This is a genomic window from Streptomyces sp. NPDC056628 (assembly GCF_042792555.1).
Lineage (GTDB): Bacteria > Actinomycetota > Actinomycetes > Streptomycetales > Streptomycetaceae > Streptomyces.
The window spans coordinates 295,428-337,752 of sequence record NZ_JBHTWG010000004.1 but is presented as its reverse complement, the minus strand read 5'-3'; the positions used below and the strand labels follow the sequence as shown (position 1 = coordinate 337,752).

At 71.5% G+C, this 42,325-nt stretch carries 41 protein-coding genes (1 of these 41 running past the window's edge); 11 read left to right on the top strand and 30 right to left on the bottom strand.

Annotated features, from left to right (window positions below):
* Positions 1–96: 96 nt before the first annotated feature.
* The 11 genes from kynU to ACFRAC_RS09135 all read right to left on the bottom strand — a co-directional run bounded on the left by kynU (position 97) and on the right by ACFRAC_RS09135 (position 10,684).
* Positions 97–1,293 (bottom strand): kynureninase, encoded by a 1,197-nt coding sequence (gene kynU / locus ACFRAC_RS09185; protein WP_382922684.1) that lies wholly within the window; start codon positions 1,291–1,293, stop codon positions 97–99.
* Positions 1,286–2,146, bottom strand: a complete 861-nt coding sequence (locus ACFRAC_RS09180; RefSeq protein ID WP_382922682.1) for a tryptophan 2,3-dioxygenase family protein — start codon at positions 2,144–2,146, stop codon at positions 1,286–1,288. Before ACFRAC_RS09180 ends, kynU begins: the two co-directional genes overlap by 8 nt.
* Positions 2,147–2,297: 151 nt before the next feature.
* Positions 2,298–2,711 carry a DUF3151 domain-containing protein gene (locus ACFRAC_RS09175; protein ID WP_382922680.1) on the bottom strand — a complete coding sequence of 138 codons (414 nt, stop codon included), beginning with the start codon at positions 2,709–2,711 and terminating at the stop codon, positions 2,298–2,300.
* Positions 2,712–2,846: 135 nt separating this feature from the next.
* Positions 2,847–4,319 (bottom strand): MFS transporter, encoded by a 1,473-nt coding sequence (locus tag ACFRAC_RS09170; RefSeq protein ID WP_382922678.1) that lies wholly within the window; start codon positions 4,317–4,319, stop codon positions 2,847–2,849.
* Positions 4,320–4,390: 71 nt separating this feature from the next.
* Positions 4,391–5,413, bottom strand: coding sequence for a class II fructose-bisphosphate aldolase (gene fbaA, locus ACFRAC_RS09165; protein ID WP_382922676.1), 1,023 nt, complete (start codon positions 5,411–5,413; stop codon positions 4,391–4,393).
* A 170-nt stretch (positions 5,414–5,583) separates the two neighbouring features.
* Entirely contained in the window at positions 5,584–6,132 is a 549-nt protein-coding gene (gene pyrE, locus ACFRAC_RS09160) for an orotate phosphoribosyltransferase (RefSeq protein WP_361345580.1), read from the bottom strand.
* 10 nt (positions 6,133–6,142) lie between these two features.
* Positions 6,143–6,937 (bottom strand): aldose 1-epimerase, encoded by a 795-nt coding sequence (locus ACFRAC_RS09155; RefSeq protein WP_382922674.1) that lies wholly within the window; start codon positions 6,935–6,937, stop codon positions 6,143–6,145.
* Positions 6,938–6,977: 40 nt separating this feature from the next.
* Positions 6,978–7,838: an SRPBCC domain-containing protein gene (locus ACFRAC_RS09150; RefSeq protein ID WP_382922672.1), complete on the bottom strand. Its 861-nt coding sequence runs from the start codon at positions 7,836–7,838 to the stop codon at positions 6,978–6,980.
* Between the two features lie 81 nt (positions 7,839–7,919).
* Positions 7,920–9,518, bottom strand: coding sequence for a polyamine aminopropyltransferase (locus ACFRAC_RS09145; protein ID WP_382922670.1), 1,599 nt, complete (start codon positions 9,516–9,518; stop codon positions 7,920–7,922).
* Positions 9,519–9,598: 80 nt separating this feature from the next.
* Positions 9,599–10,165, bottom strand: a complete 567-nt coding sequence (locus tag ACFRAC_RS09140; RefSeq protein ID WP_382922668.1) for a DUF2617 family protein — start codon at positions 10,163–10,165, stop codon at positions 9,599–9,601.
* 357 nt (positions 10,166–10,522) lie between these two features.
* Positions 10,523–10,684 carry a hypothetical protein gene (locus ACFRAC_RS09135; protein ID WP_382922666.1) on the bottom strand — a complete coding sequence of 54 codons (162 nt, stop codon included), beginning with the start codon at positions 10,682–10,684 and terminating at the stop codon, positions 10,523–10,525.
* Between the two features lie 291 nt (positions 10,685–10,975).
* Between ACFRAC_RS09135 and ACFRAC_RS09130 the strand changes: the two genes are divergently transcribed.
* The gene (locus ACFRAC_RS09130; protein ID WP_382922664.1) at positions 10,976–12,166 is read left to right on the top strand and encodes a pyridoxal phosphate-dependent aminotransferase; all 1,191 of its coding nucleotides are present in this window, start codon (positions 10,976–10,978) and stop codon (positions 12,164–12,166) included.
* A gap of 45 nt (positions 12,167–12,211) precedes the next feature.
* On the opposite strand, the gene ACFRAC_RS09125 is transcribed toward ACFRAC_RS09130, so the two are convergent.
* The 3 genes from ACFRAC_RS09125 to ACFRAC_RS09115 all read right to left on the bottom strand — a co-directional run bounded on the left by ACFRAC_RS09125 (position 12,212) and on the right by ACFRAC_RS09115 (position 14,340).
* On the bottom strand, positions 12,212–13,078 hold the full coding sequence (locus tag ACFRAC_RS09125) for a hypothetical protein (protein WP_382922662.1): 867 nt from the start codon (positions 13,076–13,078) through the stop codon (positions 12,212–12,214).
* 262 nt (positions 13,079–13,340) lie between these two features.
* Positions 13,341–13,463 (bottom strand): DUF397 domain-containing protein, encoded by a 123-nt coding sequence (locus tag ACFRAC_RS09120; protein ID WP_361345596.1) that lies wholly within the window; start codon positions 13,461–13,463, stop codon positions 13,341–13,343.
* Positions 13,423–14,340, bottom strand: coding sequence for a Scr1 family TA system antitoxin-like transcriptional regulator (locus ACFRAC_RS09115; protein WP_382922723.1), 918 nt, complete (start codon positions 14,338–14,340; stop codon positions 13,423–13,425). The genes ACFRAC_RS09120 and ACFRAC_RS09115 overlap by 41 nt, the downstream gene beginning before the upstream one ends.
* A gap of 155 nt (positions 14,341–14,495) precedes the next feature.
* Between ACFRAC_RS09115 and ACFRAC_RS09110 the strand changes: the two genes are divergently transcribed.
* Together ACFRAC_RS09110 and ACFRAC_RS09105 are read left to right on the top strand one after the other, a co-directional pair.
* Positions 14,496–14,963 carry an ATP-binding protein gene (locus tag ACFRAC_RS09110; RefSeq protein ID WP_382922659.1) on the top strand — a complete coding sequence of 156 codons (468 nt, stop codon included), beginning with the start codon at positions 14,496–14,498 and terminating at the stop codon, positions 14,961–14,963.
* Positions 14,964–15,027: 64 nt separating this feature from the next.
* Positions 15,028–15,687 (top strand): SCO4225 family membrane protein, encoded by a 660-nt coding sequence (locus ACFRAC_RS09105; RefSeq protein WP_382922657.1) that lies wholly within the window; start codon positions 15,028–15,030, stop codon positions 15,685–15,687.
* Positions 15,688–15,766: 79 nt separating this feature from the next.
* On the opposite strand, the gene ACFRAC_RS09100 is transcribed toward ACFRAC_RS09105, so the two are convergent.
* Entirely contained in the window at positions 15,767–16,291 is a 525-nt protein-coding gene (locus ACFRAC_RS09100) for a YbjN domain-containing protein (protein ID WP_361345602.1), read from the bottom strand.
* Positions 16,292–16,450: 159 nt separating this feature from the next.
* On the bottom strand, positions 16,451–19,048 hold the full coding sequence (gene clpB, locus ACFRAC_RS09095; RefSeq protein ID WP_382922655.1) for an ATP-dependent chaperone ClpB: 2,598 nt from the start codon (positions 19,046–19,048) through the stop codon (positions 16,451–16,453).
* Positions 19,049–19,167: 119 nt separating this feature from the next.
* On the opposite strand from clpB, the gene ACFRAC_RS09090 reads away from it, so the two are divergent.
* The gene (locus tag ACFRAC_RS09090; protein WP_382922653.1) at positions 19,168–19,581 is read left to right on the top strand and encodes a pyridoxamine 5'-phosphate oxidase family protein; all 414 of its coding nucleotides are present in this window, start codon (positions 19,168–19,170) and stop codon (positions 19,579–19,581) included.
* A gap of 169 nt (positions 19,582–19,750) precedes the next feature.
* Here the strand turns inward: ACFRAC_RS09090 and ACFRAC_RS09085 are convergent, their stop codons facing one another.
* On the bottom strand, positions 19,751–20,086 hold the full coding sequence (locus ACFRAC_RS09085; RefSeq protein ID WP_062673604.1) for a hypothetical protein: 336 nt from the start codon (positions 20,084–20,086) through the stop codon (positions 19,751–19,753).
* A 319-nt stretch (positions 20,087–20,405) separates the two neighbouring features.
* Here ACFRAC_RS09085 and ACFRAC_RS09080 point away from each other — a divergent pair, with 319 nt between their 5' ends.
* Positions 20,406–21,422 (top strand): helix-turn-helix transcriptional regulator, encoded by a 1,017-nt coding sequence (locus ACFRAC_RS09080; protein ID WP_382922721.1) that lies wholly within the window; start codon positions 20,406–20,408, stop codon positions 21,420–21,422.
* On the opposite strand, the gene ACFRAC_RS09075 is transcribed toward ACFRAC_RS09080, so the two are convergent.
* Together ACFRAC_RS09075 and ACFRAC_RS09070 are read right to left on the bottom strand one after the other, a co-directional pair.
* On the bottom strand, positions 21,398–22,462 hold the full coding sequence (locus ACFRAC_RS09075; protein WP_382922650.1) for a LuxR C-terminal-related transcriptional regulator: 1,065 nt from the start codon (positions 22,460–22,462) through the stop codon (positions 21,398–21,400). The two genes, ACFRAC_RS09080 and ACFRAC_RS09075, sit on opposite strands and share 25 nt — an antisense overlap.
* Positions 22,463–22,785: 323 nt before the next feature.
* Entirely contained in the window at positions 22,786–23,913 is a 1,128-nt protein-coding gene (locus ACFRAC_RS09070; RefSeq protein WP_382922648.1) for a sugar ABC transporter substrate-binding protein, read from the bottom strand.
* A gap of 303 nt (positions 23,914–24,216) precedes the next feature.
* On the opposite strand from ACFRAC_RS09070, the gene ACFRAC_RS09065 reads away from it, so the two are divergent.
* A complete protein-coding gene (locus ACFRAC_RS09065) occupies positions 24,217–25,932 on the top strand; it encodes a PA14 domain-containing protein (RefSeq protein WP_382922646.1) in 1,716 nt (571 codons plus the stop codon).
* A gap of 216 nt (positions 25,933–26,148) precedes the next feature.
* Here the strand turns inward: ACFRAC_RS09065 and ACFRAC_RS09060 are convergent, their stop codons facing one another.
* The 5 genes from ACFRAC_RS09060 to ACFRAC_RS09040 form a co-directional block, all read right to left on the bottom strand.
* Positions 26,149–26,595, bottom strand: coding sequence for a heat shock protein transcriptional repressor HspR (locus ACFRAC_RS09060; protein WP_382922719.1), 447 nt, complete (start codon positions 26,593–26,595; stop codon positions 26,149–26,151).
* Between the two features lie 5 nt (positions 26,596–26,600).
* Complete coding sequence (gene dnaJ / locus ACFRAC_RS09055) at positions 26,601–27,779, bottom strand: molecular chaperone DnaJ (RefSeq protein ID WP_382922644.1); 1,179 nt, start codon at positions 27,777–27,779, stop codon at positions 26,601–26,603.
* 33 nt (positions 27,780–27,812) lie between these two features.
* Positions 27,813–28,457 (bottom strand): nucleotide exchange factor GrpE, encoded by a 645-nt coding sequence (gene grpE / locus ACFRAC_RS09050; RefSeq protein ID WP_382922642.1) that lies wholly within the window; start codon positions 28,455–28,457, stop codon positions 27,813–27,815.
* Positions 28,457–30,301 (bottom strand): molecular chaperone DnaK, encoded by a 1,845-nt coding sequence (gene dnaK, locus ACFRAC_RS09045; RefSeq protein ID WP_382922640.1) that lies wholly within the window; start codon positions 30,299–30,301, stop codon positions 28,457–28,459. Before dnaK ends, grpE begins: the two co-directional genes overlap by 1 nt.
* Before the next feature lie 94 nt (positions 30,302–30,395).
* Positions 30,396–31,460: an MraY family glycosyltransferase gene (locus ACFRAC_RS09040; RefSeq protein WP_382922638.1), complete on the bottom strand. Its 1,065-nt coding sequence runs from the start codon at positions 31,458–31,460 to the stop codon at positions 30,396–30,398.
* A gap of 217 nt (positions 31,461–31,677) precedes the next feature.
* On the opposite strand from ACFRAC_RS09040, the gene ACFRAC_RS09035 reads away from it, so the two are divergent.
* Together ACFRAC_RS09035 and ACFRAC_RS09030 are read left to right on the top strand one after the other, a co-directional pair.
* Positions 31,678–33,972 carry a (Fe-S)-binding protein gene (locus ACFRAC_RS09035; RefSeq protein WP_382922636.1) on the top strand — a complete coding sequence of 765 codons (2,295 nt, stop codon included), beginning with the start codon at positions 31,678–31,680 and terminating at the stop codon, positions 33,970–33,972.
* Between the two features lie 104 nt (positions 33,973–34,076).
* Positions 34,077–34,367 (top strand): zinc-ribbon domain-containing protein, encoded by a 291-nt coding sequence (locus ACFRAC_RS09030; protein WP_382922634.1) that lies wholly within the window; start codon positions 34,077–34,079, stop codon positions 34,365–34,367.
* 23 nt (positions 34,368–34,390) lie between these two features.
* On the opposite strand, the gene ACFRAC_RS09025 is transcribed toward ACFRAC_RS09030, so the two are convergent.
* Together ACFRAC_RS09025 and ACFRAC_RS09020 are read right to left on the bottom strand one after the other, a co-directional pair.
* A complete protein-coding gene (locus ACFRAC_RS09025) occupies positions 34,391–35,080 on the bottom strand; it encodes a DUF2637 domain-containing protein (protein WP_382922632.1) in 690 nt (229 codons plus the stop codon).
* Positions 35,081–35,319: 239 nt separating this feature from the next.
* The gene (locus ACFRAC_RS09020; protein ID WP_382922630.1) at positions 35,320–35,565 is read right to left on the bottom strand and encodes a hypothetical protein; all 246 of its coding nucleotides are present in this window, start codon (positions 35,563–35,565) and stop codon (positions 35,320–35,322) included.
* A gap of 230 nt (positions 35,566–35,795) precedes the next feature.
* On the opposite strand from ACFRAC_RS09020, the gene ACFRAC_RS09015 reads away from it, so the two are divergent.
* The gene (locus ACFRAC_RS09015) at positions 35,796–37,091 is read left to right on the top strand and encodes an FG-GAP repeat domain-containing protein (RefSeq protein WP_382922717.1); all 1,296 of its coding nucleotides are present in this window, start codon (positions 35,796–35,798) and stop codon (positions 37,089–37,091) included.
* Here ACFRAC_RS09015 and ACFRAC_RS09010 read toward each other — a convergent pair.
* Positions 37,088–37,960 (bottom strand): DUF72 domain-containing protein, encoded by an 873-nt coding sequence (locus ACFRAC_RS09010; RefSeq protein ID WP_382922628.1) that lies wholly within the window; start codon positions 37,958–37,960, stop codon positions 37,088–37,090. The genes ACFRAC_RS09015 and ACFRAC_RS09010 overlap by 4 nt on opposite strands.
* 191 nt (positions 37,961–38,151) lie before the next feature.
* Here ACFRAC_RS09010 and ACFRAC_RS09005 point away from each other — a divergent pair, with 191 nt between their 5' ends.
* On the top strand, positions 38,152–38,982 hold the full coding sequence (locus tag ACFRAC_RS09005) for an alpha/beta fold hydrolase (protein WP_382922626.1): 831 nt from the start codon (positions 38,152–38,154) through the stop codon (positions 38,980–38,982).
* Positions 38,983–39,004: 22 nt separating this feature from the next.
* Here ACFRAC_RS09005 and ACFRAC_RS09000 read toward each other — a convergent pair whose 3' ends face one another.
* The 3 genes from ACFRAC_RS09000 to ACFRAC_RS08990 all read right to left on the bottom strand — a co-directional run bounded on the left by ACFRAC_RS09000 (position 39,005) and on the right by ACFRAC_RS08990 (position 40,438).
* Positions 39,005–39,778: a polysaccharide deacetylase family protein gene (locus tag ACFRAC_RS09000; protein WP_382922623.1), complete on the bottom strand. Its 774-nt coding sequence runs from the start codon at positions 39,776–39,778 to the stop codon at positions 39,005–39,007.
* Positions 39,779–39,950: 172 nt separating this feature from the next.
* A complete protein-coding gene (locus tag ACFRAC_RS08995) occupies positions 39,951–40,133 on the bottom strand; it encodes a hypothetical protein (protein ID WP_361345638.1) in 183 nt (60 codons plus the stop codon).
* Positions 40,134–40,216: 83 nt separating this feature from the next.
* Complete coding sequence (locus tag ACFRAC_RS08990) at positions 40,217–40,438, bottom strand: hypothetical protein (protein WP_062673574.1); 222 nt, start codon at positions 40,436–40,438, stop codon at positions 40,217–40,219.
* Between the two features lie 559 nt (positions 40,439–40,997).
* Here ACFRAC_RS08990 and metG point away from each other — a divergent pair.
* Positions 40,998–42,325, top strand: the 5' portion of a protein-coding gene (gene metG, locus ACFRAC_RS08985) for a methionine--tRNA ligase (protein WP_382922621.1). 292 nt of this gene lie beyond the right edge of the window; 1,328 of the gene's 1,620 nt are visible here — the first part of the coding sequence; the start codon lies at positions 40,998–41,000; its stop codon lies beyond the right edge, outside the window.

Sequence of the window (42,325 nt, the reverse complement as noted above, 5' to 3'; positions counted from 1 at the left end):
GGTCGTCCGCGTACTGGGCGTACGCGGACGATCCCGACAACGCGGCGAGGCGCCGTGCCAGGCGTCGCGGACCAGACGGGACTTTCGAAACACGCTCTAGCCGCCCAGCACGTCCGCCAGGACGCGGGCCGCCCGCTCGGTGTCCGCGAAGGACACGTACAGCGGGGTGAAGCCGAAGCGCAGCACGTCCGGGTGGCGGAAGTCGCCGACCACACCCCGCGCGATCAGCTCCTTCATCACGTCCCCGGCGTCGGCACAGCGCAACGCCACCTGGCTGCCGCGCTCGGCGTGCGCGGCCGGTGTCACCGGCTCCACCCGCCCGGCGGGCGCGTACGCCTCGACGCACTCCAGGAAGAAGTCCGTCAGCGCCAGCGACTTGGCCCGCACCGCCTCCACCGGCACCCCGTCCCACACGTCCAGGGCCGCCTCCAGGGCGAGCATCGACAGGATGTCGGGGGTGCCGACCCGGCCGCGCAGGGCACCGGGGGCCGCCGTGAAGTCCCGGTGCATCCCGAAGGGTGCGGCGTGCGAGTTCCACCCGGGCAGCGGCGAGTCGAACCGGTCCTGGAGACCATGGCGCACATACAGGTACGCCGGTGAACCCGGGCCGCCGTTCAGGTACTTGTAGGTGCAGCCGACCGCCAGGTCCACGCCGTGCTCGTCCAGCCCGACCGGCAGCGCGCCCGCGCTGTGGCACAGGTCCCACACGGACACCGCGCCCGCGGCGCGCACGGCGGCCGTGAGCGACGGCAGGTCGTGCAGCCGCCCGGTGCGGTAGTCGACGTGGTTGAGCAGCACGGCGGCCGTACGGGCGCCCAGCGCGTCCGGCACCTCGGCGGGCGTCACAGGCCGCAGCGTACGGCCGGTCATCCGGGCCGCCGACTCGGCGATGTACCCGTCGGTGGGGAACGTGGTGGCGTCGACGAGGATCTCGTCGCGGCCGTCCCCAGCCATGCGCGCGGCGGCCACCAGCGCCTTGAAGACGTTGACGCTGGTGGAGTCGCCGACGACGATCTGCCCGGCCGCCGCGCCGACCAGCGGGGCGATCCGGTCGCCGATCCGCTCCGGCGCCGTCCACCAGCCGCTCTCCTCCCAGGAGCGGATGCGCAGCTCGCCCCACTGCCGGCGCACGACGTCCGCGACCCGGCCGGGGACGTGCGCGGGCAGGGCGCCCAGGGAGTTGCCGTCGAGGTAGACGACGTCGTCCAGGACGAACTCGGCGCGCTTGTGCGCGAGTCCGTCGGCGGCGTCCAGCTTCTCGGCCCGCGCGGCGAGCTCGTTCGGCTCAGACACGGGACCTCGCCGTCCACAGCTCCGGGAAGACGTTCTTCTGGGCGCGCTTCTCCAGCCAGGCCACTCCGGCCGAGCCGCCGGTGCCGGCCTTGGAGCCCATCGCGCGGCGGGTGGCGACCAGGTGGTCGTTGCGCCAGCGCCACACCAGTTCGGCGACGTCCGTGAGCGCCTCGCCCAGACGGGTGAGCTCGGCGTTCTGGTCGCCCGCGTAGATCTCCGTCCAGACCGCCTCGACCGCCTCCGAGGGCTCGTAGCGGCGGGTGACGTCCCGCGTGAGCACCGCCTCGGGGATCGCGTGGCCGCGCCGGGCGAGGAAGGACAGCACCTCGTCGTAGAGGCTCGGCTCGTGCAGGGCCTTCTCCAGCTCCGCGTGGACGCGCGGAGCGCCGCGGTGCGGGACCAGCATCGACGCCGACTTCTCACCGAGCAGGAACTCCAGCCGGCGGTACATCGCGGACTGGAAGCCGGAGCCCTCGCCGAGGGCGCTGCGGTAGGAGTTGAACTGGGCCGGCGTGAGCTGTCCGAGCGGCGTCCAGGAGGCGTTCAGGGCCTCCAGTTCCCGCACGGACCGCTTCAGGGCGTCGATCGCCACACCGGGGCGGTCCTCGCGCAGCGCGCGCGCCGCGGTCTCCCACTCGTGGACGATGACGGTGAACCACAGCTCCATGACCTGGGTCGTGACCAGGAAGACCATCTCTCCGGGATCGTCGGAGAGAGTGTGCTGCAGGTGGGTGAGGACGTCCGCCTTCACGTAGTCCTCGTACGGTGTCGTACCCGCGAAGTCGAGATTCGGGGCCTCGGGCTCCTGAGTCCCCGCGGTGGTGTCCGCGGGCCGGTGAGCCTGCTGGGACATCGCTGTCTCCTGTGTAACTCCGGGTAGCGGTCCGCCCTGCCGTTATCGGCAAAGGGGCCCCGGTCCCCACCGGCATCCTCAGCCATGCCCCCGGAACCTCGCAAGGCCCGCCCGGTCACACCGGTCGGGCCTTGCGATAACCGGACGGGACCTAGCCCAGGGTCTGGGCGGCCGTCGGCGAGGAGTCCTTCAGGAACTGCGAGCAGCGCTCGTACTCCTCCTGCTCACCGATCGCCTCGGCGGCCCGGGCGAGGGCGTGCAGGGCCCTCAGGAAGCCCCGGTTCGGCTCGTGCTCCCACGGCACGGGCCCGTGGCCCTTCCAGCCGTTGCGGCGCAGCGCGTCCAGACCGCGGTGGTAGCCGGTCCGGGCGTAGGCGTACGACTCCACGACGCTGCCCCGCTCGAACGCCTCGTCGGCGAGCTGGGCCCACGCCAGGCAGGAGGTCGGGTACCGGGCGGCGACGTCCGAGGGCGCGGTACCGCTCGCGAGCGCCTCGCGGGGCTCCGGGTCGTCGGGCAGGTGGGTCGGGGGCGGACCCCCGAGCAGGTTCTCGTGAATGGCCATGGTCCTCAGTGTCGTCCATCCCGCCCCCCGGGACCCCATCCAGCCCACCGGGACCCCGTCCAGCCCGTCCGGCGCCCGGGAGCAAGGCCCCTCCGGGGCCGCAGCCGGGTCCGGGGGCGGCAGCCCCCGGGATGCCTACTCGTCCCCCGGACTCCCGCTGCTCCGCTGCCCCTCCAGCGGCGGTACCGTGACCGCCCCGTGCCGGAGGCACTGCGGCTTCCGGCACCCCGCCGGCAGCGACCGCACCGTCGTGAACGCCACCACCGCCCCGACCACCAGCACCCCCGCGCAGATCGGCATGGCCCGCCGGAACGCGGCGTCGAACGCCGACGCCGACCGGTACGCCTCCTCGCCCATCCCGGCCAGCAGCGGCAGCGCGGCCACCGCGATCAGCCCCGCCGCCCGCGCCGCCGCGTTGTTGATCCCGCTGGCCAGCCCCGCCCGGGCGGTGTCGACGGACCCGAGGACGGTGGCCGTCAGCGGGGCGACCAGCGTGACCATGCCGAGGCCCAGCACCAGCAGCGCGGGCAGCACGTCGGTGACGTACTCGGCGTCCGGGCCCACCCGCAGCATCAGCAGCATCCCGGCCGCGCACACCAGCGGCCCCACGGTCAGCGGCACCCGCGGGCCGATCCGGGCCGCGAGGGCGCCGGAGCGCGCCGAGAACAGCAGCATCAGCGCGGTCGTCGGCAGCAGGGCCGCACCGGCGCCGAGCGCCGAGTACCCGGCGACCACCTGGAGCTGGAGCGCGGCCAGGAAGAAGAAGCCGCCGAAGGCCGCGTACACGCACAGCGTGACCAGGTTGACGGCCGTGAACTGCCGCGAGCGGAAGATGTCGGGCGGCATCATCGGATCGCTCCGGTGCCGCTCGACCCGTACGAAGGCGAACCCGGCGCCCACGCCCGCCACTGCGGCCACCGCCACCGTCGCCGACCCGGTCGGCGCCTCGATCAGCGCGTACGTCACGAGGGCCAGGGACAGCGCGCCCAGGGCGGCCCCGAGCACGTCGAAGCGGCCGTGCCGGGTCTCGTCGCCCGACTCAGGGACGTGCCGCACGGCGATCGGCGCGCACACCAGCGCCACCGGGACGTTCAGCAGGAAGACCCAGCGCCAGCCCGGCCCGTCGACCAGCCAGCCGCCCAGGAAGGGCCCGACGGCCGCCCCGATCCCCCCGAACCCGGACCACAGGCCGACCGCGGGCGCCCGGTCGTCGGGGTGGAAGGACGCCTGGATCAGCGCCAGCGACCCGGGGGTGAGCAGCGCCCCGCCGATGCCCTGCAGGGCGCGGGCGGCGATCAGCACCTCCACGCCGGGCGCGAGTCCGCACAGCAGGGAGGCCGCCGCGAACCACACCACCCCCACGACGAAGATCCGCCGCCGCCCGTACCGGTCGCCGAGCGCGCCGCCGAGCAGGATCAACCCGGCCAGCGTCACCATGTACGCGTTGACGGTCCACTGGAGGGCGGCGAGGTCGGCGTCGAGGTCGCGGCCGATGCGCGGCAGGGCGACGTTGACGACGGTGGAGTCCAGCAACGCCATGCTGGAGCCGAGGACGGTGGTGAGCAGGATCCACCGGCCCTGTGGTGAGGCCAGCCGCACGTCGGGCATATCCCCAGGTATACAGCGAGCCCGGCGCCAAGGGCAGGCGCCGGGCTCGCGGGTCCCCGCGGGGACGAGAACTACTTGATCTTCGTGCCGACGGAGCGCAGGTGCGAACAGGCCTGCGTCACGCGCGCGGCCATGGACGCCTCGGCGAGCTTGCCCCAGGTCCGCGGGTCGTAGGCCTTCTTGTTGCCGACCTCGCCGTCGACCTTCAGGACGCCGTCGTAGTTGCGGAACATGTGGTCCGCCACCGGGCGCGTGAACGCGTACTGGGTGTCGGTGTCGATGTTCATCTTCACGACGCCGTTCTCCAGCGCGACACGGATCTCCTCCTCCGAGGAGCCGGAGCCGCCGTGGAAGACGAAGTCGAACGGGGAGCTCTTGCCGAACTTGGCGGCGACGCCCTCGTTCAGCTCCTTCAGCAGCTCGGGGCGCAGGACGACGTTGCCCGGCTTGTACACGCCGTGCACGTTGCCGAAGGACGCGGCGAGCAGGTAGCGGCCCTTCTCACCGAGGCCGAGGGCCTCGGCGGTGCGGATCGCGTCGTCGACCGTGGTGTAGAGGGAGTCGTTGATCTCGTGGGAGACGCCGTCCTCCTCGCCACCGGTCGGGGTGATCTCCACCTCGAGGATGACCTTCGCGGCGCGGGCCTGCTCCAGCAGCTCCTGCGCGATGGCGAGGTTGTCGGCGAGGGTCTCGGCCGAGCCGTCCCACATGTGCGACTGGAACAGCGGGTTCAGACCGGCCTCGACGCGCTTCCGCGAGAGCTCCAGGAGCGGCCGTACGAACCCGTCGAGCTTGTCCTTGGGGCAGTGGTCGGTGTGCAGCGCGACGTGCACCGGGTACTTCTCGGCGACGATGTGCGCGAACTCGGCCAGGGCGACGGCGCCGGTGACCATGTCCTTCTTGTACTGACCGCCCAGGAACTCGGCGCCACCCGTGGAGATCTGGACGATGCCGTCGCTCTCCGCCTCCGCGAAACCGCGCAGGGCCGCGTGCAGGGTCTGGGAGGAGGTCACGTTGATGGCCGGGTAGGCGAACTTGCCTGCCTTCGCCCGGTCGAGCATCTCGTTGTAGATCTCGGGGGTTGCGATGGGCATCTGTCCGCTCCTTGGAGTGTGCGGGTTGACGTACTGCGTACGGCTTCTTCTTACGGCCCTGACCTAGACCTTGGGGGTGTGACGTCGTCGTCGGCGCCCATCTTTCCAGACGAACCGGGATGCTCCGAGCGTCTGTCACCAGCCGAGACGGACGCGTCTGGCGGGGGGTGTCAGTCGAGGCCGAGCTCGTCCTTGGAGTACGCGAACAGGTACGGCACTTGGGCGCCCTCGCGGATCTTCTCGGCGGCGCCGGTGGCCCGGTCGACGATGGTCGCGACACCGGCGACCTCGGCGCCCGCCTCGCGCACGGCCTCGACGGCGGTGAGCGGCGAACCGCCGGTGGTGGAGGTGTCCTCGACGACGAGCACGCGGCGGCCCGCGATGTCCGGTCCCTCGACGCGGCGCTGGAGGCCGTGCGCCTTGGCGGCCTTGCGGACGACGAACGCGTCGAGCCTGCGGCCGCGTGCGGCGGCGGCGTGCAGCATGGCGGCGGCGACCGGGTCGGCGCCCATGGTCAGCCCGCCCACGGCGTCGAACTCCAGGTCGGCGGTCAGGTCGAGCAGTACCTGCCCGACCAGCGGGGCCGCCTCGCCGTCGAGGGTGATGCGCCGCAGGTCGACGTAGTAGTCGGCTTCGAGGCCCGACGACAGGGTCACCTTGCCGTGCACCACGGCCTTGTCCTTGATCTGCTGCAGCAGCGCCGCACGTACGTCAGTCATGCCGCCCAGCTTAGAGGCGCCGCCAGCTCCAGACGGTCGTGGCCTCCAGCGGCTCCAGGGGCGTGACCAGGCGGGGGAGGGTGTTCAGCCCGTCGGGCGGACCGGTCTGCGGCTCGACGCAGACGGCGGCCTCCTGCTCGTCGTACACGACGACCCACTCCTCGCGGCTGGTCACCTTCAGCTCCAGCTGCTCGGGCCAGGTGAGGGTGACGTCGACACCGCCGGGCATCCCGAAGCAGTCGTCCCAGGGGCCGGGCCTCGGCGCGATCCGGTTGCCGGTGGGGAGGTGGTCGCCGCCGCGCTCCTCCTGCCAGGCCGGGGTGAAGTCGAGCCGCACGTCCTGGCCGCCGTCGCCGAGGTTGCGGTTGAACCAGGGGTGCCAGCCGATCTGCGCCGGGAAGGACGCGTCGTACGTCTCCACGGACATGGTCAGGCTGAGGCTGTCCGGGGTGAGCACGACGGCCTGGGTGACCCGGCCGCGGTAGGGCCACGGCTCGACCAGGTCGTAGGTGAGGACGGTCTCGGCGCCGGTGTGCCGGGCGACCTTCCAGGCGCCGTCGCGGGCGGTGCCGTGGATGGCGTGGGGCGGCGCGTTGAGCGGCATCTGCCGTACCTCGGCGCCGTCGCGGAAGCGGCCGTCGCGGATCCGCCCGCACCAGGGCACCATCGGGAAGCAGCCGAACCGCTCCCCCTGCCGCAGCAGCTCCGTCCCGCCGACGCGCAGTCCCCCGACCCGTCCGCCGTTGCCCGGCAGCACGTCCACCTCCGCGTCGCCCGCGGTCAGCGTGATCTGTTCGGTACGCACAGGACGACCCTACCGGGGGCGATCAGGACCGCCCGGCGCGTCAGCGGCGGCGGCGCAGCATCCGGCCGGCCACGATCGCCGAGGCCAGCACGACCGCGGCGGCCGGGGCGGCCCAGCGCAGCGCGGAGTTCGGCGCGAGGGACTGGGCCGGCGGCACCGGCGCGTACCGGCCGCGCGGCGGCGCGTGGTCGACCTCCTCGGCGCTGCGCCCGATCATCGTCCGCCGGGCGTGCGCGGCCTCCGCGACGGGCGCCTCCTCCTCGTCCCCGGTCTCGTCGCCGTCGTCCGCGTCCGTGTCGGCCTCCGGGTCCAGCGCCGGTGGCGGCACCTCGGTGTCGAACACGGACGCCGGGTCCGGCACCGGCGGGTCCTCCGCGTCCGGCGTCGTCTCGAAGTCGCTGGTCGCCTTGGGTTCGAACTCGCCCGGCGCCAACGACTCCTCGACCCCTTCTCCGGCGGCCTCCGGCCCGGCGGACTCCGCCGCCAGCGCGCCCAGCTGCTCGGCGAACCGGTTCAGCAGCCGGGTGACGGCCCCGTGCACGGCGTCGGCCGGGAACTCCGTGATCCGCCCGTCCGCGGACGCGCCGCCCTCGAAGGCGAGCGTCGACCCGCCGACGGCGGCCCGCGCGCGCAGGGTGAGGGCGAGCTTCACGGAGCCGGTCCCGCGCGCCTCGGTCGCGTCGCCCTCCACGGCGTACGCGCCGTCGTCCCGCGCGGAGACGCGTACGGCGCCCCGGTAGGTGATCGTGTGGCCGCCGACGCGCAGCTTCAGGCGCCCCGCGACGGGCTCGGCACCGGCGTCCTGCTGGAGCCCGGGCACCGCGCGGGCGACCCGCACGGGGTCGGCCAGCACCTCCCTGAGCCGCTCGGCCGGGACCGGAACGAACACCTCATGCTCCATGCCGATCGAGCCTACCCAGCATGGCGTGAACCGCACCCACACAATCCCGGGATTCGACGGCCGGATGCCCGCCCGGGCCGCTCAGTAGCGTGGATGCACCAGCGTCGACGCCCGCAGCCCGCCGATCCGCGACGCCTCGGCCGCCCGCGCCCCCGCCGCGAGGTCCTCGCGGGTGAGCGCGCCTGTCCCCGCCCGCAGCGGCGGCGGGCCGTCCCGCCCGGCCAGGACGAACCCCCAGTCGTCCGGCGCCCGCGCCGGACCCGCCGCCGGGTCGCGCACCGCGAGGGAGTACGGCGTGGTCCCCAGCCCGGCCGCGCGCAGGGTGGCCTCGACGGTCCAGAAGACACGGGGGTCGGCGGAGAGGGGCCCGGCATGCACGACGAGGCGGCCGCTCGGGGTGAGGGCGCGGCGGGCCAGGCCGTAGAACTCCTGCGAGTACAGCTCGGCGCTGTCCGTCACACCGGGGTCGGGCAGATCGGCGACGATCACGTCGTACGAGCCCGGTGGCACCGACCGCAGCAGGTGGAAGGCGTCGGAGTCCCGGACGCGGACGCGGGCGTCGCCGTAGACGTACCCGTTGAGCCGGGACAGCGGCGGGTCCTCGCGCGCCAGCCGCACCACCTCGGGGTCGGACTCGACGATGTCGATCCGGCGCACGCCGGGGTGGCGCAGCACCTCGCGCGCCGCCAGTCCGTCGCCGCCGCCGAGGATCAGCACGCGCGCGTGCCCGCCGCTCATCGCGGGGTGCACCAGCGCCTCGTGGTAGCGGCCCTCGTCGCGGCCGCTGACCCGGAGCCGGCCGTCGAGGAACAGGTCGAGGGGGCGGCCGCCGGTGCCGCCGGTGATGACGACCTCCTGGGCGTCCGTCCGCACGGCCACCCGGACGTCCTGCCCGTACATCGCGTGCCGCGCGGCCCGCTCGAAGTCGTCGACGAGGACGGCGGCGGCGGCGAGGACGCCGAGCACGGCGAGGTTGACGGCGAGCAGGACCCGGCGGGCCCGGGGGCTGAGGTCGGCGCGGAACACCCCGAGGACGAGGGCGGCGCCCACGACCGCGTTGACCGCGCCGGTGAACAGGGCGGACGTCAACTGCCCCAGCAGCGGCAGCAGAAGGAAGGGAAAGGCCAGGCCGCCGACGAGCGCGCCGACGTAGTCCGCCGCGAACAGGTCGGCCACCGCGCCGCCCGCGTCCTGGCGGCGGATGCGCTGGATCAGCTCCATCAGCAGCGGGATCTCGGCGCCGATGAGCAGGCCGATGACGAGGGAGAAGGCGACGAGGAGGACGCGGGGCGCGTGCGTCCAGGGGCCGCCCCAGTCGCCGGTCCAGGCGAACACGGCGTACAGGGCGAGGGCGCTGCACCCGCCGACCAGCGCGAGGACCGCCTCGATGGCACCGAAGCCGGCGGCGGCCCGGGGCCGCAGCCGCTTGGCCGCGAGCGAGCCGATGCCCATGGCGAAGACCATGACGGACAGCACGACGGACGCCTGGGTGACCGAGTCGCCGATCAAGTACGAGGCGAGCGCGACGAGCTCCAGCTCGTACACGAGTCCGCAGGCGGCGCAGACGAAGACGCCCGCGAGCACCAGGAACCGCCCGGTGTCCGGCCGGACCGGCAGCCGCGCCCGGCCGCCCCGGGAGGGCGTCGTGCCGGGGGGCGCGGGGGCGTGCGGTTCGATCACGCTGCCGACGGTACGTTACGCCCGGGGCACGCTTCGTCACCCACACGTGTGGAACTGGCGGCTCCGCGGGCGCCGGTGGTTTATCCGGCGAGGAGGGCGGACGAGCGCAGCCGGTTCGCCGTGGGCCGGCCGGGGCCCGCCGGGACGCGCACCCCGACGCGGGTCCGCGTCGCCACCAACTGTCCGTCCTGCGGGTAGGCGTGCCAGGTGCGCCAGTGCACCTGCCCTTCGTGGCGGCGGGCCAGCATCGCGGTGAAGGCGTGCGGGCTGCCGGGGAACACGCCGGCCAGGCCGTGCGGATGGTCGGCGACCAGCGCGAGCAACTCCTGGGCGCGGCCCGCGAACTGGGGCGGCGACAGCACCTCCATCCGGGCGGCGAACTCGTACTCCCAGTCGCCCGCGCGCTTGGCCACGCCGAGCGGGAGGGGGGTGCTGCTGCCCGGAATGCAGGCCACCGTCTCCGAACAGCGCCCCCGATCCTCCTCGAGGAGAACCTGATGGGAGGCGCCGAGCAGTCTCAACTGGAGTCTGGTCCCGCCGAGTTCGAGGTCGAGCGTGGCCAGTGCGGGAAGCGGCTCCCGCCCCAGGGTCCAGGCCAGGTCGGCGGCGCGCGTGTCGCTGTAGGCGGTGTTCAGGGTCGTGAGCATGGATGGGCTCCGCTTGGCACGCAGGAGGAAGGTGGGGTGCCGGCCGTCGTCGCACTGCCGGCACCGGGACGTCGGCCCCGTCAGCCCTGTCGGCGGTCAGATGAGTGTCCGTGGGACGTCCGAGGGGCTGCGTGGGTGAACTTAACTGAATCATGAACTGTGTCGGCGACACAGCGTTTTTACCCAAGTTCGTAGGGTTTCCATCCCTCAGAGGGCTTATCAGCTCAACTGTTCAACTCCGGCGTGCGCCTGCGCGAGGGGAGCGCGCGCCGGAGCGCCCGGGAAACGGAGCGCGGGGCCGGTCCAGGCACCGGCCCCGCGCTCGTGGTGGATGCGGCTCCCCCTGCTGGGTGGAGCTCAGCTGCCCCGTGTCAGCTGCCCCCGCCACCGCATCCGCCCCCTCCGCCGCACGACGACCCGCCTCCGCAGGACGAGCCGCCGGAACAGGAGGAGCTGCTGGAGCAGGACGACGAGGAGGAGCTCCCGCAGGACGTCCCGCCGCCCCCACCACCAGCCCACCAGCTGTTGTTGCTGCCACTGCTGCGGCTGTACGAGCCGCGTCCCCGCCCGCGCGACCGGCTCGCCGACCGTCGCCCGGCGTTGCGTGCGATGGACACGAAGACCAGGACGAACACCACCGCGACCAGCGCCACGACAAGTCCTGTGACCATGGCGTCAGCCTCCTTCCGTTCCCCCGAGCCGAACCCGGACGTCCCCCCGTGGGCGCCTCCGCTCGGTGCGTGCGGGGGAGATGCCCGGACCGCTCCCGGCCCAAAGCAGAGTTGAGGAAATCCAGAGCTTGGGCGGAGGATGACGGGCATGACCTCCTCCTCGCGCCCCCTGCTCAACCGCCGGCTCGCCGAGTTCGGGACGACGATCTTCGCGGAGATGTCGGCGCTGGCCCTGAGCACCGGGTCCATCAACCTCGGGCAGGGCTTCCCGGACACCGACGGGCCCGAGGAGATCCGGGAGGCGGCCGTGCGGGCGCTGCGCGACGGTCGGGGCAACCAGTACCCGCCGGGCCCCGGCGTCCCCGAGCTGCGTGCGGCGGTCGCCGCGCACCAGGATCGGCGCTACGGCCTCACGTACGACCCGGACACCGAGGTCCTGGTCACCGCGGGTGCCACGGAGGCCATCGCGGCGGCCCTGCTCGCGCTGGTGGAGCCCGGCGACGAGGTGGTCGCCCTGGAGCCCTACTACGACTCCTACGCGGCCTGCATCGCCATGGCGGGCGGGACCCGGGTGCCGGTCACCCTGCGCCCGCACGACGGCGCCTTCCGGCTGGACCTGGACGAGCTGCGGGCCGCCGTCACAGACCGCACCCGGCTGCTGCTGCTCAACACCCCGCACAACCCGACCGGCACGGTCCTCACCCGCGCGGAGCTGGCCGCCGTCGCCGAACTGGCCGTCGAGCGCGACCTGCTCGTCGTGACCGACGAGGTGTACGAGCACCTGGTCTTCGACGACGCCGAGCACATCCCGCTCGCCTCGTTCCCGGGCATGCGGGAGCGGACGGTGACGATCAGTTCGGCGGGCAAGACGTACTCGTTCACGGGCTGGAAGGTCGGCTGGGTGACGGCCTCCCCCGCCCTGGTCACGGCCGTCCGCTCGGCCAAGCAGTACCTGACGTACGTCTCGGCGGGCCCGTTCCAGTACGCGGTGGCCGAAGCGCTGTCGCTCCCCGACTCCTACTTCGAGCACTTCCAGGCGGACATGCTCGCCAAGCGGAACATCCTGGCCACCGGCCTGGAGGAGGCGGGCCTCACCGTCTACCGGCCCGCCGGCACCTACTTCATCACCGCCGACATCCGCCCCCTGGGCGAGACCGACGGCATCGCGTTCTGCCGCGCCCTGCCGGAGCGGGTCGGGGTGGTCGCCATCCCGAACGCGGTCTTCTACGACCACCGCGACCAGGGTGCCCCCTTCGTACGCTTCGCCTTCTGCAAGCAGGAGGCGGTCCTCCAGGAGGCGGCCTCCCGCCTGAAGACGCTGTCGGCGTGAGGGCGGGCAGGCTTACGGCCGCCCGTCCGCCTCGGGCTCGACTGCTCAGGCGGCCGTGGGCAGACTCTCCTCGTGCCGCCCCCGGCAGTCCCGGCAGCGGCCCGGGTGGAGGGCGCGGAAGGCGCGTTCGCAGCCGTCGCAGGTCTGGAGGGGCGGGACGGCCGGACGCTCGGCCGGACGCTCGGGCGGAGGGGACTGCGGTGGCGGGGGCGGGACGGGCAGCGGTGTCTCCCGGAGACGGAACGCCAGAACGCCCGCCGGACGCGCCCGGAACTGCTCGGGGAGCCGTGCGGTCAGCACCTCGGTGATCTCCCGCGGCCCGACCCCGGCCGCCAGCCACGCGGCGACGGCGGGCGCCAGCCGGGCAGCCTCCCCAGCGGACAGGACCAGGCGCGGGTCGACCCGGCGCAACGACGACAGCACGGCGACGGCCTGCGGGTCTGCGTCGGCCAGAGCGGGCGCGGGCGGAGCCGGAGGGACGTCGTCCGGTCGTCCGGGAGCCGTCTCGCGTGCCGGGCCCCTCCGGGGGCGGGGCAGGTCCGGGTGGCCGTCCGGGTCCCGGCCGGCGGGGACGTCGTAGAAGAACGTCCGGGTGCGGACCTGGCCCGTGGGCGTCCGTTCGCGGCGCCGCTCCAGGTATCCGGCCGCCTCCAACTCCCGCAGCGCCCGTGAGATGAGGATCTCGCCCTCGCTGAAGTGCGCGCACAGCGCGGCGATGCTCACCGGGGAACCGTCGGGCAGGGACGCGATGTACGCCGCCACCCCGATGGTGACCGCGCTGCCGCGCCGCTGGACGAGGGCGTTGGAGAGCACCGTGAAGTCGGCCGTGAGCCGGGTGCGGACGTGGATCACGCCGGTCGTCGGAGCTCCGGCGTCGGCGCGCAGGCGCGCGTTAGACTGAGGGTCAGCCATCGGGAAGGTCTCTGCTTCCTGATCGGTCAGGCCCTCGATCGGGATTGCCGTCCCGGCCGGGGGCCGATGTCTTTGTGCGGTTGTCGCGGCGAACGTAACCGCCCCTGTCCCGCCCCTGCAAGCCGGTCACCCGGACGGGTGACGGGGCGCCGCGCGGCCGGGGAGGGTGGGTGGGCGGGTGGTTCTTTCCCCCGGTTCTTTCAGGGGGTCAGCGGCCCGCCGGGCCCTCGCGGACAAGGGCCCGGTGGTCCCGGAGGTCGCCTCAACGAGCCTTCAACGCACCTATGAACGCGGACCAGGAGGCCGCCTCGAAGCACAGCGCCGGGCCGTCGGGAGCCTTGCTGTCACGCACCGGGACGGCGGCTTCGGGGAACCGGTCGGCCACCTCTACGCAATCTCCCCCTTCCTGATTGCTGTAGCTGCTCTTGCGCCACACGACGCCGTTCAGATCGGGATGGGACCTTCGCTCCACGGTGGTTGTCCTCCATCACGGATCGGATCATGTCCAGGGACATGAGCGGGGGCAGAGCCGCCGCCCGCAGCCGATCGTAGGTGAGTGCGAAACGCCTCACCTCGCCCGGATCCTCGATGAGTTGGCCGTAGTGCGCGCCCTCCGTGTACGCCGCCTCCGAACGGTCCGGCAGGGTGAGCAGGCTCAGCGAGCCGCCCATGGCGTCATGTTCCCCTTGGTCGAACGGCAGTACCTGCAAGGTGACATGGGCTTCGCGAGCCTTCATGAGCAGGCGTGCCAACTGCTCACGCATCACGGCCTGCCCTCCGATGGGCCTCCTGAGGACCGCTTCGTCGAGGATCACCCAGAGTTCAGGCCGGTTGGCACTGCTGAGGCGTTCCTGCCGCCCCATCCGAAGACTGACCCGCTCCTCCAAGTGCTCCGGTCCGCCAAGGGTTCGGCCCACACTCAGCACCGCCCGCGCGTAATCCTCGGTCTGCAACAGGCCCGGCACCACGTGCGCCGCGTACTGCCAGACGGCCACCGCCCGTTCCGAAAGGGCCATGAACTTCCGTGACCAGTCCGGGAACGCCTCCCGGTACACGTACGGCCACAGCTCGACCAGCAGGTCGTCCGCTCCGAGGGCCGCGTCCAGCGCGCGGGCCAGCTCCAGCGTGGGCTTCGCGCCGGACGCCCGCTCGATCTGGGTGATGCGGGTGCTCACCACATGCGTCCGCTCGCCCAGTTCGGCCTGGGTCAGTCCGGCCGCCGTACGGAGGCGGCGCACCCGCGCGCCGAACAGGGCCGCCATCGACGCGCTGGGGTCGATTCCGTTGGCCAAGGCGTCACTTCCGTTCCTTACGGGTGGAGAAGTAAGGCTGCGTCACCTGGTGAGCGTAGGGCGTCCGGACCACCCTTGGACACGGAACGTGACGACTCGTGTACGACAAGGACGGATGACCGGCCGTGCTGACAGAAACCCCCACGCTCGCCCAGCAGTTCGCCCCGACACCGCGAGGTGCGAGGCGCGCCCGGCGCCTCGCCGTCCGGTGGATGGAGGAGCGGGGCTGGCCGCCCGCGTCGGACGCCTCGTGCGCGGTCGCCCTCGTCGTCGCCGAGCTGGCGGCGAACGCCGTGCTGCACGGCCGGGTCCCGGGACGGGCCTGCGCGCTCCGGCTGGCCCTGGACGCGGCGGCGCACCGCGTACGGATCGAGGTCGCCGACGCCGCCGTAGGGATGCGACCGCCCGCGTCCGCTCCCCCGTCGTGCCCCGAGGGCGAGTCCGGACGGGGGCTCGTCCTCGTGGAGGCCCTGGCGGTGCGCTGGGGGTGGGCGCCCCGGCGGCCCGTGGGCAAGACCGTGTGGGCGGAGGTCTCCGTCGGGCCGGTGAGTATCTGCGCAGGTGCCTGCTCGGGTAGCTGTACTCATGTCTGAACGAGCCGTCCCGGCCACTGTGGTGGTCACACCCACCCGTACCGCCGGCTCGAAGGGCCTTCCGATGCAGACCTCTCCCCGTCTCCGCCTGCCGCGCCTCCTCGTGCTCGGAACCGACAGCCGGCTCGCCCGGGGTTATCTGGCGGTGTTCGGCCTGAGCGTCCCGGTCCTGTTCCTCTTCCCGGAGAGTTCCTTCGCCATGGCCCCGGTGCTGCTCACGGCGCCGCTCTCCCTGTTCGCCATGGTCCTCCCCTTCGGGCCCGGCACCGAGGGAGGCGGGGCGGCCGAGGCGCTGGCCACCGGGTTCTGGGGCGGGTGGCTCCTGCTGTCCGCCCTCGTGAACGCCGCCGCACTGGGCGCCCTCACCAGGAGACCCGGTCCCGCGCCCACCGTCCGTCCCCGCTCCGGAAGGCTGCGCGCCCTGCTCGCGCCCGCCGTGGACAACTGGCTCGCGCGGGGCTACTGCGCCCTCGTCGCGGCGGCGCTGGGCGTCTTCCTGTACGCCGTGCTCCTGTCGCCGGACCCGGGGTTCGCGGCGATCTGGCCCCTCGTGGCCGCGGCCCCGCTCAGCTTCGTCGCCGTACCGGTGTCGCTGCCCGCGGAGTACTCCCCGGTCGCCGGGCTCGGCACGCTGGTCTTCTCCGCCGGGGTGGCACTGGCCGGACTGGTCAACGCGGTGCTGATCGGCCGGCTCGCCCACCGGACGCGGAGCGCGGGGCGCTGAGACGCGGAAGAGCCCGGCATCAGGGCCGGGCTCTCCTCCACCCGCGGCACCGCGCCGCGGGTACGTCCACTGCGACGACCTATTCGTCGTCCTCGGGCTTGTCCGCCTCGTTGATCTCCTGCTCCAGGCCGAGCTGCTCGACGAGCCACTTGTCGAACTCGATGGCGGCCCGCACCCAGCTGACCGTCGACGAGACGAAGTGCTCCAGGCTGACGCCCGTGCCGATCAGCATCTGCGCCTCGCCGATCAGGCGGACGGTGCCGTCGTCGTGCGTGTGGGTGTAGACCTTCGGCCACAGCGTCCGGCGGTTCCAGTCGTCGATCGACTCGAGGAGCGTGGGCTTCTCGTCGATCTGGTGCGGCCGGTCGTAGAACGTCCGCACCGAGAAGACCTGCTGGTCACCCTCGCCGCGGAACATGAAGTACGTACGGAACTGCTCCCACGGCGCCGCGAGGTCACCCTCGTCGTCGACGACGTACTTCAGCTCCATCTGGTCGAGGAGCTGCTTCACGAGGTCCTGATCCGGGATTACGGGGCCGGGCGGTGGCCCGGGCTGCGGCTGCTGGCCCCCGAAGTTCGGAATCGAGGACGGGTCGATGCTCACCGTGATTTTCCCTTCGTACGGATTCCGCCATCCTCCCCCATGCAGGGAGGGGGGTGGCAAGCCCAGACGGGCCTGTCAGCCGTGGGCTGACTCGATCCGGTCACCGGGACGAGTACCCGGTTCGCACCGGGTACCCGCGGCCGCGGTACCGGGGACTCCTCAGAGCGTCTTCCCGGTGGCCGGTCCCACGATCAGGCCGTCGCCGAAGGCGTCCACCCGGACCGTGTCGCCGTCCTTGACCTCGCCGGACAGGATCTCCTTGGCGAGCCGGTCGCCGATGGCCGTCTGGACGAGGCGGCGCAGCGGGCGGGCACCGTACGCCGGGTCGTTGCCCTCGTCGGCGAGCCAGGCCAGGGCCGCGTCGCTGACTTCCAGGGTGAGCCGGCGCTCGGCCAGCCGCTTGGCGAGCCGGTCGATCTGGAGCCGTGCGATCCGGCTCAGCTCGTCCTTGCTCAGCGCCGAGAAGACCACGAGGTCGTCGAGCCGGTTGAGGAACTCGGGCTTGAAGGAGGCGCGGACCACCTCCAGGACCTGCTCCTTCTTCTCCGCCTCACTGGAGATCGGGTCGACCAGGTACTGGCTGCCCAGGTTGGACGTCAGCACCAGGATGGTGTTGCGGAAGTCGACCGTGCGGCCCTGCCCGTCGGTGAGCCGCCCGTCGTCCAGCACCTGGAGCAGGATGTCGAAGACCTCGGGGTGCGCCTTCTCCACCTCGTCCAGCAGGACGACGCTGTACGGCCGCCTGCGCACGGCCTCCGTGAGCTGACCGCCCTCCTCGTAGCCGATGTACCCGGGGGGCGCGCCGACCAGCCGGGCCACGCTGTGCTTCTCGCCGTACTCCGACATGTCGATGCGGACCATGGCCCGCTCGTCGTCGAAGAGGAAGTCGGCGAGTGCCTTGGCCAGCTCGGTCTTGCCGACGCCGGTGGGGCCGAGGAAGAGGAACGAGCCGGTGGGCCGGTCGGGGTCGGCGATGCCGGCCCGGGTGCGGCGCACCGCGTCGGACACGGCCTGCACGGCCTCCCGCTGGCCGATCAGGCGCTTGCCCAGTTCCTCCTCCATGCGCAGCAGCTTCTGCGTCTCGCCCTCCATGAGCCGGCCCGCGGGGATGCCGGTCCAGGCGGCGACGACGTCCGCGATGTCGTCGGAGCCGACCTCCTCCTTGACCATGGTGTCCCGCGCGGCCTCCTCCTCGGCCGCGGAGGCGGCCTCCAGCTCCTTCTCCAGAGCCGGGATCTCGCCGTACAGCAGCTTGGAGGCGGTGTCGAAGTCGCCGTCGCGCTGGGCGCGCTCGGCCTGGCCGCGCACGTCGTCGAGCCGTTCCTTCAGCTCACCGACGCGGTTGAGGGACTGCTTCTCCTTCTCCCAGCGGGCGGTGAGGCCGCGCAGTTCCTCCTCGCGGTCGGCGAGGTCGCGGCGCAGCTTCTCCAGGCGCTCCCGGGAGGCGGGGTCGGTCTCCTTGTCGAGGGCCAGCTCCTCCATGCGCAGCCGGTCCACGGAGCGCTGGAGCTCGTCGATCTCGACCGGCGAGGAGTCGATCTCCATGCGCAGCCGGGACGCTGCCTCGTCGACCAGGTCGATGGCCTTGTCCGGCAGGAAGCGCGAGGTGATGTACCGGTCGGACAGCGTCGCGGCGGCGACCAGCGCGCTGTCGGCGATCTGGACCTTGTGGTGGGCCTCGTAGCGGCCCTTGAGTCCGCGCAGGATGGCGATGGAGTCCTCGACGGAGGGCTCGGCGACCAGCACCTGCTGGAAGCGCCGCTCCAGCGCGGGGTCCTTCTCGATCCGCTCGCGGTACTCGTCGAGCGTGGTGGCGCCGACCATGCGCAGCTCGCCGCGGGCCAGCATCGGCTTGAGCATGTTGCCGGCGTCCATGGCGCTGTCGCCGCCGGCGCCCGCGCCGACGACCGTGTGCAGCTCGTCGATGAAGGTGATGATCTGCCCGTCGGAGTCCTTGATCTCGGCCAGGACCGTCTTCAGGCGCTCCTCGAACTCGCCGCGGTACTTGGCGCCCGCGATCATCGCGCCGAGGTCGAGCGCGACGAGCCGCTTGTTCTTGAGGGACTCGGGCACGTCGCCCTTGACGATGCGCTGGGCGAGCCCTTCGACGACGGCGGTCTTGCCGACGCCCGGCTCGCCGATGAGGACGGGGTTGTTCTTGGTGCGGCGGGACAGCACCTGCACGACCCGGCGGATCTCCTGGTCCCGTCCGATGACAGGGTCGAGCTTGCCCTCGCGGGCGGCGGCGGTGAAGTCGGTGCCGAACTTCTCCAGCGCCTTGTACTGCCCCTCGGGGTCTGCGGTGGTCACGCGGCGGCCTCCCCTGGCCTTCTGGAAGGCGTCCAGCAGCTTCTTCGCGGTCGCGCCCTGGCGGCTGAGCACGTCGGCCGCGGGACCGCCCTTGGTGGCGAGGCCGATGAGCAGGTGCTCGGTGGACAGGTACTCGTCGCCGAGGTCCCTGGCGCGGGCCTGCGCGTCCGCGATCACGGCGAGCAGGTCGCGGTTGGGCTGCGGGGGCGCCACGGTCGAGCCCGTCACGCTGGGCAGGGCGGCGAGCGCCTTCTCGGTGCCGGACCGCACGGCGGCCTGGTCGGCGTCGACGGCGGCGAGCAGATCGGTGATGTTCTCGTTGTCCTGGCCCTCGAGCAGAGCCAGGAGCAGGTGGGCGGGGGTGAGATCCGGGTGCCCCTCGGTCACGGCCAGATTGCTTGCCGCGTTGATCGCGTCCCGGCTCCTGTTGGTCAGCTCGGCGTCCACGTGTCCCTTCTCCTCCTGGCGTCAGCGTCTCCCAGTACTGACAGAGTCAGCGTACACAAACTTGAGTCTATTTAACTCAAGGTGGGCCCGGGACCCGGGTACCCGCTAGGTTCCCGACCATGGCCGCATACCCCCAGGATCCGGGCGCGCCGGACGCGCCGTACCTCTCCTTCTGGCAGGAGAGGCATCTGTGCACACTGACCACGTCCCGTCCGGACGGCAGCCCGCACGTGGTGCCCGTCGGTGTCACATACGAACCCGAGGCCCGGCTGGCTCGGGTGATCACGAACAAGTCCAGCAGGAAGGTGGCCCACGTGCTCGCCGCCGGCGCGGCGGGCGCACGGGTCGCCGTCTGCCAGGTGGACGGCAGGCGCTGGGCGACGCTGGAGGGTGTCGCGCACGTCAGCGGCGCGCCGGAGCGGGTGCGGGAGGCCGAGCGGCGCTACGCCGTCCGGTACGGGCGGACCCCGGCGCCGAACCCGGACCGGGTGGTCATCGAGATCTCGCTGACGCGGGCCATGGGGCACGGCTGAGGCACGGGGCCGGGATGCGGACGCGGACCGGCCGGTTCCAGCCGCGTCGAGGGTCGCCGTAAAGCGGGAAATATCCCGGAAAACTGCAGCGGCGTCACCGTGTTCAGGTCACGGTGACGCCGCTGCGGGGGGAAGCGCCTGAGCGATCTGTTACGACGGGGGAATCGCGTCAGGCACTGCGGGGGGTGGCTGAGATGGTCCTGGGGGCCGGTGCCTCCGGCTCCACGAGACGGTGGTCCCGCTGGTCCAGGTTGACGAAGATCATTCCGTATCGGATGGCGCACCGCACGGGCTGCGGCGCCCCCCGAGGCCGCCGCAGACACCGGTACGCCCGCACGTCCTCGTCCTCGTCGCGTGTGACGACCACCGGTTCGCCGAAGACGGTCACCATCAGGGAGTCACCGGGGTGGGGGATCGCGGTGACCAGGTCGATGAAGTGCCACCCTGAGCGGTAGGCGGTCGCCATCTCCCTGCGGAATGACCTGTCGTCGGGTGGGGTGGTCATGCCGACTCCTGCACACTGCCGCCATTCACACCGATGGCCGGCCAGGAACTGTCCCCGGCGATGACGACAGTCGGGGCCGCACTCGGCCAGCTGCTGTCCGCCCGCGAGTCGCTCTTCGCTTCCGAAAGGCCACTCAGGGCTCCGACGGCCACAACGGCTGAGAAGGCGGCGACAAGAATCGAGCGAAGCATTTTGTTCCGCATAGTCGGCTTCGTCCTCACTTGAAGGTCCCCTCTTCCCCCGTCGAGTAAGACGATGGCTCATTCGGGCACTTCATGGCCACACGATCGGTGCATCATGTTCCTGCATGTTCAGGACCATGGGGGGTGGAGATTTGGCAACGAATCAGACTAAAGCGACACATCCCCATGCGATGACCGAGATGTGCGCTCAAGGCAGCCGTCTCTATGCGAACGCGCTGCGTGCAGGGCGTATCGCCCGCGCCGACGTGGAGTCCGTGCCCTGTTTGATGGAGTTCGCGCTGCTCTACCCGGACCCGGACGACGCGAACTGGCTGATCCCCCTCCCCGCCTCGGTGGCGCTCGCCCAACGGCTCAATCCCATCGAACGGGAGATCGCCGAGCGCCGCCGGCTCTCGGTCGAGCTGACCGAGTCCCTCCAGCCCTTCATGGACCTCAGCACCCAGGTCACCGGGAGCACCCACTCGATCACGGTCCTGGAGGGCGGCGAGCGGATCAACGCCGCCCTCAACCTGGCCACCGCCCAGTGCCAGACCGAGATGCTCACCATCCAGCCGAGCACCCGTATCTCGGAGAGCAGCCTCCTGCAGGGCCTGGAGCGCGACCGGCCGCTCATCGAGCGCGGGGTGCGCATACGGACCCTCTACCAGCACACCGTGCGCTACAACCCCGGCAAGCTGGCCTACGTCGCCCAGCTCTCGGACGGCAAGGTCGAGTACCGCACGATCGACGAGCTCGTCGAGCGCCTGATCATCTGCGACGAGTCGGTCGCCTTCATCCCCACCCGCGACGACCAGCAGGTCGCCCTGGAGCTACGGCACCCCGGCCTCATCCGGTACCTCATCAAGGTCTTCGAGTTCATGTGGAGCCGCGCGGTCCCGCTGACCGAGCACGCCCCCTACGAGACCGCCCCCGACGGCATCACCGACATCCAGCACACCATCGCCAAGCTCCTGGTCGAGGGCCACGTCGACGAGGCCATCGCACGCCGGCTCGGAATGAACGTGCGTACCTGCCGGGCCCACATCGCCAAGCTGGCCACCGCCCTGGGCAGCGGCAGCCGCGCCCAGCTCGGCTACCTCATCGCCCAGTCCGGCATCCTCAACGAGGATCACCGGGCGCCGGGCGGCAGCTGAGCGGCGTCCCGCCCGACGGCGACGCCGAACGGCTGCTGGGCGGGGATCTGGGCCGCGCGTGCCGCCCGGTCCAGGCCGACCTGCGCGATCCGCACGCCGAGCTGCGTACGGCTGGCCGCGCCCAGCGTCTCCGACAGCCGGGCGATGTGCGCCCGGCAGGTGCGCACGCTGATGCCCAGCCGCTCCGCGATCACCGCGTCCTGGTGTCCCTCCGCGAGCAGCGCGGCGATGGACTGCTCCCGGTGCGAGATGCCCTCGAAGCCGGTGTCGGGGATCGGGGCGGTCAGCGGGATCGCCAGCCGCCACAACCGGTCGAACGCCGTCACCAGGTAGTTGATCAGGGCCGGGTGGCGCAGCTCCAGCGCCATCGTGCGGTCGGTGTTCGCCGGGATGAAGGCCACGGTGCGGTCGAAGAGGATCAGCCGGTCGATGACCTCGTCCAGGGTGCGGGCCTCCACCGCGTCGCCCATCAGCTCCAGGTAGTTGAGCAGCCCCTGCCCGTGCCGGGCCACATGCGTGTACAGGTCGCGCATCCGCACCCCCCGGCCGCGCAGCGCCATCGCCCGGTGCAGACCCTCCGTCAGCTCGTGCTCGGGACGGATGCCGCCGGGCTGCACGGTCAGGACCTCACGGGTGCACGCCTGCGTCGCCTCGTCCAGCGCGGCCTGGATGCGCGCGTCGCCGTCGAGGATGCGCAGAGCCGTGCCCTCGGCGCCGGACGCCTGGCTCGGGAGCGGGGCCAGCCCGGCGTACCGCTCGAAGGCCGCGACCGCCGAGCCCATCCGCAGCTGGCTCGCGCTGACCTCCTCGTACATCCCGCGCAGCAGCCGGGTCATGACCTCCTGCGGGGAGGTCGGCACCAGCCAGTCCATGTCGTCGGGGTCCGGGTGCAGCAGGGCCAGCTCCAGCAGGCAGGGCACCGGCCCTGCGTCCTGGCGGGAGACCCTTCCGCGGCGTACGGCCCGGGAGTACACGCGGTCCCCGGCCTCGCACAGGCGGTCGGCGCCATGGGGATGCCCCTGCTCCCCGTGCCCGGCCATCGCTCCATCCACCCCCGGTCCTCGCCTCGCGCACCGGTACTGCGCCCGGCCCCGCGGGCCTGAGGTTCGCTCGCGCTTCCGCAGCGCAACTATGCGCGGACGGGCCGTGGTCCGCAACACGGCTCTTGCCGCGCGCCGGGCCACAACATCCGGTTGTATCCCGGTATTTCCGTCCCTCAGGGGCGCCGGGCTGCAACAAGCTGATGGGGGCTTTTCGGCCCTGTCGCCCGCGCCCCGGCCGATTTCCGGCCACGGGTTCGCACCACGCAAGAGCCGCCGGGGCGTCCTGCCCCGGCGGCTCCGGTGGATCGGTCGTCGGGCGGCTACTTGCCGAGCCCGGCCTGCTGGCACGCGGCCTTGTACTTGGCCGTGCAGATCTCGGACAGCTTGTAGATGCCGTCGGCCAGGACCGTCTTGTCGATGTTCGCCTTGGTCAGGGCGGCCACCGGGACCAGCAGGGATGGGATGTCCTGGTGGGTGGGGCTGTCGACCTGGTCCTGGGTGAGGGAGTCGAACTGGATGTCCTTGCCCTGGACCTTGGCGACGGCCATCTCGGCGGCGCTCTCGGCCTCGTGCGGGTAGGACTTGTAGACGCTCATGTACTGCTCGCCGCTCAGGATGCGCTGCACGGCGTCCAGTTCGGCGTCCTGGCCGGTGATGGGCGGCAGCTTGGTCACGCCCGCGGCCTCCATGGCCTTGATGACGCCGGCGGCCATGCCGTCGTTGGCGGAGTAGACACCCTTGATGTTGCTGACGCCTATCTCGTTGATCGCCTCGGTCATGTTGGCCTGGGCGTTCTCCGGCTTCCAGTCCTTGGTGTCGTACGACTTGGCGATGTCCACCGTGCCCTTGAGCTCGGAGAGCGCGCCCGACTTGAACTGCTTGGCGTTCGGGTCGGTGAGCGACCCGTTCATCATCACGATCTTGTCGGAGGAGTCGACCTCCCCCATGGCCTCCAGCAGCGAGCGGCCCTGCACCTCGCCGACCAGCTCGTTGTCGAAGGAGACGTAGGCGTCGATGGGGCCCTCGGCGAGGCGGTCGTAGGCGATGACGGGGATACCGGCGTCCTTGGCCGCCTGCACACCGCTCGCGATGGCGTGGGAGTCCACGGCGTCCAGCAGGATGACGTCGACCTGGTCGTCGACCATCTGCTGGAGCTGGTCCGCCTGCTTCTTCGCGTCCGCGTCGGCGTTGCGGTAGACGACCTTGCCCTGCTTGCTGGTGAGGCTCTCGACCTTGTCCCTGATGATGGGGTAGTCGAACTTGTCGTAGCGGGTGTTCGCGGTCTCCGGCAGCAGCAGGCCCACGGTGACGTCGTTGCCCTTGGTCGGGCTCGCCCCACTACTGTCCCCCGCGACCCCCAGTCCCCCGCACGCACCCAGCGCGAGGGTCATCGTGGAAGCGGCGGCCACGGCAGTGGCGGTACGGCGCAGAGAGCGCAAGGGACGCATAGGGAAGCTCACTTCTGGTGCCTTCGGGACACGGGCGCGCCATTGCGGCCCAATGTCTGAAAAGACAACGCGCCGACGCCCCCCAGCGTCAAGCGGAACCACTTAACGAGTGCGCAACACTACGCTCCGTCGATCATGTAAAGACATTGCGGAACTTCCCAGATCACCAGTTACACCCCCTCCACCGAACCTCACACGAGGACGGGCGGACGACATAGCGGAATCCGTACAACCAACCCCGTTCGTGATGAGTCCCGTTCAGGACGGCTCGCACCGCCGTCCCGTACTCGACCAGAGGAACGAATGAACCCAGCCAGACGCGCGACCACCGCCGCCGCGACGACGGTCGCGCTCGCCACCGCGAGCACCCTGCTCACCACGGCCACCCCCGCGTCGGCCGCGGTGTCCTGCACCTCGCCGGTCTTCACACGGCAGTTCTTCGCGAACACCACCTTCTCCGGCACACCGAAGAAGACCGACTGCGACAGCGCCATCGACCAGAGCTGGTCCGGCGCCCCCCTCACCGGACTGCCCAAGGACAACTTCGCTGTCCGATGGAGCGTCACCCGCGACTTCGGCTCAGGCGGCCCCTTCACCCTCACCGCCTCCGGACTCGACGGCATCCGCGTCCACCTCGACGGCACTCGCAAGATCGACCTGTGGAAGAACACCTCCACCACCGTCTCCAAAACCCTCAACCTCACCATCCCGCCCGGCAAACACACCCTGCGCGTCGACTACGTCAACTGGACCGGCAGCGCCAAGGTCAAGTTCACCTACACCCCCCGCACCACCGCCACCGTCGACCAGACGAAACCCCTCGCCCCCACCGGCGCCCAAGCCGTCTACGACACCACCACCGGCAAAGCCCACCTCACCTGGACCCCCAACAAGGAGATGGACCTCGCCGGCTACCGCGTCTACCGCCGCCTGAAGGGCGCCTCGTTCGGCACCACGCCCCTCGCGACGACCACGTCCACCTCGTACACCGACACCACCCTCCCGAAGACGGGCGCGACGTACTACTACGAGGTCCGCGCCGCCGACAAGGCGGGCAACGAGGGCACCGGCACCACGGACCAGCCGGTGACGACCGTCGACCGGACCGCGCCCGCCGCGCCCACCGGGCTGACCACCGCGTCCGAGGAGAGCGGGCTGCGGGTCGGCTGGAAGGCCGCCGACGGGGCCACCTCGTACCGGGTCTACCGGTCCGCGAGCGCGGACGGCACGTACACCGGCGTCGGCACCACCGCCCAGGTCTCCTGGCTCGACACCAGCGCCGTCGAGGGCACCACGTACCACTACCGGGTCACCTCGATGGACGCCGCCGGCAACGAGTCGGCCCGCTCGTCCTCCGTCAGCGGCCGGCGCCGCGACGACACCCCGCCGTCTCTGGTCACCGGGGTCACCGCCACGCCGACCGAGTACGGCTTCGAGGTGCGCTGGGACGCCAATCCGACCCCCGACCTCCAGAGCTACGTCGTGCGCCGGGGCGAACTGTGGGGCGACGAGGAGGAGCAGATGTGCTCCCTCTACCCGGGGTACTACGTGTCCGCCGACACGACGTCGTACGCGTACACCACGCTCCCCGACGGCGAGGAGTCCTGCTTCATCGTCGACGCGGTCGACGACGCCGGCAACTCCGCCTTCCAGCGGACCGGCGACGCCCAGATCGTGGTGGCGACGGAGCTGGACACCACACCGTCCGTCGAGACACCCGAGGGCTCCCCGCTCACCCTGGAGGCGGCCGGCGCCGAGGGCGACGAGGGCAACCGGCTCACCTGGTACGGCCTCGGCGAGGACGCCCCCGAACAGGCGGCCGGCTACCGCGTCTACCGCTGGAACCCCGGCACCTCGGCCTACGAGCGGATCGCCGACGCCGAACCGGGCGCCACGGAGTACGTCGACACCGGTGCCGCGCGCGGCACCACGTCGTACTACTGGGTCACCGCCGTCGCCGCCGACGGCACGGAGTCCCGCCCCACGGGCGACTACGCCATCACGGCCCCTGCCCGATGACCGCCCGAGAACGGATCGAACAAAACCCATGAGCCCAGCCGGACGCGCGTCCGCGGTGACCGCCACCGCCGTCGTGCTCTCCACCGCCGGCGGGGCCTTCTCGTACGTCACCGTCACCGAGCCCGACAGCCGACCCGAGGACGAGTGACGCCGTACCGCACACGAAAGGGGCCCGGAGACGATCTCCGGGCCCCTTTCGTGTGCGGTACGCGTGTCCTAGTCCTTGGCCCGTTTCGGGCGCCAGACGACCAGGGCGCTGGTCTGCTGGACCTCCTGGTACGGGACCAGGTCGCGGCGGTAGGAGGCGTGCACCGCCGCCTCGCGCTGGCGCATCGTCGCCGCCGCGCCGTCCAGGGCCGCCTGCAGTTCGGCGACGCGGGACTGGAGCGCGGCGACTTGGTTCTCCAGTTCGATGATGCGTTTGATGCCGGCCAGGTTGATGCCCTCGTCCTGCGACAACTCCTGCACCTGGCGGAGCAGTTCGATGTCGCGGGCCGAGTAGCGCCGACCCCGCCCGGGCGTGCGGTCCGGGGAGACCAGGCCGAGGCGGTCGTACTGACGGAGGGTCTGCGGGTGCAGGCCGGACAGCTGGGCCGCCACCGAGATGACATAGACCGGGGTTTCCTCGGTCAGTTCATACGGGTTGCGCCGACGACCGTCCATCTGACTCATGCTCCCTTCGCGGCCTGGAACAGCTCCGCCCGCGGGTCCTCGCCCGCGGTCGCCTCGCGATACGCCTCCAGCACTTCACGAGCCTTCCCCGTCACGTCCTTCGGGACACTCACCTCGACGGTGACCAGGAGGTCCCCGCGGGTGCCGTCCTTGCGGACCGCGCCCTTGCCCCGCGCCCGCATGGTGCGGCCGTTGGGCGTGCCGGGCGGCAGTTTCAGGGTCACGGCGGGACCGCCCAGGGTCGGGACCCTGACCTCCCCGCCGAGCGCCGCCTCGGCGAAGGTCACGGGGACGGTCACCGTCAGGTTGTCGTCCTTGCGCCCGAAGACCGGGTGCGCGTCGACGTGCACGGTGACGTACAGGTCACCGGCGGGGCCGCCCCGCTCGCCGGGGGCACCCTTGCCGCGCAGCCGGATGCGCTGCCCGTCGGACACCCCGGCGGGGATGCGGACCTGCATCGTCCGGGACGACTTGGCCCGGCCGCTGCCCTTGCACTCGGCGCAGGGGTGCTCGGCGATGAGGCCGCGGCCCTTGCAGTCCGGGCACGGGTCGGTCAGCGAGAAGCCGCCGCCCGAGCCGCGGGCCACCTGGCCGGTGCCGACACAGGTCGGGCACACGCGCGGTGTGCCGTTCTTGTCGCCGGTGCCCGCGCACGCCTTGCACGGTGACTGGGAGGACATCCGCAGGGGGACCGTCGCGCCCTCGATCGCCTCGGTGAAGCTGAGGCTGACCTCGGTGTCGATGTCCTGGCCGCGCCGCGGCTGGGTCCGGGTCGTGCCCGTGCCGCCGCGGTTGAACAGGCCCCCGAAGACGTCACCCAGCCCGCCGCCGAAGCCGCCGGCTCCGCCCTGGCCGCCCTGGGCGCCTCCGAAGAGGTCGCCCAGGTCGAAGTTGAAGGAGCCGCCCGCGCCGCCCGGACCGGGGCGGAAGCCGCCGTTGCCGAACAGGGTGCGGGCCTCGTCGTACTCCTTGCGCTTCTTGGGGTCGCCGAGGACGTCGTTCGCCTCGGAGATCTCCTTGAACCGCTCTTCCGCCTTGGCGTTGCCCTTGTTGGCGTCCGGGTGGAACTCGCGGGCGAGCTTCCGGTACGCCTTCTTGATCTCGGCCTCGGTGGCGTCCTTGGGGACGCCGAGGACCTTGTAGTAGTCCTTCTCGATGAAGTCCTTGGTGCTCATCCTCGACGTCCCTCCTTCCTCATCGGTTCAACGTCAGCCCTCGTCCGGGCCACCGTTCTCCTTGTCGTCGGCCGCCTCGGCGGACTCCTCCTTGACGGTCTGCGCGCCCGGCTGGGGCTCGGCGACGGCCACCCGCGCGGGGCGGATGGTGCGCTCCCCGATGCGGTACCCCGGCTGGAGGATCGCGACGCAGGTCGTCTCGGTGACGTCCGGCGCGTAGCTGTGCATCAGCGCCTCGTGGATCGTCGGGTCGAAGGGCTCGCCCTCCTTGCCGAACTGCTGGAGGCCCATCTTCGCCGCGACGGTCTCCAGCGACTCCGCGACGGACTTGAATCCGCCGACGAGTTCGCCGTGCTCCCGCGCGCGGCCGATGTCGTCGAGCACGGGCAGGAGTTCGGTCAGGAGGTTCGCGATGGCGATCTCCTTGACCGTGATCCGGTCCCGCTCCACGCGGCGGCGGTAGTTCTGGTACTCGGCCTGGAGGCGCTGGAGGTCCGCGGTGCGCTCGCCGAGCGCGGTGCGCACCTGGTCCAGCTGGGCCACCAGACCCGGGTCTGCGTGTCCGTCCCCGGCCGGGGCCGTCCCCTCCTGGGGGGCGGCCTTCGGCTCGGCGTCGTCAGGGGTGGCGCCGGAGGGGACGTCGGGCTTCTCCTCGAAGCCCGGGGTCTCCTCCGTCATTACGCGGCACCGTCCTTGCGCTCGTCGTCCACGATCTCGGCGTCCACCACGTCGTCGTCGGCGGCCTTGGCGCCACCGGCCTCGGCACCCTCGGCGCCGGCACCGGCGCCCTGGGCGTCGGCGTACATGGCCTGGCCGACCTTCTGGGAGACCGCGGCGACCTTCTCGGTGGCCGTACGGATCTCGGTGGTGTCCTCGCCCTTGAGCGCGGTCTTCAGCTCCTCGACGGCGGACTCGACCTCGGTCTTGACGTCACCGGGGACCTTGTCCTCGTTGTCCTTGAGGAACTTCTCCGTCTGGTAGACGAGCTGCTCGCCCTGGTTGCGCGTCTCGGCGGCCTCGCGGCGGGCGTGGTCCTCCTCCGCGTACTTCTCGGCCTCTTCGCGCATCCGGTTGACCTCGTCCTTCGGCAGCGAGGAGCCACCGGTGACGGTCATCTTCTGCTCCTTGCCCGTGCCCAGGTCCTTCGCGGTCACGTGCATGATGCCGTTGGCGTCGATGTCGAAGGCGACCTCGATCTGCGGGACACCGCGCGGGGCCGGCGGCAGACCCGTCAGCTCGAACATCCCGAGCTTCTTGTTGTACGCCGCGATCTCGCGCTCGCCCTGGTAGACCTGGATCTGCACGGACGGCTGGTTGTCCTCGGCCGTCGTGAAGATCTCGGACCGCTTGGTCGGGATCGTGGTGTTGCGCTCGATGAGCTTGGTCATGATGCCGCCCTTGGTCTCGATACCGAGGGACAGCGGAGTCACGTCGAGGAGCAGGACGTCCTTGACCTCACCCTTGAGGACACCGGCCTGGAGGGCGGCGCCGATGGCGACGACCTCGTCCGGGTTGACGCCCTTGTTGGCGTCCTTACCGCCGGTCAGCTCGCGCACGAGCTCGGCGACGGCGGGCATACGGGTGGAGCCACCGACGAGGACGACGTGGTCGATCTCGTTGATGGAGACGCCGGCGTCCTTCATGACGTTGAAGAACGGGGTCTTGCAGCGCTCCAGGAGGTCCGCGGTCAGCTGCTGGAACTGAGCCCGGGTGAGCTTCTCGTCCAGGTGCAGCGGGCCTTCGGCGGAGGCGGTGATGTAGGGCAGGTTGATCGAGGTCTCGGTGGACGAGGACAGCTCGATCTTGGCCTTCTCCGCCGCCTCGCGCAGGCGCTGGAGGGCCATCTTGTCCTTGGACAGGTCCACGCCGTGACCGGACTGGAACTGCTTGACCAGGTAGTCGACGACGCGCTGGTCCCAGTCGTCACCACCGAGGTGGTTGTCACCGTTGGTGGCCTTCACCTCGACGACGCCGTCACCGATCTCCAGGAGGGACACGTCGAAGGTGCCGCCACCGAGGTCGAAGACGAGGATCGTCTGGTCGTCCTTGTCGAGGCCGTACGCGAGCGCGGCCGCGGTGGGCTCGTTGACGATGCGCAGGACGTTCAGACCGGCGATCTCGCCGGCCTCCTTCGTCGCCTGGCGCTCGGAGTCGTTGAAGTAGGCCGGGACGGTGATGACCGCGTCCGTGACCTTCTCGCCCAGGTAGGACTCCGCGTCGCGCTTCAGCTTCTGAAGGATGAAGGCGGAGATCTGCTGGGGGTTGAAGGGCTTCCCGTCGAGCTCCATCTTCCAGTCGGTGCCCATGTGGCGCTTCACGGACCGAATGGTCCGGTCCACGTTGGTGACCGCCTGCCGCTTGGCGACCTCGCCGACCAGCACCTCGCCGTTCTTGGCGAAGGCGACGACGGACGGCGTGGTCCTGGCGCCCTCGGCGTTGGTGATGACGGTGGGCTCGCCGCCCTCCAGAACGCTGACGACGGAGTTAGTCGTGCCCAGGTCGATGCCGACCGCACGTGCCATGGTTGATTCCTCCAGCTGACTTGAGTGGAACGGACTCAAGTGTGCATGACGGCTCGCAACGGGTCAACAGAGCTGAGTCGCCCTCACTCAAGTCTTATCCGTTCCTTACACGCAACGGGGCTCCTACCTGCGGCGATTCCATACGCCGGGACGCGCGGACGGAGTCCTGCACCGGTACGCGCGGTTGACGCCTGGGGCCGTAGGGCTTGATGTGCAGCAGGCCGAGGACGACGAGGGCCGACCCCGCCCCCACCCACCACACGGCCGTCCCGCCGAGCCGCCCCAGGTGCACCAGGACTCCGACGACCACCCCGGGCAGGGCGGCGGCGCCCAGCGCGACGGTCGTGCCCTGCGGGGTGAGCCCGGCCCGGCGCAGCCGGTGCGCCAGATGGTCCGGCGCGCCCCGCAGCAGCGGCCGTCCGGCCAGCCGGCGGGAGACGGCGACCAGGGCCACGTCGGTGACGGCGAGCGCGGAGAGGGAGTACAGGAGCCCGGCGCTGACGGCCGGGTCGTGCCCGGCCCGGGTCATCACCGCCGACGAGGCCAGCACGAACCCGACGAACAGCGAGCCGGTCGCTCCGAGCCCGATCCGCGCGGGATGCCAGTTCGGCAGCAGGAAGCCGGTCAGGGCGGCGGCCAGCACGCTCAGCAGCACCGCCAGTTCGTCCATCACCTCGGCCGCCGCGCAGACGCCGACCCCGAAGGCGCTGAGCACGCCGACCGTGCCGGCCAGCGCGTCCGCGTGGTCCAGCGCCTTGAAGGCGACGGCGACCAGGACGATCCAGGCGACGGCCGGCACCGCCATCAGGAACCCCGTGTCGCCGTACGGCACCACACAGGCCGCCGCGACGGCCGTGCCGCCGACCAGGAACCGCGCCTTGACCCGCCGTACGTCGGCGACGAGCCCGAGCAGGGCGACGGCGCCCGCGGCGACCAGCAGGCGCATGGTCTCGGAGCCCAGCGGGGCGTACCCGGTCCACTCACCGGCGGCGGCGACCAGGCAGGTCACCAGGGCCACCGCCACCCCGCCGAGCAGCGGCAGCGGACGCTGCCGGCGCCGGTCGAGAATGCCGAACCGCAGAGCGGGCAGACGGAGCAGCGCCGCCAGCAGGGCGGTGACCAGCAGGGCGGTGGTGGCGGCGGTGATCCCGTAGAGCACGGAGACAGAATAGGGCCGTATATACCATTTCGGGATGAATAACACGATCGGTTCTTAAGGCAAGCCTCAGCGACCCAGATCACCCCGCCCCTGGCTACAGTGCGAAGGAGGATGCGGGTAGTCTCAGAGGACTGCATAAGTTACCGCTTAGTAATGTCGCCAGTCATGTCGAGGGACCCCCTCGAACCACCCCCTCGCAGGCCCGAGGAGCCCCGAAATGCAACTCGCCGCGATCATCGTGTCGCTGGTGCTGACCGTGGTCGGCGTTGCGCTGCTCGCACGCGCCATCGGCCAGTTCGTCCGGTACTTCAAGCTCGGCCAGCCGGTGCCGGCCGGCAGCCGTACCGACAACCCCTACGCGCGCAGTGTCACGCTCCTGCGGGAGTTCCTCGGCCACACCCGGATGAACCGCTGGGGCATCGTCGGCGTCGCCCACTGGTTCGTGGCGGTCGGCTTCCTGACGCTCCCGCCCACCCTCGCCCAGGCGTTCGGGCAGCTCTTCCAGGCGGACTGGACGCTGCCCGTCATCGGCACCTGGCTGCCGTTCGAGATGTACATCGAGTTCATCGGCCTGATGACGATCCTCGGCATCGCCGTGCTCATCGCGATCCGGCTGCTGAGCCTGCCGTCCCGTCCGGAACGCAAGTCCCGCTTCGCCGGCTCCAAGGCGGGTCAGGCGTACTTCGTCGAGTACGTCATCCTCACCATCGGCCTCGCCATCTACGTGCTGCGGGGCCTGGAGGGCGCGCTGCACCACGTCGACGGCTACGAGGCCGGGTACTTCGCCTCGTACCCGCTGGTGCTCGCCTTCAAGGGCCTGAGCGTCACCGCGCTGCAGAACCTCGTCTACTTCGTCGCGATGATCAAGGTCGGCACGTCCTTCGTGTGGATGATCGTCGTCTCGCTGAACACCAACATGGGTGTCGCCTGGCACCGCTTCCTGGCGTTCCCGAACATCTGGTTCAAGCGCAACGCCAACGGTGAGACCGCGCTCGGCGCCCTGCCCGCGATGACGTCCGGCGGCAAGCCGATCGACTTCGGCGACCCGGGCGAGGACGACGTCTTCGGTGTCTCCCAGGTCGAGCAGTTCTCCTGGAAGGGCCTGCTGGACTTCTCCACCTGCACCGAGTGCGGCCGCTGCCAGTCGCAGTGCCCCGCCTGGAACACGGGCAAGCCGCTCTCCCCGAAGCTGCTGATCATGTCGCTGCGCGACCACGCGCACGCCAAGGCGCCCTACCTGCTCGCCGGCGGCGGCAAGACCATGGAGGGCGAGGAGAAGGCGTCCGAGGAGCAGCTGAAGGACGTCCCCGCCGCCGCCCTCGCGGAGGCCGAGCGCCCGCTGATCGGCACCGCCGAGGAGAACGGCGTCATCGACCCGGACGTCCTGTGGTCCTGCACCACCTGCGGCGCCTGCGTCGAGCAGTGCCCGGTCGACATCGAGCACATCGACCACATCGTCGACATGCGCCGCTACCAGGTGATGATCGAGTCCGCGTTCCCGTCCGAGGCGGGCACGATGCTCAAGAACCTGGAGAAGAAGGGCAACCCCTGGGGTCTGGCGAAGAAGCAGCGCCTGGAGTGGCTGAAGGAAGTCGACTTCGAGGTGCCGGTCGTCGGCAAGGACATCGAGGACCTCGCCGAGGTCGAGTACCTGTACTGGGTCGGCTGCGCCGGCGCCCTGGAGGACCGGGCCAAGAAGACCACCAAGGCCTTCGCCGAGCTGCTGCACATCGCGGGCGTCAAGTTCGCGATCATGGGCGGCGACGAGAAGTGCACCGGTGACTCCGCCCGCCGCCTCGGCAACGAGCCCCTGTTCCAGGAGCTCGGCATGGAGAACGTCATGGCCCTGAACATGGCGTTCGGCGAGGAGATGGACGACGAGGGCCACGTGACGCCCGAGTCGAAGAAGCCGAAGTCGGCGAAGAAGATCGTCGCCACCTGCCCGCACTGCCTCAACACGATCGGCAACGAGTACCCGCAGATCGGCGGCGACTACGAGGTCATCCACCACACCCAGCTGCTCCAGCACCTGGTGGACGAGGGCAAGCTGATCCCGGTCACCCCGGTCGAGGGCATCATCACCTACCACGACCCGTGCTACCTGGGCCGGCACAACAAGATCTACGCGCCGCCGCGCGAGATCATCGCCAGCGTCCCCGGTCTGCGCAACGAGGAGATGCACCGCCACAAGGAGCGCGGCTTCTGCTGCGGCGCCGGTGGTGCCCGGATGTGGATGGAGGAGCGGATCGGCAAGCGCATCAACAACGAGCGCGTCGACGAGGCCCTCTCCACCAACCCGGACATCGTCTCCACCGCGTGCCCGTTCTGCCTCGTCATGCTGACCGACTCGGTCAACGGCAAGAAGAACGACGGCAAGGCCAAGGAGTCCATCCAGGTCGTCGACGTCGCCCAGCTGCTGCTGGACTCGGTCAGGACGCCGGCGGCGGACGACGAGCCGCCCGCGGGCGAGGCCGGAGCCGAGAACGAGCCGGAGCCGGCCCCGGCGAAGTAGCCGCTTCCCGGGCCGCACGACGAAGCCCCCTGGACCCGTACGGGACAGGGGGCTTCGTCGTGGGGCAGGCTGGAGGACGGCACCTGATCGAAAGGAACCGTCGCGTGATCATCTTCGGCACCAAGGGCTACCTCTACCAGCTCGCGATACTGACGCTGGTGTGCGGCCAGTGCGGCAACCCCTCGGCCCACACCCTGCGGAAACGCGTCACGAAGTTCACGCTGTTCTTCGTGCCGCTGTTCCCCGTCTCGACCAGGTTCGCGACGCAGTGCACGTTCTGCGGCGCGGAGCGGAAGGTCACCGGGGAGCAGGCCGACCAGCTCCTGGCGCAGGCCACTCCCGGGGGCCCCGGTCAGCAGGCGTACGGGCAGCCGCAGCAGCCGTACCGGCCCTGACCTCCGGGACCCCCGGCGGCGGCCTACTGCTTCGGCTGCTTCTGGGCGCCCACCGCGTCGGCGGCGTGCCGCGGGCCGGGACGGGACGAGAACTGCCCGATGAGTTCGCGGAAGCAGACCAGGGCGGTGATCGGCGGGATGCCCACGACCACCATCGCGAGCAGCGAGTGCGCCGACTGCCCGATGCACAGCGCCACGGCGGTGCCGGAGGCGATCAGCATGACGGCCCAGGACTTGCGGGCGGTCCGGCGCTGGACCGACGCCCGCAGGATGGACAGCCCCGCCAGCAGCCACGGGCCGTAGACCGTCAGCGGCCACCAGTGGGCCAGCTTGGGCGCCACCACGAGCAGCGCGATCGTCCGCAACTGGTCGTACGAGTACGAGATGGACCAGGTGAGCATCGTCACCGCGCACAGGGTGATGAGGGTGACCAGGATCGAGACGGTGAGCACCTTCGGGTTCCTGGTGAGCGAATGCGCGCCGGGCTGGGGCCGCTTGCGGTGCACGGGGCGGGGCACGGGCCGGCGGTCGGCCTCCCGCCGGGGCGGGGCGGGATCCGGGGCACGGGCGGCGCCCAGCATCTGGGCCAGCTCCTCGTCCAGGTCCCAGGCCTCCGGCGTCATGCCCGCGTCCGACTGCTGCCAGAGGTTCTGCATGTCGAGCTGCTGCGTGTAATGAGGCGGCTCGCCTACTGGTTCATAATCGGTCCTCATTTTCTACGACCCCTCCCCTTCGCGCGCCGCTCGCAGATATTCACGCTCCATCCGGCCGATGGCTCTCAGGAAGTCGTCGAGCAGATCAGAGCAATAGGTGATGCTCTCCGCAGTGATCTGATCAGCTGCCTGACGCGAGCGACGCGCGCACTCCTCAGCTGCGTGTTTCTCCTGCCAAGTCACGCCCACCTAACGAGCGCCGTGCAGGGCTGGATGTCTGGCATTCGGGGGAATATGCGTCAACGGTGATGATATGGAATATCCATGAGCGCCACCGTCCCATGACATTCCGAATATGTACTCCGGCACTTTTCCTTCGCGGATCTTGGCCGAATTCCACACAGCACGGGCGGCGCGGCGCGGGGCCGCAGCTCGTCGGCCGCTGTCCCGGCGAGGTCGTGCACGCCGAGCTCGATCAGGCGCTCGGCCTGCGCGGCGAGCGGCGCAAGGGCGGTGACGGCGGCGGGGGACGAGGTGTCGGGCACGGCTGTCCTCTGGGTGCGCTGCGGGGGGGCCTGGGGTCGACGCAGGCTTCCGCACAGGCGTTCCCGTGCGTGCGGGGCGGTGCGCGACTCGGGCGTATTCAAGCCACATCCGCCCATCCCGCCACCCCGTCCGGACCCGGGGCTGTCGCCGCTTCTCGAACGCGTGCATCATTACCCAGTTGTTGTCCCTGGTACTGACGAGGTGAGCGGTGCGCACGCGACGAAGCGGGATGTGTACGGCGGCCCTGACCGGCACCCTCGCCACGCTGACGGCCCTGGCCCTGACGGCCTGCGGCCCCACCGCCCACGACGACGCCAAGGCCGCTCCCACCCCGCTCCGGGTCGCCGACGCCCCCGCCGAGCTCCCGGTGCCGCACGGCAAGGGCAGTGAGGTCCCCGACGACTTCAACGGGGACGGGCACCGCGACCTCGTCGTCAACGACCTGGCGAAGACGCAGGCGCACACGGACGACGCCGGCATCGGCATCGTCTACGGCGGCGCCCGCGGACTCACGCCCGGCGCCCGGCAGTTGCTCGACCCCCGGCGGCACGCGGCCGCCACCGACGGCCGGCAGCCCGCCGTCTTCGACGCCGAGGCGACCTGCGACCTCGACGACGACGGCTTCACCGACCTGGTGGTCTCCACCGACCCGCCGTTCGACGGCCAGGGCCGGCCGCCGGTCCCGCTCCAGATCCTCTTCGGCTCCCCCGGCGGCCTGACCGGCAAGGGGGTCAAGCTGACGATCCCCGACGCCGCCCGCTTCGGCAACGACTGGCCGGACCAGCCGGTGTGCGGCGACTTCGACGGCGACGACGCCCAGGACCTGGTGGTGCACGCCTCGGACGGCCGGCTGAGCTTCCTGCGCGGCCCCTTCGACCGCGACGGCGCCCCCCGCGCGGCCGGCGCCCCCGTCCCGTCACCGGGCAACCTGCCCACGGGACCGGCCGCCGACGTCGACGGCGACGGGTACGACGACCTCGTGGTGCGCACGGCGGAGGGCTCCGGCACCTCGGCGGTGGTCCTCGGCGGCCCGGACGGCCCGACCCGCACGGGGGTCACCCTGCCCGCCGGGATCGACCTCGCCCTCGGCTCGTTCGGCCGGGGCAAGGCCCTGGACGCGGCCGTCGGCGCGATGGGCAAAACGTCTCTGCGCTACGACCTGCCGGCCGCTGCGGCACGGGCGACGCTCGACAGCGCCGGCTCGATGCTGGACGCCGCCGACTTCGACGGCGACGGACTGAGCGAACTGCTCTCCAGCGGCTCGCGGTTGCGCGTCTTCCGGGGCCGCGCGGGCGGCCTCGGCACCACCGGCATGGTCACCGTGCAGCCACCGGCCCACGGCACCACCCGCGTCCTGTCCACCGGCGACTTCGACGGCGACGGCCGGGCGGATCTGGTCGTGCGGACGTACGTCGGCGAGACCAAGGACACGGTGGCCGTGTACCCGGGCCGGCCCGCGAAGCAGGGCCTGCTGGCGGCCGAGCCGTCGGTGACGTTCTCCAGCACGGAGTTCCTGGTGCCCTAGGTCGTCTCCCCCGCCCGCTCCGCCGTCCGGCCGAGGAGCCGGGTCATGGCCTCGGCGGCCCGTACGGCCGCGTCCCCGCAGCAGTTGTTGAACAGCACGTGCAGGGCGTCGACCCGGCCGGCCAGCCCCTCCAGCCGGGGCAGCCACTCGCGCAGTTCGTCCTCGTCGTAGCAGTGCCGGAAGCGCTCCTCCTTGCTGCCCGTCCCCCAGTGCGCGCTGCGGCCGTGGAACCGCACGACCGAGAGGCGGGGCGAGGTGACCGGGGCGACCGGCGGCACGGAGGCGGGCAGCGTCTGCGTCATGTCCACCGCGACCGCCGCCATCCCGTGCCGGGTGAGCAACGCCCGCGTGACCTCCGCCTGTTCACCCCGCCACCACGCCGGATGCCGGAACTCCACGCTCAGCGGCCACCCCCGCGTCCGCCGCGCGGTCTGCTCCAGGAACGTCTCCGCCCGCGCGCCGGGCCGGAACCACGGCGGGAACTGGAACAGCACGGCGCCCAGCCGCCCGGCCCGCCGCAGCGGCGCGATGCCCGCCGTGAACCGCGCCCACACCTCGTCCAGGATGCGCGGGTCCCGCGCGTCGGCCGGCCACCCCCGCGGCATCAGGGCCGGCCGGGTCGGATGCCCGGTCAGCAGGGAGAACGCCTTCACGTCGAACACGAAGCCGTCCGGCGTCCGCTCCGCCCACAGCGCGCTGTTCCGCTCACCGGGCAGCGCGTAGTACGTCGCGTCGACCTCGACCACCGGGAAGCGCTCGGCGTAGTGCCGCAACCGCCCCTCGGCGTCCCGCCGCCCCACCGGGTACCAGCCGCTGCCGACCAGCGCCCGGTCCGTCCACGAACACGTGCCCACCCTGATGTCGCCCATGGGACGGCGGTTACCCGGACGTCCGGCGGCCAGACGTGCGCGCCCGCCGTCTGCGGATGTGGCCTCCGGGGCCCGCGCGTAATCTGGTCCGGGTACATCCGGCGCGCCTGTAGGCGCGCAGTCGCAGATCACGCGTGTGCCCCCACCCATCCGAACGGCTGAGGCACGCCCGGACGAGCGGAGGATCAACCATGGGTACGGTCACCACCGACGACGGCACCACGATCTTCTACAAGGACTGGGGTCCACGCGACGGCAAGCCGATCGTCTTCCACCACGGCTGGCCGTTGAGCGCCGACGACTGGGACAACCAGATGCTGTTCTTCCTGTCGCACGGCTACCGGGTCATCGCCCACGACCGGCGCGGCCACGGACGGTCGTCCCAGAGCGCCGGCGGCCACGAGATGGACACCTACGCGGCCGACGTCGCCGCCCTCACCGATGCGCTCGACCTGCGGGACGCGGTCCACATCGGCCACTCCACGGGCGGTGGCGAGGTCGCCCGCTACGTCGCCCGCGCCAAGCCCGGCCGGGTCTCCAAGGCCGTGCTGGCGGGCGCCGTGCCGCCCATCATGATCAAGTCGGAGAGCAACCCCGGCGGTACGCCCATCGAGGTGTTCGACGGCTTCCGCGCGGGGGTCGCCGGCAACCGGGCGCAGCTCTACATCGACGTGCCGTCGGGGCCGTTCTACGGCTTCAACCGCCCCGGCGCGGAGGTGTCTCAGGGACTGATCGACAACTGGTGGCGGCAGGGCATGATGGGCGCCGCCAACGCCCACTACGAGTGCGTCAAGGCGTTCTCCGAGACCGACTTCACCGAGGACCTGAAGAGGATCGACGTCCCGGTGCTGGTCATGCACGGCACCGACGACCAGGTCGTCCCGTACGAGGACTCGGCCCCGCTGTCGGCCAAGCTGCTGAAGAACGCCACGCTCAAGACGTACGAGGGCTATCCGCACGGGATGCTGTCGACGCACCCGGAGGTCCTCAACCCGGACATCCTGGAGTTCGTCCGGTCCTGACGCCGGAGGCGTCCGGCGCGGCTCACCGCACCGGGAAGCCGCACGTGTAGCCCTGCGCCGCGAGCCACGGCAGGACGCGGCGCAGGGCCTCGACGGTCTGGGAGCGGTCGCCGCCGGCGTCGTGGAACAGCAGGGTCGGCCCGTTGGCCAGCTCCCGCTGCACGGTGGCGACGATGGCGTCCGCCCCCGGCCGTTCGAAGTCCTTGGTGTCGACGTTCCACCCGAGCGGCCGCATGCCATGCGAGGCGGCGAGCTTGCGGCTGTAGGGGGTGAACGCCCCGCCCGGCGCCCGGTAGTACATCGGCCGTACGCCGCCGGACGCCTCTGTGATCATTCGTTCGGCGTCCAGGATCTGCCGCGCCTGGTAGGTGCGGGAGTTCTTGTCCATGGTGGTGTCGTGGGAGACCGAGTGGTCGCACAGCCGGTGCCCCTCGGCGACGACCTTCCTGACCAGGTCCGGGTACGCCTTGGCCTGCGTGCCGACCATGCAGAACGTGGCCTTCACGCCGTGCTCGCGCAGCACGTCGAGGACCTTCGGGGTCCACTTCGGGTCGGGGCCGTCGTCGATGGTGATGTTGACGCCGCGCGGCCCCTTCTCCGAGGCGTGCGCGATGGTCACGGCGACGGGCTCGGCGGCGCGGTCCGCCGCGGCCGGCACGCTCGCCCTGGGGGCCGCCTCGCCCGCGGCGCCGGCCTGCGCGGTCCACACCGACGCCCCCGTGGCCAGGATCGTCACGCCCAGCGCCGCCCCGATCAGCTTGCCGTACCAGCCGCGCCCGCCCCCGTGCCGTGCCATGTCCGCCCCACTCTCCCGCTGTGCCCGCCGCTGCCCGGTCACTGTGACCATCTGGCATGACGAGGTTCGGCGGCCCGGGGATCCGTCCGTTACCGATCACGGACAAACCCGGGGGAGTTCGGGGACAACTCGACGGGGGCGCGGCGCCCGGTGCCGTCCCGCGGAGCGGATGTCAGGCGGCGCGCCCGCGCCGCTGGGTCCGGTCGGCGGTCATGTCGTCCTCCTGGTCGTCCGCCTCCTCGGCCCAGACGCCCTCCTCGTCCCCGAAGTCGGGGGCCTGGAAGGGCGTCGTGGTGGGAGGCGGAGAGGCCGCGCCGGTCCGGCGGGGCTGCCCTTCGAAGGGGGCGGAGAACAAGGAAGTCGATTCGATGGGAGTTCTGCCTTTCGTGCAGGGCCCATGACGGGACCTGGGGTGCCGTGACCGGGCACCGGCGGCTACTAGAGCTTGGTCATCTTCGCGTACGGGCTCACGATCCGCATCTGGGCGGAGCCGAAGTCCACGAGCGCCGCGACCCCGTCCTCGATGCCGACCACCCGGCCGAGGCCGTACACATCATGGGTCACCTGATCGCCCATGGCGAAGTGTTTTGGAGCCGGCACGGCCGGGGCCTTGAAGGGGCTGGTGGGCAGATGACGCTTCGGCGCCGGAGGCTTTGTCATGGCTCAGTATGCGCCTTCACGAAGCCGCCCCGCTGTGGCCCTGGGCACAAGAAAGCCACAGATGACGTCATGCACGCCGTTGACCTGGAGTTTCACAAATCCATATCGTCGACCGGATCAGCACGCGCGGTCGGCGATCATGGCCTTGCGGAAGACGTCGTACACCGGCACGCGGCCCCCGGTGGAGACGCAGGCGTCACCCTTCTCCCCTCCTCCTTCCCCTCCCCTGTGCCGATGATCCGCTGGACCCGTCCCACGGACCCTTCCGCCGCGCGTCCCCGTGCCGCTCGGCCCAGGCGCGCGGCTCCTGGGCGTTCCTCCGGGACCGCGCCTGGCCCGGGTCGTCGGGCAGCGGCCCCCGGGGCGGCGGTGCGGGGGGTGCGGGGGGTGCGTCTCACGGGGCTCTGCCTCACAGGGCCGGGCGGGCTGCGGACGGCAGGGTGGCGGCGCGCCAACCGCCCGTGCCCGGGGTGCCGTTGGAAGGGCCGGGGGCCAGGGGGCCACGCCGAGGGCAATTCACCGCAAAGACGGATCAAAGGCACGGCTAGGCTTGGCCGGTATGGAGCCGCTCCGGGGACCCGAGTCCGGTGGGGAGAAGGCGTACTACGTCACCACCCCCATCTACTACGTCAACGATGCCCCTCACCTGGGCCACGCCTACACCACGCTCGCCGCCGACGTCCTCGCGCGCTGGCACCGGCAGCGCGGGGAGAAGGTCTGGTTCCTCACCGGCACGGACGAGCACGGCCAGAAGATCCTGCGCACGGCCACCGAGCACGGCGTCTCCCCCCAGGAATGGTGCGACCGGCTCGTGGAGGAGGCGTGGAAGCCGCTGTGGCGGCACCTGGAGATCTCGAACGACGACTTCATCCGCACCACGCAGCGCCGCCACACCGACCGCGTCCAGGAGTTCGTCCAGGACCTGTACGACAACGGCGAGATCTACAAGGCGGACTACGAAGGCCCGTACTGCGTCCACTGCGAGGAGTTCAAGATCCCCGCCGAACTCCTCGACGGCGAGGGCGAGTACACGGGGCAGAAGCTGTGCCCGATCCACCGGAAGCCGGTGGAGCTCCTCCAGGAGGAGAACTACTTCTTCCGGCTGAGCGACTACCCCGAGCGGCTGCTCGCCCACTACGAGGCCCACCCGGACTTCATCCAGCCCGAGTCCGCGCGCAACGAGGTCGTGAACTTCGTCCGGCAGGGCCTCCAGGACCTCTCCATCTCCCGCTCGACGTTCACCTGGGGCGTCCCGGTCCCGTGGGACGACCGGCACGTCATCTACGTCTGGGTCGACGCGCTGCTCAACTACGCCACGGCCGCGGGCTACAACGAGAACCCGGAGAAGTTCGCGACGACGTTCCCGGCGGACGTCCACCTGGTCGGCAAGGACATCCTCCGCTTCCACGCCGTCATCTGGCCCGCGATGCTGATGGCCAACGGCCTGCCGCTGCCCGGCCGGATCGCCGCCAACGGCTGGCTGCTGGTGGGCGGCGAGAAGATGAGCAAGTCCAACCTGACCGGCATCGGGCCGCGCGACCTGACCTCGCACTTCGGCGTGGACGCGTACCGCTGGTACTTCCTGCGCGCGATCGCGTTCGGCCAGGACGGCACGTTCTCCTGGGAGGACTTCGCCGCCCGCTACACCAGCGAGCTGGCCAACGACTTCGGCAACCTCGCCTCGCGCGTGACGGCCATGGTCGGCCGGTACTTCGGCGGCGAGCTCCCGGCGTCCACCGCCGACGGCGACGCCGAGGACGCGATCCGCGCCGGCCTGGCCAGGACGGTCACGGAGGCCGACCGCAGGATCGGCGAGGAGCTGGACTTCCAGGGCGGCATCGTCGCGATCTTCGACTTCGTCAAGCAGGTCAACGGCTACCTGACCGA

Coding starts and splice junctions, on each gene's coding strand:
- ACFRAC_RS09180 (WP_382922682.1), bottom strand. CDS start 2,146: ATGTCCCAGCAGGCTCACCGGCCCGCGGACACCACCGCGGGGACTCAG.
- ACFRAC_RS09175 (WP_382922680.1), bottom strand. CDS start 2,711: ATGGCCATTCACGAGAACCTGCTCGGGGGTCCGCCCCCGACCCACCTG.
- ACFRAC_RS09170 (WP_382922678.1), bottom strand. CDS start 4,319: ATGCCCGACGTGCGGCTGGCCTCACCACAGGGCCGGTGGATCCTGCTC.
- fbaA (WP_382922676.1), bottom strand. CDS start 5,413: ATGCCCATCGCAACCCCCGAGATCTACAACGAGATGCTCGACCGGGCG.
- pyrE (WP_361345580.1), bottom strand. CDS start 6,132: ATGACTGACGTACGTGCGGCGCTGCTGCAGCAGATCAAGGACAAGGCC.
- ACFRAC_RS09150 (WP_382922672.1), bottom strand. CDS start 7,838: ATGGAGCATGAGGTGTTCGTTCCGGTCCCGGCCGAGCGGCTCAGGGAG.
- ACFRAC_RS09140 (WP_382922668.1), bottom strand. CDS start 10,165: ATGCTCACGACCCTGAACACCGCCTACAGCGACACGCGCGCCGCCGAC.
- ACFRAC_RS09130 (WP_382922664.1), top strand. CDS start 10,976: ATGACGGGCATGACCTCCTCCTCGCGCCCCCTGCTCAACCGCCGGCTC.
- ACFRAC_RS09125 (WP_382922662.1), bottom strand. CDS start 13,078: ATGGCTGACCCTCAGTCTAACGCGCGCCTGCGCGCCGACGCCGGAGCT.
- ACFRAC_RS09115 (WP_382922723.1), bottom strand. CDS start 14,340: ATGGCGGCCCTGTTCGGCGCGCGGGTGCGCCGCCTCCGTACGGCGGCC.
- ACFRAC_RS09105 (WP_382922657.1), top strand. CDS start 15,028: ATGCAGACCTCTCCCCGTCTCCGCCTGCCGCGCCTCCTCGTGCTCGGA.
- ACFRAC_RS09090 (WP_382922653.1), top strand. CDS start 19,168: ATGGCCGCATACCCCCAGGATCCGGGCGCGCCGGACGCGCCGTACCTC.
- ACFRAC_RS09085 (WP_062673604.1), bottom strand. CDS start 20,086: ATGACCACCCCACCCGACGACAGGTCATTCCGCAGGGAGATGGCGACC.
- ACFRAC_RS09080 (WP_382922721.1), top strand. CDS start 20,406: ATGGGGGGTGGAGATTTGGCAACGAATCAGACTAAAGCGACACATCCC.
- ACFRAC_RS09075 (WP_382922650.1), bottom strand. CDS start 22,462: ATGGCCGGGCACGGGGAGCAGGGGCATCCCCATGGCGCCGACCGCCTG.
- ACFRAC_RS09070 (WP_382922648.1), bottom strand. CDS start 23,913: ATGCGTCCCTTGCGCTCTCTGCGCCGTACCGCCACTGCCGTGGCCGCC.
- ACFRAC_RS09065 (WP_382922646.1), top strand. CDS start 24,217: ATGAACCCAGCCAGACGCGCGACCACCGCCGCCGCGACGACGGTCGCG.
- ACFRAC_RS09060 (WP_382922719.1), bottom strand. CDS start 26,595: ATGGACGGTCGTCGGCGCAACCCGTATGAACTGACCGAGGAAACCCCG.
- dnaJ (WP_382922644.1), bottom strand. CDS start 27,779: ATGAGCACCAAGGACTTCATCGAGAAGGACTACTACAAGGTCCTCGGC.
- grpE (WP_382922642.1), bottom strand. CDS start 28,457: ATGACGGAGGAGACCCCGGGCTTCGAGGAGAAGCCCGACGTCCCCTCC.
- dnaK (WP_382922640.1), bottom strand. CDS start 30,301: ATGGCACGTGCGGTCGGCATCGACCTGGGCACGACTAACTCCGTCGTC.
- ACFRAC_RS09035 (WP_382922636.1), top strand. CDS start 31,678: ATGCAACTCGCCGCGATCATCGTGTCGCTGGTGCTGACCGTGGTCGGC.
- ACFRAC_RS09025 (WP_382922632.1), bottom strand. CDS start 35,080: ATGAGGACCGATTATGAACCAGTAGGCGAGCCGCCTCATTACACGCAG.
- ACFRAC_RS09015 (WP_382922717.1), top strand. CDS start 35,796: ATGTGTACGGCGGCCCTGACCGGCACCCTCGCCACGCTGACGGCCCTG.
- ACFRAC_RS09010 (WP_382922628.1), bottom strand. CDS start 37,960: ATGGGCGACATCAGGGTGGGCACGTGTTCGTGGACGGACCGGGCGCTG.
- ACFRAC_RS09005 (WP_382922626.1), top strand. CDS start 38,152: ATGGGTACGGTCACCACCGACGACGGCACCACGATCTTCTACAAGGAC.
- ACFRAC_RS09000 (WP_382922623.1), bottom strand. CDS start 39,778: ATGGCACGGCACGGGGGCGGGCGCGGCTGGTACGGCAAGCTGATCGGG.
- ACFRAC_RS08990 (WP_062673574.1), bottom strand. CDS start 40,438: ATGACAAAGCCTCCGGCGCCGAAGCGTCATCTGCCCACCAGCCCCTTC.